The sequence below is a fragment of the Amycolatopsis sp. NPDC005961 genome, from assembly GCF_040629235.1.
Classification (GTDB): domain Bacteria; phylum Actinomycetota; class Actinomycetes; order Mycobacteriales; family Pseudonocardiaceae; genus Amycolatopsis; species Amycolatopsis camponoti.
Genome location: NZ_JBEXVF010000074.1, coordinates 1 through 43803 on the forward strand (window position 1 = coordinate 1; position 43803 = coordinate 43803).

Sequence of the window (43803 nt, forward strand, 5' to 3'; positions counted from 1 at the left end):
GCGACGGCTACGAGGTGCACACCGGCATCGCCGGCACCGGGGTGCTGGGCGTGCTGCGCAACGGCGAGGGCCCGACGGTGCTGCTGCGCGCCGACCATCCTGCTCGTCGGCAGCGCCACCGTCCTCGCCGTCATCATCGGCCTGTGGCTGGGCATCCGCGCCGCCTGGCGCCGCGACAGCCTCTTCGACCGCGCCCAGACCGGCATCGCGCTGACCCTCTGGTCGGTCCCGCAGTTCTGGCTCGGCCTGATGCTGCTCGTGGTCACCAACGGCCTGTTCCCCAGCCGCGGCATGCACTCCCCGGACGCCGCGCCCGACGTCCTCTCCCAGACCCTCGACGTCCTGCACCACCTGGTGCTGCCGTGCGTGACGCTGCTGGCGGTGTTCTACGCCCAGTACATGCTGATCATGCGGTCGTCGCTGCTGGGGGAGATGAACGCCGACTACCTCACCACCGCCCGCGCCAAGGGCCTGCGCGACGACCTCGTCCGCAAGCGCCATGCCGTCCCCAACGCGCTGCTGCCGACCACCACGCTGGTGTTCATGCAGTTCGGCGCGGTCGTCGCGGGCGCGGTCACCGTCGAGGCCGTGTTCAGCTGGCCCGGCCTCGGCCAGCTCACCTACGACGCGCTGCACGGCCCCGACCTGCCGGTGCTGCAAGGCGTGTTCACCGTGCTGGCGAGCGCGGTGGTGCTGATGAACCTGCTCGCGGAGCTGCTCTACCGCGTGCTCGACCCCAGGGTGCGTACCTCATGACCACCGCCGAGACGCCACGGCAGATCGCGTGGAGCCGCCGCCGCGCCTCGATCGCCCGGACCTGGCACGAGTTCGCCGCGCAGCGCGCCGCGCTCATCGGGCTGATCCTGCTCGGCGCCACCGTCGTCGTCGCCCTGCTGCTGCCGCTGATCAGCGACGAAAGCGGCCTCGACGTCACCAAGGCCACCGGGCAGCCGCTGTCCCCGCCGACGAGCGAGTTCTGGCTCGGCACCGACAACTTCGGCCGGTCCGTGCTGCTGATGACCGTCTGGGGCAGCCGGATCTCCCTGCTCGTCGGGTTCTCCGCCGCGCTGCTGTCAGTCATCATCGGCACGCTCATCGGCATCACGGCCGCGCACTTCGGCGGCTGGGTGTCGGCCACGCTCCTGCGGTTCACCGACTTCTTCCTGGTCCTGCCGTCGCTGATCCTCGCGATCGCGCTCTCGGCGGTGCTGCCCAAGGGCGTCGGCACGATCATCATCGCCATCGGCCTCACCGCGTGGCCCAGCACCGCACGCCTGGTCCGCGCGCAGACCCTCACCATCGAAAGCCGCCCCTACATCGAGCGGTCCCACGCCCTCGGCGGCGGCCACCTGCACGTGATCGGCAAGCACGTCCTGCCCGGCGTCATGCCGCTCGTGCTGGCCAACACCACGCTCGTGGTCGGCAACTCCGTCATCGCCGACGCGACCTTGTCGTTCCTCGGCGTCGGCGACCCCAATTCCGTCACCTGGGGCCTGGTGCTGGAGAGCGCGCTCAACAACGGCGCGATCAGCCGCGGCGCCTGGTGGAACGTGCTCCCGCCCGGCATCGCGATCGTGCTCGTCGTCCTCTTCTTCACCCTGGTCGGCCGGGGACTGGAGACCGTGCTCAACCCGAGGTTGAAGAAGTGACCACCCCGCTGCTGCAGCTCAAGGACCTCAACGTCACCTACGCGGTCGGCGAGCAGGACGTCCCCGCCGTCCGCGGCGTCAGCCTCACCCTCGACCCCGGCGGCACCCTCGGCGTCGCGGGCGAGTCCGGCTCGGGCAAGTCCACCGTCGCGATGAGCGTCCTGCGCCTGCTGCCGCGCACGGCGAAGATCACCGGCGAGATCGTCCTCGACGGCGAAGACGTCACCACCATGAAGTGGGGCCGCCTGCGCGCGGTCCGCTGGGCCGAGGCGTCGGTGGTGTTCCAGGGGGCCATGCACGCCCTCAACCCGGTCCGCAAGATCGGCGACCAGATCGCCGAGCCGCTGCGGCTGCACCCGCCGTCGGGGAAGTCCCTGACCGACGCCGAAGTCGACGCCCGCGTCGCCGAGCTGCTCACCCAGGTCGACCTGCCCCCGGGCCGCGCCGGCGCCTACCCGCACGAGCTGTCCGGCGGGCAGAAGCAGCGCGTCATGATCGCGATGGCGCTGGCCTGCTCGCCCCGGCTGATCATCGCCGACGAGCCCACCACCGCCCTCGACGTCATCGTCCAGGCCCAGGTCCTCGACCTGCTTTCCCGGCTGGTCGCCGAGCAGGACATCGGCCTCATCATGATCAGCCACGACCTGTCCGTGCTCGCCGCCACCTGCAAGCGCATCGCCGTGATGTACGACGGGCAGATCGTCGAAGAAGGCCCCAGCGCCGAGGTGATGGCCGCCCCGAAGCACGAGCACACCCGGGCGCTCGCGGCGGCGTTCCCGACCGTCGGCGACCCCGTGTCGCGCTTCGCGCCGGCCACCAGCACGCCGCTGCCACCCGAACCTCCGGAACGGGCGGTGGGAGAGCCGCTGCTGGCCGCAGAGAACTTGCGGGTGTCCTTCCGCGACCGCACCGGCAAGCGGATCGACGCCGTCGCCGGGGTCGACCTCACGGTGGCGCGGGACGAGATCGTCGCCCTGGTCGGGCAGTCCGGCTCCGGCAAGACCACGCTCGCCCGCACCCTGCTCGGCCTGCAGAAACCCGACTCCGGCGTCGTCCGGTACGCCGGGAACCCGGTGCCCTCCGGCGGTGCCGGGCTCAAGGCGTACCGCCGTCAGGTCCAGCTCGTCCTGCAGGACCCGACCAGCGCGCTCAACCCGGCCCACACCGTGTACGAGGCCGTCGCCGAAGGGCCGCGGATCCACAAGCTGGCCGACGAGCGCGCGGTCGTCCACCGCGCCCTGGAGGCCGCGGAACTGCGGCCGGCGGAGAAGTACGCCGACCGGCTGCCGCACCAGCTCTCCGGCGGCCAGCGCCAGCGCGTCGTCATCGCCGGGGCGCTCGCGCTGGAGCCGTCGGTGGTGGTGGCCGACGAGCCGGTCGCGTCACTGGACGCCTCCGTGCGCGGCGAAATCCTCGGGCTCTTGCTGCGGCTGCGCCGCGAGCTGGGCCTGGCGGCGCTGGTGATCACCCACGACCTCGGCCTGGCCTGGAACATCGCCGACCGCGTCGCGGTGATGTACCGCGGCGAGCTCGTCGAAACCGGGACGGTGGAACAGGTCCTGCTCGACCCGCAGCACGAGTACACGAAGTCCCTGCTGGCCGCGTTGCCCGGCGGGACCGCCCAGCGACGCACCGTCGCGAGCTGACCCCGCCGGGACACCGGAAAACCGACACTGCGGAAAGCCCGCCCGGGCGCAGTGTGTAACCTCCGAACGGAAATGGCGACCACCACCGACCCCGCGCAGACGCCCTCGGCCACGCTGGCCGAGCGGCTCCTCACGCCTTCGCGATTCCCGTACCGCACCATCGCGATGGGCACGGTCGGGAGCACCCTGCTCATGCTCGCCGCGTTCGGCGCCGGCGGCATCCTGATCAAGGACCCCGTGCTCGGCCACGGCCCGCTCTCGTGGATCCGCTACGGCCACGGGCGCATGCTCGCCAACGCCGTCCTCTACACCGGCTTCGGCCTCGTCGTGTGGGCCTGGGTCCGCCTCGGCCGCTACGTGCTGCTCGGCCGCGTCGGCAGCCGTCCCGTCCTGGTCGCCGCCGCGTGCTGGATGGCGCCGCTGATCGTCTCGCCGCCGCTGTTCACCCGTGACGTCTTCTCCTACCTCGGCCAGGGCGCGCAGCTGCTGTACGGGCTCGACCCGTACGCCAACGGCCCCGCCGAGCTGGACGTCCTGCCGAACGTCGTGCAGAACGTCCACCCGCTCTGGCAGACGACACCGGCGCCGTACGGCCCGCTGTTCCTGCTGATCTCGAAGGGCGTGGTCGCCACCACCGGCGACAACATGATCCTCGGCGTCATCCTCATGCGCCTGGTCCTGCTGGTCGGCCTGGCCGGCACCCTGTGGGCGCTCCCGCGGCTGGTCAAGCACCTCGGTGGCAAGCTCCCGGTCGCGCTGTGGCTCGCGGTGGCCAGCCCGATGATGGTGATCCACCTCTTCGGCGGCCCGCACAACGACCTGATGATGCTCGCGTTCCTCACCATCGGCGTCCTCGCCGCCCTGGAGAAGAAGCACGTCGTCGCGGTCGTCCTGGTCACGATCGGCATGCTGATCAAGCCGACGGCGGCGATCGCGCTGCCCTTCATCGTCTGGATGTGGGCCAACCACCTCGAAGGCGAGTCGAAGGTCCGCAACTTCCTGCGCGCCGGAGCCGCCTCGGTGGGCCTGTTCCTGCCGGTGTTCGTCGCGGGCACGTGGATCTCGCTGGGCTCGCTGAACATGGGCTGGTGGTCCGGCCTCAAGGCCCCGCAGCTCATCGCGAACTGGCTGAACATCCCCACCGGCATCGGCGAGGTGTTCTACAACCTGGTCCACATCGTGGTGGACGTCCAGGTCTCCCCGTTCGTGACGGTCGCCCGCGCGGCCGGCATGCTCGTGCTGATCGCGTTCGGCATCCGCCAGTGGTGGCTGGGACGAGGCGGCGGCACGGAGGCGGTCTACCGGGCCGGTATCTCCCTGCTCGCGGTGGCGATCCTCATGCCCCCGACCTTGCCGTGGTACCTGACCTGGGGTTTCGTGCTCCTGTCGGCGTTCAAGTGGCAGCCGCGTCACCTGGCGCTGGTGGTGGCCGTATCGGTGTTCGTGACGCTGGTGTACTACCCGACGGGCGAGCAGGCCCTGTACGACTGGTGGTTCATCGCGCTGGTGGTGGTGGCGAGCCTGTACTCGGCGGCGTCGCTGCTGCGCCCGGACCCGCTGGGCCTGATCGACGCGTGGCGCCGCCCGGAGAAGTTCCTCCGCGACTAGGGCGCGGCCTGCCTACGCAGTTCCTGCCAGGCCGAACTCACCTGGCTTGCCGGGACAACTCCTCCTAGGCGGGGCGGCTGCGCGCGATCTCCTCGGCGACCTTCGCCATGAACCACACCATGATCTCGTGCGGGACGCGGTACTCCTCCGGTGCGTGCAGGCGCACGGTCGGCTCCACTGACGGATCCTCGTCGGGCACGACTCCCGTCATGATCATGCGACCGGATGTGATGTCGGTCAGCTCGACGAACCAGGCGTCCTCCGGCAGGGCGTACGTGAACTGCACCCCGTAGAAGCGCCCGGCGTGCTCCCGCTCCTCGTAAGCCATGGCCGGACGATGCCACGCCGGCCCACTGTCGGGTAGCGAATTCAGGCCGAGCCCGACCAGCCACTCCACTTGTGGATCTCCGTCACCACCACCGCGTGCTCCGGCGGCCGCTCCGCGTACTGCGAGTACTTCGCCACCAGCCACGAAACCGGCTCGGCACCCGGCGGCAGCACCTGCGCGGTGCCGTCCGCCCGAGCCCACCACAGCTGCGACCAATCCTCGGCGTACGCGTCCGCCAGGAAGCACACCGCCGGGTTCGATGCGATGTTCGCCAGCCGCCGCAGAGACGTCGTCGACTTCGGCTTGTGGTCCACCGCGAAGACCACCTGATCACCCCGCACCGCGAACGTCACCGGCACCAGGTGCGGTACTCCCGCCAAGGAGACGGTCGCCAGGCGCGCCACCCGTGCCGCGGCGAAGCGCTCGCGGGCCTCGTCCGGCGTCATGTCAGCGCGGGGGAGTCGAACGTCAACGTCCCCAGGTCCGCGTCCAGCGACACCGGCACCCCCAGCGGCAACGTCGGTGACGACGCCACGTGCCCGAAGCCGAACTCCTCCACCATCGGCACCCCCAACGGGCCCAGCCGCTCCAGCAGCAGCGCGCGAACCTCGGCGGGATCGCCGCACGCCGCCCACGATCCCAGCACGATGCCGCGGACCCCCTCGAACCAGCCGCTGCGCAGCAACTGCGTCACCATCCGGTCCAGCCGGTACACGCTCTCCGTGACGTCCTCCAGCAGCACCACCGCGTCCCGCGCCGAACCCTGCTCCGGTGTCCCGATCCCCGCCGCCAGCAGCGACAGGTTCCCGCCGGTCGACCGGCCCGACGCCCGGCCCGGCACCAGCGCCGAACCGCCGCGCACCACCAGGTTCCGCTCCGGGTCGAACAACGTGCGCCGCAGGTGCTCCACCGCGAAGTCGTCGAACAGCACGCTCGCCGGCATCGGGGAGAACAAACTGGACAGTCCCAAGTGGACGTCCACCGCCTGGTGCAGCGCCGTGATGTCCGACGACCCGGCCAGCACCTTCGGCCCCGCCTCGCGCAACGCCGCCCAGTCCACCAAGTCCAGCATCCGCTGCACGCCGTAGCCGCCCCGCGCCGCCAGCACGCACCGCACCCCCGGGTCCAGCCACGCCTCGGTGAACTCCGCCGCCCGCGCGGCGTCCGAACCGGACAAGTACCCCGGGGATCCGGGTGAAGAGCGCACGCACGGCCCGATCCGCACCTCGACGCCCCAGCCGCGCAGCACCGGCACCGCCTTCTCCAGCAGGTCCGCCGGCACCGGCCCGGCCGGCGCCACCAGCGCCACCGTGTCACCCGCCCGCAGGCGCGGCGGCCTCACTTCGACAGCTCCAGCCGCGCGACGCCCGGCGTCTCGAACCCGAGCACCTGACCGTAGAACGACAGCTCCGCCTCCAGCGCCGCCACGATCGTCGCGGCCTGCCGGAACCCGTGCTGCTCCCCGGGGAACCGCTGGTAGGCGTACGGGATCCCGCGCCCGGCGAGCCCGGCCACGAACCGGTCCGCCTGCTCGGGCGGGCAGATCCGGTCCTCCAGCCCCTGCTGGAACAGCACCGGCCCGGCCAGCGACGCCGAGTTCGCCAGCGGCGACCGTTCGACGTACCGCTGCCGCGTCGCCGGGAGCGGCCCGACCAGCCCGTCCAGGTACCGCGACTCGAAGTCGTGCGTGTCGCCGCCCGCGCCGGTCCACCCGGCCAGGTCCAGGACCGGGTACATCACGGTGCCCGCCCGGTAGGTTTTCGTCGTGGTCAGCGACGCCGCCGCGGTGAACCCGCCCGCGCTGCCGCCGCGGATGGCCAGCCGGTCGCCGTCGGCCAGCCCGGCCGCCACCAGCGCCTCGGCCACCGCGACGCAGTCCGCGACGTCCACCACGCCCCACTGCTCCCGCAGCCGCTCCCGGTAGGCCCGCCCGAAACCGGTCGACCCGCCGTAGTTCACCGCCGCCACCGCGATGCCGCGGCTGCTGAAGTACGCCAGCTCCAGATCCAGCATCGGCAGGTACTGCCCGGTCGGGCCGCCGTGGACGTGCACCAGCAGCGGCGGCAGCTCACCCTCGGGCGCCGCGAAGTCCGGGTTCGCGGGCCGGTACAGCACCACCGGCACCGCCTCGCCGTCCGCCGTCGTGAACACCCGCTCCTCCGGCACCGGCAGGTACGCCGCCGGCAGCTCCGGTTGCGGCGTCAGATCCCGTACCGCGCCGTCGAGGGAGACCTCCACCACGGCGGCCTCGCGGACCGGGCCGCCGGCGACCCCGGCGACGCCGTCACCGAAGACCGCGAACCCCGTCGACGACCACGCGGTCAGCTCCTCGGCCACCGGCGTCACCGAGCCGTCCGCCTCGTCGAGCACGGCGAGCCGTCCCGAGGTCAGCACCGCGTGCCGCCCGCCGCCGAGCGGGACGAACCACCGCGAACCGGCCTTCCACAGAGGCCCGCCCAGCTCCCGCTCGACCGGCGCGAGGTTCGTCAGCGCCCCGTCGAGCCCGACGCGGTGCAGGTTCCACCAGCCGTCCGGGTCGAGCAGCGCCAGCAGCGTCTCCGGCGTCTCCCACTCGACCTGGCACGCCGAGACGTCCGCGCCGCCGGCCAGCACCCGGTGCGGACCGAAGGACCCGTCCTCGGCGACGGCGGCCACGCACAGCTCGGTCCCGTCCCACGGCATCGCCGGGTGGTCCCAGCCGAACCACGCCGCGTGCCGCCCGTCCGGCGACAGCTTCGCCACGGTCAGGAAGTGGTGACTGGCGGCCAGCACCCGTTCCGGGCCGCCGTCGAGGGCGATCGCCACCAGCTCCCGCTCGATGTCGGCGGGCCGCGGCCCGACCGCGCGTTCGCGGACCGCGAACACCTCCCCGGGCCGCCCGGCCCGCAGGTCGCCGTACCGGACGCCCTGAGGCTCCGCGGGCTCCGGTGTCAGCGGCACCACACCGGTTTCGCTCACCGCGTAAACCCGCTGATCGGCCCAGTGCGTGAACACCACCACACCTTCGACGACGGTCCACGGCCGCCCGCCGTACTCGTGCAGCCGGTTGCGGACGTTCCACGGCGCGGGCAGCACGTCCTCGGTACCGCCCGGCACCGCTCGCACCAGGGCGACTCGTCCCTGCTCACCGGGCCGCGCCTCGGCCCACCACACCTCGTCCCCGACGACGTCGAGCCACTGCGGGCCGCCGCCGGCGGCGGCCACCTCGGCGGCGGTGATGGGTGAGGACCAGGTTCCGTACGGGGAGATCCGAGACACCCCCAGAGGCTAGCGGCCCGCACGGCAGGGGCGGCGGATGCCGATCATGCGTCCGTGGCATAGGGTCGACAGTGCTATGTCTCGCGTAATCCACGTCTTCCGCCAGCCGGATCGTTTCGTCGCCGGCACCGTCGGCGAGCCCGGCGATCGCACGTTCTACCTCCAGGCCTCCGAGGACGTGCGCACCATCAGCGTCACCATCGAAAAGCAGCAGGTCGTCGTCCTCGCGGAACGCCTCGGCTCGCTGCTCGAAGAGGTCGCCAGCCGCTTCGGTGCCGACGTACCCGACGACGTCCCCGACGACCAGCTCGACGTCGACCCCCTCACCGTGCCGGTCGAGGAGGAGTTCCGCGTCGGCACCATGGGTCTCGGCTGGGACGCCGACAGCAGCGCCGTCGTCATCGAGCTGCTCGCCATCACCGAGGGCGAGGTCGACGAGACGGTCGTGCTGGACGACACCGAGGAGGGTCCGGACGCCGTCCGCGTCTTCCTCACCCCGGCCGCCGCCCGCGCCTTCGCCGAGCGAGCCGACCGCGTCGTCAACGCCGGCCGCAAGCCCTGCCCGCTGTGCGGGGAGCCGCTCGACCCGAACGGGCACATCTGCCCTCGGCAGAACGGCTACCGGCGCGAAACCGACGCGGACGAAGACTGACCATGGCCGACTCGCCGGCGGACCAGCCGGACCCGGCGGACCCCGCGTCCCGCGAACTCGTCACCCACGGCCGCATCGACGTCGAAGGACGCCTGGTCGACGCCTCCAACGTGACGCTCTTCTGCGCCATCGAGCTCGACGGCGTCACCGGCCGCGTCGTGTACAAGCCGGTGTCGGGGGAGCGGCCGCTGTGGGACTTCCCCGACGGCACCCTCGCCGGGCGCGAGGTCGCGACCGCGATCATCAGCGAGGCCGCCGGCGTCGGCGCGATCCCGCCGACGGTGCTGCGTGACGGGCCGTTCGGCCCCGGCATGGTCCAGCTGTGGATCGAAACCACCGAAGACGACGTCGTCGAAGTCCTCCCGCCGGACGAGGTCCCCGAAGGCTGGCGGGAGGTGCTGCACGCCCACGACCGGCTCGGCGAACCCGCGGTGCTGGCCCACGCCGACCACCCCGGGCTGCGCGACCTCGCCGTGCTCGACATCGTCGTCAACAACACCGACCGCAAGGGCGGGCACCTGCTGCCCGGCCTCGACGGCCGCGTCTACGGCGTCGACCACGGCATCTGCCTGCACACCGATCCCAAGCTGCGCACCGTGCTCTGGGGCTGGATCGGCGAGCCGGTGCCGCCGGACACCGTCGAGAAGCTGCGGAAGCTGCGCTCGGAGCTCGACGGCGGCCTCGGCAAGACGCTGGCCGAGCACATCACCAAGTTCGAGATCCGGGCGCTGGCCGAACGCACCGACCTGCTGTTGACCGAGGGCATCTTCCCCGAACCGGGCGACGACTGGCGCGCGATCCCGTGGCCGTTGTTCTGATCGACGACGCGGCCCGCGCCCGGCTGGTCGACCGCTTCGGCGCGGAGCTGGCCGAGCCGTGGTGCGACGCGCTTCCCGGCTTGGTCGCCCGGCTGACGGCGACGTGGAACCTCGAAGTGCGCGAGGCGCGGCCCGGCAACACCGGCCGCACCCTGCTGTGCACCGGTCCCGGCGGTGACCTGCGCGTTCTCAAGCTGACCCCGGATCCCGAGGTCGCCCGGCTCGAGGTCACCGGGCTGCGGGCCTGGGCGGGCTGCTCCCGCGTCGTCCAGGTGCTCGACGCCGACCTCGACGCCAACGCGATCCTGCTCGAAGGCCTGGTGCCGGGCACCCAGCTCGACAGCGACGTCCCGTGGGCCCAGATCGGCGAGATGCTCGACCAGCTGCACTCCGTCGATCCGGCCGGGGAGTTCCGGAGCCTGGCCGAAGGCATCGAGTTCATCTTCACCCTCTCCGAACGCCGCCGCCGCGAGTCCCCGGCCGCCGAGCACCTGAGCGCCGAAGTCCTGCAGAAGGGCCGCGAGCGGGCGCTCGCGCTCGCCACCAGCGGACCGGTCACGCTGATTCACGGCGACCTCCACCCCGCGAACGTCCTCGACGCCGGACCCGGTCGCGGCGCCGTCGCCATCGACCCGCGCCCCGGCCTCGGCGACCCTTCGCTCGACGCGATCGACTGGATGTTCGTCCCGATGGCGAAGGGCGGCACGATCGAGGACGGCCTCACCGCGCTCGCCCCGCACGTGACGGACTTCGACGCCGAACGGGTCCGGGCCTGGTGCGTCGCGATGGCCCCGCTCGTCGCGCTCTCGCCGTTGCGCCGCGGCGAACGGACGCCGTTCACCGACGCGGTCCTGGAGTTGGCGCGCTGACCGGCGTGGCATGACCCGTCCGGGTACCCCGGCCCACTAGGTTGCCTGGTCGTGCGCTCCCATTCCTATGACGACGTGCTCGCCGGCCGGCGCCGCAAGAAGGTGCCGGAAGTCCCCGCCGAACCCGGGCTGGTGGTCGAAGACCCGGCCAGCGGGTTCTGCGGTGCCGTGATCCGGATCGAGTACGGCAACGTCGTGCTCGAAGACGGCAAGGGACGCCACCGCGTGTTCCCGCTCGAGCCCGCCGCGTTCCTGCTGGAAGGCAAGCCGGTGACGCTGGTGCCGGTCAAGACGGTGAAGGCGCCGGTCAAGCAGGTGTCGGCGTCCGGGTCGGTGAAGGTGCAGGGCCTGCAGGCGCGCGTCGCCCGCGACTCGCGCATCTGGGTCGAGGGCAAGCACGACGCCGAGCTCGTCGAACGCGTCTGGGGCCACGACCTGCGCGTCGAAGGCGTCGTCGTCGAGCCGCTCGACGGTGTCGACGTGCTGTCCGACCGGATCGCCGAGTTCGGCACCGGCCCCGGCCGGCGGCTCGGTGTGCTGGTCGACCACCTCGTGCCGGGCAGCAAGGAGTCCCGGCTCGTCGAGGCCGTCCACGACGAGAACGTGCTGGTCACCGGGCACCCGTACATCGACGTCTGGGAGGCCGTGCGGCCCGCCGCGGTCGGGATCCGGGCGTGGCCGAAGATCCCGCGCGGCACCGAGTGGAAGCAGGGCATCTGCGACGCGCTCGGCTGGGGGCAACCTTACGAAGGCTGGCAACGTGTCCTGAGCGGGGTGAGCAGTTTCCGCGACCTCGAGACCCCGCTCATCGGGGCCGTGGAACGCCTCATCGACTTCGTCACCGAGCCGACGGAAGAGGCCTGAATGTCCGAATTGTCCAAGGTCACGCGTAGGTCACGTCGAGTCACTGTGCCGGTGCGAACCGGCGCGATCTGAGAGCATTGAGCCATGGCATGGGCAGTGGTCTGGTTGATCGTCGGCATCGCCCTGATGATCGCGGAAGTCCTCTCGGGTGACTTCGTGCTGATCATGCTGGGCGTCGGCGCGCTGTTCGGCGCCGGAGCCGACGTGCTCACCGGGAACATCTTCATCGACGTCGCCGTGTTCGCCGTCGCCTCGGTCGGGATGCTCGTGCTGGTCCGGCCCGCGCTGAAGCGGCGCTTCCTGGCCGGCACCGGCCACCGCACCGGCATCGAGGCCCTCATCGGCGCCCGCGCGGTCGTCTTGTCCACAGTGGACTTCGAGGCCGGGCAGGTGAAGCTGGCCGGTGACGTCTGGTCCGCGCGCAGCCTTTCGGAGCACCACGAACCGATCAAACCCGGCACGTCCGTCACCGTCGTCGAAATCGCCGGTGCCACCGCCGTCGTGTCGGCCGAGCCGTGAGCCTGGGGCTCGTCATCGTTCCCGAGGGCCGGGCCGCGGTGATCGAACGCGGCGGGCGCTTCCGCACCGTGCTCGGCCCCGGACGGCACTTCGTGGTGCCGTTCGCCGACACCGTCCGGGCGCGCGTGGACCTCGGGGACCAGATCCTGTCCGCGCCGCCCCGCGTCATCGAGGCCGGCGACGGGCGGGAAGTCCACATCGGATTCGAAGTCACTTTTGCCGTCACGGATCCGCGCCTGGCGACGTACGAAATCACCAACCCGGCCATCGCGATCGAACAGCTGACCACCACGGCGTTGCGGCAGGAAGCGAGCCTGACCACGGCCGAGCGCGCCGTCACCGCGCCGGGGGACCTGCACCGTACAGTGTGGACGGTCCTGCACGACACCACAGGACGCTGGGGAATCGTCACCCGGGAGCTGAAGCTCGCGGTGAGCCCGCCCGCGGCGCCCGGAACACCGTCAACCGCGCAAGAATGGTACTAGGTAAGGGGAAGATCTCTTGACCACCACAGTAGCGATCGTCGTGGTCGTCTTACTGGCTCTCTTCGTGATCATCACGGTAGCCAAGGCGATCATGGTCGTGCCGCAGGCGCAGTCGGCGGTGATCGAGCGGCTGGGCCGGTTCCGCACGGTGGCCTCGCCGGGACTGACCTTCCTGGTGCCGTTCCTGGACAAGGTGCGCGCCCGGATCGACCTGCGCGAGCAGGTCGTCTCGTTCCCGCCGCAGCCGGTCATCACCGAGGACAACCTGACGGTGTCGATCGACACCGTCGTCTACTTCCAGGTCACCGACTCGCGCGCCGCGGTCTACGAGATCTCGAACTACATCGTCGGTGTCGAGCAGCTGACCACCACCACGCTCCGCAACGTGGTCGGTGGCATGAGCCTCGAGCAGACGCTGACCTCACGCGACTCGATCAACACGCAGCTGCGTGGCGTGCTCGACGAAGCGACCGGCCGCTGGGGCATCCGCGTCGGCCGCGTCGAGCTCAAGGCGATCGACCCGCCGCCCTCCATCCAGGACTCGATGGAGAAGCAGATGCGCGCCGACCGTGAGAAGCGCGCCATGATCCTCACCGCGGAAGGCCAGCGGGAGTCGGCGATCAAGACCGCGGAAGGCCAGAAGCAGAGCCAGATCCTCTCCGCCGAGGGTGCCCGCCAGGCGACGATCCTCGCGGCCGAGGCCGAGCGGCAGTCCCGCATCCTGCGCGCGCAGGGTGAGCGCGCCGCTCGCTACCTGCAGGCGCAGGGCCAGGCGAAGGCGATCGAGAAGGTGTTCGCCGCGATCAAGGCCGGCCGCCCGACGCCGGAGGTGCTGGCCTACCAGTACCTGCAGACGCTCCCGCAGATGGCGCAGGGCGACGCGAACAAGGTCTGGATGATCCCGAGCGACTACGGCAAGGCCCTCGAAGGCTTCGCCCGCGCGCTCGGCGCCCCGGGCGACGACGGCGTCTTCCGCTACGAGCCGCCGAAGGACGACGACGTCCCGGCCAAGCCCGACCTCGAGGACGAAGAGGTCGCGAGCTGGTTCGAGACGAAGAGCGACCCGAAGGTCGCCGAGGCCGTCGCGGCCGCGGAAGCCGTGGCCCGCCAGGAGGTCCCGGCCCTCGGGGTGCCGACCGGCGCCCCGCCCGCGCGGCCGGCGATCCCGCGTCCGGTCCAGCAGCAGCCCGAGCCGGAGCCGGCCGACGAGGAACGCGGCACCGAGGTCACGCCCGCGCCGCAGCAGCCGCCGACCCCGCAGAGCGGCCAGCCGGCGTTGCCGCAGCCGCAGTCCCCGGCCGGCCCGCCCCAGGGCCAGGGCTACCAGGGCCAGCCGCAGTCCCCGCCGCCGGGCCAGTTCGGCGGCCCGCAGAACCCGGGCAGCGGGCCGTTCCCGCAGCAGCCCCCGTTCGGCGGACCCCAGGGCCCGCGCCGCTGACACGCACGTGAAGAGGGCCTCCCACCGGCTTCGGTGGGAGGCCCTCTTTCGTCGTCAGCTCCGCTGGTACACGGTCACGTCGTCGATGTCGGCCTTCGAACGGTCCTTCAGCAAGATCACGCACAGCACGGTGACCACCGCCGACAGGATGATGTAGCCCGAGATCGAGTACGGCGTCCCGGTCTGGTGCAGCAGCCACGTCGCCAGCAGCGGCGCCGGCCCGCCCGCGAACACCGACGCCAGCTGGTAGCCCAGCCCCGCGCCGCCGTAACGCAGGTGCGTCGGGAAGCTCTCGCCGATCAGCGCCGCCTGCGGCCCGTACTGCAACGCGTGCGGGATGAACGACACGACGACCGCGACGAACACCAGCGCGTGGTTGCCGTGCGCGAGGATCGTGAAGTACGGGAACGCGATCACGCCGGTGAACACCGCCCCGGCCAGGTACACCTTCTTGCGGCCGATCCGGTCCGACAGCGACGAGAAGAACGGGATCATCGCCAGCTCGCACGCGGCGCCGACGAGGACCGCGTTGAGCACGAACGTCTTGCTGAACTCGTGCCGCGACACGACGTAGACCAGCACGTAGCTGGTGAACAGGTAGAACGGCATCTGCTCGCTGAAGCGCACGCCGGCCGAGAGCAGAATCTCGCGCCAGTGGTGGCGGATCGCGTCGAGCACCGGGGTCCGCGCGGTCTGCCGGTTCTCGATCAGCTTCGCGAACATCGGCGTTTCGAGGATCTTCAGCCGGATCACCAGGCCGACCGCGACCAGGACGAGGCTCGCGAGGAATGGCAGCCGCCAGCCCCAGGAGTCGAACGCGTCGGGGGAGAGGGTCGCCGACAGCAACGTCATGCCGCCGGTGCCCAGCACCAGCCCGACCGGGACGCCGATCTGCGCGAAACTGCCCAGCAGCCCGCGTTTCTTCTGGTCGCCCCACTCCATCGCGAGCAGGACCGAGCCGCTCCACTCGCCGCCGATCGCGATGCCCTGGATCAGCCGCAGCAGCACCAGGATCAGCGGTGCGGCGAACCCGATGGACGCCGTCCCGGGCAGCATCCCGACGATGCCGGAGGAGACGCCCATCAGCAGCAGCGTGACGATCAGCGTGGCCTTGCGGCCGATCCGGTCGCCCCAGTGCCCGAAGATCGCGGCCCCGACCGGGCGGGCGGCGAACCCGACCGCGTAGGTCGCGAACGACTGCATGGCGCCCGCGTAGGCGCTCGACGCGGGGAAGAACAGGTGCGGGAAGACCAAGGCCGCCGCGGTGTTGTAGAGGAAGAAGTCGTACCACTCGATGGTCGTGCCGATCGCGCTCGCCAGCGCCGCCCGCCTGACCTGCACTTTCCCGGACTTGCTGTCCGGTTCAACCTCGTGCGTGACTCCGTTGTCGCCCAGGACCATCTCGCAACACCTCCGGGTGGCTGATGTCACACAACAGTGTGACGCCCGTCGACGGTTTAGGCGATCGATGACCGCCAACTCGTCCGGTCGGTGATGAACAACTTGCAGATCATGCAACTTTGCAGAATCTGCAAGTTCCGCTATGGTGGGCTCATGGACGCCCGAGGACTGCGTGAGCGCAAGAAGCAGGAAACGCGCATCGCGTTGAGCTGGGCGGCCATCCGGCTCACCGTCGAACGCGGCTACGCCCAGGTCCGGATCGAGGACATCGCCGCCGAGGCCGGGGTGTCCACCCGGACGTTCAGCAACTACTTCGGCACCAAGGGCGAAGCCATCGTGGCCCGCCACCACGACCGCGGCCGCGCGATCGCCTCGGCACTGCGTGAGCGTCCGGCCGGTGAGCCGATCTGGGAAGCCATCACCGCGGCCACGCTGGCCGGGTTCGCCCTCGGCGAGCCGGTCACCGAAGGCCGGGTCCCCGACCCGTCGTGGCTCGCCGGGATCCGGCTGATGGTCGCGGAACCCGCGCTGCAGGGCGAGTTCCACAAGGCCGGCGCGGCGGGTGAGGCCGAGATCGCCCGGGTCGTCGCCGAACGCACCGGCACCGACGCCGAGACGGACGTCTACCCGCAGCTCGTCGCGGGTACCGTCGCCGCCGCGCTCGCCGTCGTCACGCGGCAGTGGCTCGGGACCGAGTCGCCGCGGCCGCTGGAAGAGCTGATCCGGGAAGTGTTCGGCCGGCTCGCCGCGGGCCTGCCCGAACCGCGCTGAACCCCCTCGCTCCACGCCCGGCAGGGTCGCCGGGTTTCTTCGTCATGCCCTTTCACCGCAAGGAGTTCCATCATGGAAGACGTCGTCATCGCCGGTGCCGGGCCCAACGGCCTCATGCTCGCCTGCGAACTCGCGCTCGCCGGCATCCGCCCGCTCGTACTGGAACGGCTGCCCGAGCCCACCGAGGAGAACCGCGCCAACGGGCTGGTCGGCCAGGTCGTGCGCCTGCTCGACCGCCGCGGGCTGCACGACCGCCTCGCCGGCCCGATCGGGCCGCCCGTCCCCGCGTTCGTCTTCGGGGCGATGCGCCTGGACCTCACCCTGGCCGAGCGCAACTCGCTGCACATCCTCGGCGTGCCCCAGCGCCAGGTCGCGGCGATGCTCGCCGAACGCGCCACCGAACTCGGCGTCGAGATCCGCCGCGGCCACGAGCTCACCGGCCTGACCCAGGACGCCGGCGCCGTCACCGTCGACTTCACCGGTCCCGACGGGCTGGGCCGGCTCACCACCCGCTACCTCGTCGGCGCCGACGGCGGGCGCAGCGTCACCCGCAAGCTCGCCGGCATCGGCTTCCCCGGCGTCACCGAGGACCGCACCCTGTCCCTGACCGCGAACGCCACCGTGCCCGCGGAGTTCGTCGATGCCCCTTCGGGCGGGCTGAGCGTCCCCGGGCACGGCGTCATCCCGCCGTTCTTCCACTACCGCACCGAAAACGGCCTGTTCGTCTACGCGCCGTTCCCCGGCAGGCCGCTCGTCACCACCACGGAGTGGACCGACGCCGCGGAGGACCCGGACGAGCCACCGATGACCCTCGACGACCAGCGCGCGAGCATCGAGCGCGTGCTCGGCTTCGCCCTGCCGCTCGGGCCGCCGGAGGGCGACGGCCCGCACCTGCTGCGGCGGCTGCGCGGACGCAACACCCGGCTGGCCGACCGGTTCCGCGACGGCCGCGTACTGCTGGTCGGCGACGCGGCGCACGTCCACTCCGCGATCGGCGGGCCCGGCCTGAACCTCGGCCTGCAGGACGCGGTCGCCCTCGGCTGGAAGCTCGCCGCCGAACTGCACGGCTGGGCGCCGGCCGGGCTGCTCGACACCTACGAGAGCGAACGCCGCCCGATCGCCGAGCGCGTCGTCATGCACACCCAGGCCCAGTCCGCGCTGATCGCGCCGGGCCGCGACGTCACGGCGCTGCGGGAGCTGTTCGGCGAGCTGCTGCGGCTGCCGAGCACGGTGGAGCACATCGCCGACCTGATGTCGGGCGCGGACGTCCGGTACGAACCGGGCACCGACCACCCGCTCGACGGCCGGTGGGCGCCGGACCTGGTGCTGGCCGACGGCACCCGGCTCGCCGAGCTGACCCGGACGGCCCGGCCGCTGCTGCTGGACTTCACCGGCTCACTCGGCGACGAGCTGCGCGGCTGGACCGGCCGCGTCGACCTCGTCACCGGCCAGGCCGAGGCGGACGTGACCGCGTTGCTCATCCGCCCCGACGGGTACGTCGCCTGGGCGACCAGCTCGGCCGAGCCCGACGACACCGAGCGGAAGGCCCTGCGGGCGGCGCTCGAACGGTGGTTCGGCACCCCCGTTGACATGTAGGAGAACCCCTACGTATTGTCGCGGGCATGACGATCACCCACGTGCAGTTCCTGACCCTGCCCGTCGCCGACCACGCCCGCGCGCGGGACTTCTACGTCGGCAAGCTCGGCTTCGAAGCCGTCGTCGACCGCCGCACGCCCGAAGGCGGCCGGTTCGTCATGGTCGTCCCGAAGGGCGCGAAGACCGGCGTGGTGCTCACCGACCAGCAGGTCACCGGGGTCGAGCCGGGCCCGCGGCACTTCCAGCTGCAGACCACCGACCTCGACGCCGACGTCGCCACGTTGCGGGCGGCCGGCGTCGAGGTCGCCGACCCGGAGGAACGGCCGTGGGGGCGCGCGACGTCCTTCCGGGACCTCGACGGCCACACGCTCGGCCTGCTGCAGCCGTCGGACTTCGGCAACGTCCCGAACTGATGCCGGTCAACGACGACGTCTTCGCCGCGCTGGCCAGCCCGGCCCGGCGGCAGGTCCTGCGGCTGCTGCTGGACGGCCCGATGGCCGCCGGCGCGATCGCCGAGCGCTTCGAGATGGCCCGGCCCAGCCTGTCGGAACACCTTCGGGTGCTGCGGGAGGCGGGCCTGGTCAGCGAGCAGCGGCAGGGCCGCAACCGCGTCTACCGTCTCGACGCCGCCCCGCTCGAAGAGGTCGCCGACTGGCTCACGCCGTACGAGCGGTTCTGGCGGAGCAAGCTCGCCAACCTGCGTGACCTGCTCGACGAGGAGGACGACCGGTGACCGACGACGACCCGACCGCGATCCACGTCGACCAGTTCCTCGCCCACCCGGCCCGCAAGGTCTGGCGCGCGCTGACCGAACCGGACCTCCTGGAACGCTGGATGAACATGCCCAACGACATCAAGCCCCTGGTGGGGCACCGGTTCCAGCTGCTGGCCGAGCCGGTGCCCGCGGCCGGGTTCGCCGGCGGCCCGGTGGCGTGCGAGGTCCTCGAAGTCGAGCCCGAGCGCAAGCTCAGCATCCGCTGGGGTCCGCAGTGGACGGTCACCTGGCGGCTCGAACCGGAAGGCACCGGCACCCGGCTCTTCCTGAGCCACGAGGGGTTCGACCCGGACGACGAGTTCCAGCGGGTCTCCCGGCGCATCATGGGCGGCGGCTGGCGCTCCCACGTGCCGCGGGCACTGGCCCGGGTGCTGGACGCCCTGGACGACCCGGCCCGTCACCGAGCCGACCGGAAGTAGGCCGCCTGCCCCGAGCAGCGCGGAACCGTTGCCGCGAAAGTCATCGGCCGTGGCGGCCGGCGGATCGGTGACCCCCAGCGCAGTACCATCGGGAGGTGACCCCCGCCGCCGCTGATCCCACCGAGACGAAACCCCTGCGCGCCGACGCCCGGCGCAACCGGGCACGCGTGCTGGACGCGGCCGAGAGCGTCTTCGCCGCCAAGGGCACCGGGGCGCCCACCGAAGAGGTCGCCCGCGTCGCCGGCGTCGGCATCGGCACCGTGTTCCGGCACTTCCCGACGAAGGAAGCGCTCCTCGAGGCGGTGCTCATCGCGCGGCTGCAGCGGTTCGTCGACGAGGCCGAAGCGGTCGTCGCGGCCGACTCGGCCGATCCGGGCGACGCGTTCTTCGCCTTCCTCGCCAGCTGGATCGAGATGTCCAGCGCGAAGAACGCCTACTTCGAAGCGCTCACCGCGGCCGGGGTGAGCGTCCCGCACGCGAAGTCCGGCATCGGCGAGCGGCTGCTCGGCGCGCTCGGGGTGCTGCTGTCCCGTGCCCAGGCCGCGGGCGCGGTCCGCGCGGACCTCGTGCCGGGTGAGCTGATCACGATCATCATCGGCGTGGCGAAGGCGGCCGAATACGCCGGCCCGGACGCGCGACTGCGCGACCGGGCCGTGACGATCCTCTTCGACGGCCTCCGGCCGTCAGCGGGGGAGCGGCGCTGAGACGAGCGGCTCCAGCGTCGGGCGCTTCGCGGCCATGGTGTCGCCGGACGACTCGCCCTTCACCCGCCGCCGCACCCACGGCAGTGCGTGCTCCCGCGCCCACTGCAGGTTCTCGCTCCGGCGAGCGGCCGGGCTCAGCACCGCGCGCGGCGCCAGCTCCGGGTTGATCAGCGGGTGCTCGACGCCAAGAACCCGCAGGACCTCGATGGCGACCTCGGTGTGCCCGAGCGCGTTGAGGTGCAGGCGGTCCGGCGCCCAGAACCGGCGGTCGCACAGCTGCCGCATCGACCACAGGTCCACCAGCAGCGCGTCGTGGCGGGCGGCGATGCCGCGGACGAGCTCGTTGTAGATCGCCACCCGGCCGCGGATGGCGCGGAACAGCGGATCCTCGACGCCGTCGACCCCGGTGAAGAGGATCAGGCGGGCGCCGGTCGCGCGGACCCGGGCGACCGCGGCCTCGTAGCCGACGAGCATCGCGTCGATGTCGACCTTGGGCCGCATGAGGTCGTTGCCGCCGGCGTAGAGGGAGACGAGGTCGGGCTCCATCGCGAGCCCCGGCTCGAGCTGCTCGCCCAGCACCTGCGGCAGCAGCTTGCCGCGGATGGCGAGGTTGGCGTAGCGGAAGCCGGGCTCGCGCGCGGCGAGCTGCTCGGCGACTCGGTCGGCCCAGCCCCGCACGCCGTTCGGGGCGGCCGGGTCGTCGTCCCCGACGCCTTCGGTGAACGAGTCCCCCATGACCACTAAGCGCTTGCTCATGTCTGCAGTCTAAGCGGCCCCCCGTCGCGTGCCTTCCGCCCGGGGCGGAATCCCTGGCGCACCGCCGCCGGCTGCCGGTACACGGGAAAGATGACGTCCTACGACGCGATCGCCGACTGGTACGAGACGACGTTCCTGCCCGGTCAACGCGACGATCCCCTGGAGATCGGCCCCGTGCTGCGCGACCTCCTCGGCCCCGGCTCCGGGCCGTGCCTCGAACTGGGCTGCGGCACCGGCACCCACGCCGGCCGGATCCGGGAGCTCGGCCGGACGCCGCTCGGCGTCGACATCTCCGCCGGCATGCTGCGCCACGCGTCCGGACGGCTGCCCGTGCTGCGCGGCGACGGCGAAGCACTTCCGGTCGCCACCGGATCGCTGCCCGCGGTCGCGTCTCTCATGGTGCACACCGACATGCCCGCCTACCCGGCGGTGCTGCGCGAGGTGGCACGCGTGCTGGCCCCCGGCGGGGTGTTCGTCCACATCGGAGTGCACCCGTGCTTCTGCGGCGCGTTCGCCGACCGGTCCGACGAGCGGGCCGTCGTCCTCCGGCCCGGGTACCGGGAGCCCGGCTGGACGACGGCGTCCTGGACCGACCGCGGTGTGCGGGACAAGGTCGGTGCCACTCACCGGCCGCTGCCCGACCTGCTCCACGCCGTCCTCGGCGCGGGGCTGGTGTTCGAGCGGTTCGCCGAAGGCGGCGCACCCACGCCGACCGTCCTGGGCTGGCGGGCCGTCAAGCGGTGAGCTGCCGGGCCCGGTGATCGGCGACGTGGACGCGGGTCGCGCAGCGCGTCGAGCAGAAGCGGCGGCGGCCGTTGCGGGAGGTGTCGACGTACGCCGTTTCGCAGCCTTCGCGTCCGCAGATGCCGAGGCGGTCCGGGGCCTCGCACACGAGGTGGGCGAGGCCGCCCGCGGTGTAGGCGCGGACGCGGCCGACCGGGCCGGCGTCTTCGGCGGAGTAGTGCAGGTGGGGCGGCTTGCCGTCGTGGGTGGTGATGTACGGCCGGCACGCGGCCTCGGCCAGCAGGTCGTTGACCAGGCCCGGACGTTCCGCCGGGTCGGCGGCGAACACCGGCCGCAGGAGGTGGGCCCACGCGGCGATCCGCGCGGCTTCGTCGTCGGTCAGCCCGGCGATGGACATGCCGTTGCGGACCATCCCGCCCAGCAGCTCACTCGCGGACCCGGCGTTCACCAGGTCGGCCGCCACGAGCGCGGCCGCGCCGCCGTAAGGGTTGAAGTGCACAAAGTCATTACACCACGATCGAGGCATGGACGGAAACCGTTGCCCCCGCTGCGGCTGGCCGCTCGCCGAACTGCCGGCGACCGCGGCCCGGCCCGCCACCCACCGGCTCGACTACGTGCGCTGCGTCTGCGGCAGCTGGCTCGCCCGCCTCGACGGCGAAGTCGTCGGCGCGACCCGGGCGCCTTGACGGTCGAGACGAGCACGCCCGCCGCGTTGTCGGGGCTGGCTCGCCTCGGTGGCGACGGTCGCTGGCGCTGCCCCGGCGCCTGACTCAGAGGTCGAGCACGCCCGCCGCGTTGTCGTTCCACTGGTCGACCCGGCGGATGTACTCGTACAGCGCGCGGCTGCCGCGCACCCAGCGCCCCTGGTCGGCGATCGCGAGGTCGTCGGCGCCGGCGCGGCGGGCCTCGGTGGCGAACCCGGACCGCAGCGAATGGCCGGTCACCGGGTACGGCAGGCCCGCCCGCACGCCGGCCCGGGTAAGGATCTGGTTGACGCCGGTCGTGCTCAGCGCGGGCTCGCCGACGTTGCCGTGCCGGTCGACGCGGCGGAACGCGGGCCCCTCGGTGATCCCGGCGCCGGAGCGCCACGCGTGCCACGCCCGCACCGGGTCGGTGTCGGGGCTCTCGCGCCGCGGGACGACCATGTCGCCGGAGCTCTTGCCGTGCCGCACGGTCACCGCCAGGCCCCGGTCGTCGACCGGTTCGACGTCGGTGACCAGCAGGTTCGCCAGGTCGGAACACCGGGCGGCGATGGGAAAACCGATCAGGAGCATCGCGCGGTCGCGGGCGCCGGCGAGGGTGTCCGGGCAGGCCCGGGACATCGCCCGCAGGTCCGTGAGCGTGACCATGGTGGCCTTGCCGCGGCCGCGCTGGATCCCTTCCCGGGCCAGCCGCTGCCGATAGCCCTTCAACGCGCGCCACGCGGCGCGGCTCGCTTCGGGGTCGACGACGACCTTGTGGTGCCGCAGCCCGGCGAGCGCGCCGGTGAGCCGCCGTTCGATCGTCGACGGGGCCGCCGGCGCGGCCCGCTCCGGCACCTCCGGCACGGCGCGTTCGTCCGGACGTAGCGTGCGGCCGCGTTCGAGCCACACGACGAACCCTGTCAGCGCGCCGATCGACGCCGCCAGCGGCGGGATCCCGGCTTCGGCGGTGTAGTCCTGCCACACCTGCCAGTCCTGGGCGTAGGCCTTGAGCGTGTTGGGCGGCCGTTGCTCGTCGACGTGCCGGGCGGCGGCTTCGTCGAGCAGCGCGAGCCGGTCCTGCGGGCTCGCGGCGGCGAGGGCGGCGTCGGTCACCGGTTCGAGCTCGGGCACGCGCCGAGGTTACGGGACACCGGTACTTTCACCGGTCAGGCGTGTCGATCCGGGCGTGTGCCGTTCGTATGAGGGGCGAGACAGCGAAAGGGGCCGACGTGAAGCAGTACCTGCTCAGCATCTACCAGCCCGACGGGCCGATCCCGCCGCCGGAGGTGCTCGACGACGTGATGAAGAAGCTCGACGCCCTCAACGCCGACCTCAAGACGGCCGGGGCCTGGGTGTTCGCCGGCGGCCTGCACCCGCCGTCCACCGCCACCGTGCTGCGGGCCGCCGACGGCGACACGCTCATCACCGACGGTCCCTTCGCCGAAGGCCGGGAACACCTCGGCGGGTTCACGATCATCACCGCGCCCGACCTCGACGCCGCGCTCGCCTGGGGCAGCCGGCTCGCCGACGCCGTCGCGCCGCTGCCGGTCGAGGTGCGGCCGTTCGCCGGATGAGCGTCGAGGACGTCTTCGCCGCGGAGTACGGCCGTGCGGTCTCGGTGCTGGTGCGCGTCTTCGGCAGCATCGAGGTCGCCGAGGAAGCCGTGCAGGACGCGTTCGCCGAGGCGGTCCGGCGGTGGCCGGCCGACGGGGTGCCGCCGAGCCCGGCGGGCTGGATCATCACGACCGCCCGCAACCGCGCCATCGACCGTCTCCGCCGGGAAGCCGCCCGGCAGGACAAGCACGCCCAGGCGGCGTTGCTGCACGCCGAGGCTGAGCCTCTCGAGGAGGGCGCCGTGCCCGACGAACGGCTCCGGCTGATCTTCACCTGCTGCCACCCCGCGCTGGCCCGCCCCACGCAGGTCGCGCTGACGCTGCGGCTGCTCGGCGGCCTGACCACCGCGGAGATCGCCGGCGCGTTCCTGGTCGCCGAGCCCACGATGGCCCAGCGGATCGTCCGAGCGAAGAACAAGATCCGCGACGCGGGCATCCCGTACCGCGTCCCGCAGGACGCCGACCTCCCCGCGCGGCTGTCCGCGGTGCTGGCCGTCCTGTACCTGATCTTCAACGAGGGCTACACGGCGAGCGCGGGGGAGGACCTGGTCCGCGACGACCTGTGCCGCGAGGCGATCCGCCTCGCCCGCGTCCTGGCCGGGCTGATGCCCGACGAGCCGGAGGTCTGGGGTCTCCTGGCGCTGATGCTGCTCATCGACTCCCGCCGCGCGACCCGCACCGGCGCCGATGGCGCCGTGGTGCTGCTGACCGACCAGGACCCAGCCCGGTGGGACGCGGAGCTGGTGGCCGAGGGCCAGGAGATCGTCCGCCGCTGCCTGCGCCGCAACCAGCCGGGCCCGTACCAGATCCAGGCGGCGATCCAAGCCGTCCACAGCGACGCGCCCACGGACTGGTCCCAGGTCAAGGCGCTCTACGACCAGCTGCTGGCCCTCGCGCCGACGCCGGTGGTGGCGCTGAACCGGGCGGTGGCGGTCGCCGAGGTCGACGGTCCCGGCACGGCGCTGGCCCTCGTCGAGGAGCTGGATCTCGGGCGGTTCCCGCTGTTCCACGCGATCCGCGCGGACCTGCTGGACCGGGTCGGCCGGAGCGGCGAAGCGGTGACGGCGTACTCGGCGGCGATCGAGCTGACGCACAACGCGGCCGAAAGGGCGCTGCTGGAACGGAAACGAGCCTCAGCGGGCGCCGGGTGACAGCACGTAGGAGAACCGGCGGACCCGCGGGACCCACGTCTGGAAGACGCTGACGTCGGGCAGCGTGACGGCCGGCGCCAGCTCGGCCAGGCTGCGGTGGAGGTGTTCCCACTGCGCTGCCTCGTCGGCGGAGATCCGGCCCACCGCCTCGCTTTTCCAGTGGTCCTCCCGCTCCACCGGCCGCAGGCGCCCGACGAAGTCGCTCCACGACGTCTCGGGCGCCGTCTTCAGCAGCGCGTCGGCGAACCGGCCGAGCAGGCGACCGTGGGCGGTGCACGTCCCGAGCAGCACGACCACCGCCTCGTACTCGCCGGCGAGGAACGTCGAGGCGTCGGAGAGGTCCCGCGTGGCCCGGAGCATGCGGTAGAGGTTGATGAGGCGCTTCGCGTCCCGGGGCGTGTCGACCAGCGGATCCAAGCGGGAGAGCAGGGTGATCTCCGGATCGGTCAGCGGCCGCGGGATCTCGGGTGGCCGCCCCGGGTCCAGCTGCGCGGCCACCTGTGAGCCGGGCTCGACCGGGATGACCGGCGCCGGGCCGCCCGCCGGGGCCACGACGCCGGTCGCCTCGTCGTGCTCCGGGGCGGCCGGACGCCGCTCGCCGGTGTCGGCGGGCGGGGTGTCGATCATCGACCACAGCAGCTGCTGCAGGCTGCCCGCCGGCATCCGCGGCAGGACCAGCGGGATGTTGAGGATCTTCTCGAGGTAGTCCTCGGGGGTCACGTGCCAGCCGTCCGCCCGCACGACGGCGTCCCCTTCGATCAGCCGGTCGTAGTGGGTGCTGAGCGACCGCAGCAGCCACCGCGGGTCCACGCCGACGACCACCACGAACAGGTCGAACGCGAGCAGCAGGTGCACCGCCTGCAGCACGTCCACGACCTGCTGGGGGCTGCACCGGTCGAGGTCGTCGATGTAGAGCACGATCCGGTCCAGCGGACGGGCGCCGTCCTCGCCGTCGGTGGCCGGAGCGGTCATCAGCGCGACGAGCTTCTCGAAGTCCTTGCGGATCGTGGAGATCAGGCCGAGGTTGCCCCGGTAGTCCTCGCCGCGGGACCGCTCGGCGAGGAAGGCGTACAGCCGCCGCCCCGGGGTCAGCTCGGTGAGCTGACGGCCCAGCTCCCCGATCCGGGTGACCACCTCCGCCAGCTGCCGTTCGGCGATCTGCTGGTCGACGTCGGCCTTGCGCAACGCGAGCAGCTCCTGCTGGGCACCGGCGTCCAGGCCGTCGTGCAGGTCTTCCGCGAGCACGCGCAGCCGGCGCAGGCCCGTTCGGGCCGCGCTCACCAGCTTCAGCCCGGTGGCGGCGAGGCCGGCGAACACGACGCCGACGCCGGTCAGCCAGGCCCGCACGTCCGGGACGACGGCCGCGAGGGCCACGCCGGCCAGTAGCACGACAGCCGCGGCGATCAGCGCGGTCTTCCCGTGGCGGTAGCGCGCGATCCGGCCCAGTGCCGCGGTTTCGCCGTGCGTCCCGCGCATTTCGGCGGCCAGCAGCTTGCCCTGGTCGGCCAGGTCATCCACGCCGAGCTTGCGCCACAGCCCGTCGTACTGCTCGTGGAACGCCCGCGACTTCCGCAACGCGCGCAAGAGGTTGCCGGCTCGCACCCTGCGGTCCCGTTCGGCGTCGCCGATCCGGCGCTTGAGCGCGGCGGCCTCGGCCTGGGCGCGTTCGGTCACCGCCGTCAGCTGCTTGCGCTGCTCCAGCTCGGCCGCGAGCTGTTCGCGCAGCCGCGCGCCTTCGCGGAGCCGGGCCTGGTGCTCGGCGTCCGGCTCACCGGGGCGCCGGGCGGGTTCGGAGAGCTGGCGGAAGATCTCGTCCCCGAGGCTGGCCCAGAGGTTCGCGTCGGCGTAGTGCCAGGCGTTGAAGCCGACCTGCGCGATCTTGGCGCAGTGGCCGGGGGTGCCTTCCAGGGCCTTGACCTGGCCGCGCAGCATGCCCATGAAGAAGCTCTTGCCCGAGCCCCACTCGCCGAAGACGCCGATCGACAACGGCAGCGGCGTGTCCTTCGCGGCGATGACCGTGGCCAGCATCGAGACGTACGGTTTCACGCCCAGGTGGTCGTGGGCCAGCGGGATGCTTTCGTTCGGGTCGACCAGGTCCCGGGCGACCCCGCCGGCGAGCTGGTCGTCGGAGAACACGGGCACCCGGGGGCCGGACGGCGGGTCGGCGGTCCGCTTGGGCTCGAACGCCGCCGCGCCGGGGACGTCGGCCGCCCACTGTTCCTTGATCGCGTCGATGTTCATGCCGTAGTCGGAGAAGAAGACGACCTCGCGGACGGTCGACTTCGCGGCCAGCGCGCCGCGGATCAGCGCGCGGGCGGCGACCCGGGGCTCGAGTCCGAGGCGCCCGGTGGCGAACAGCGGCAAGGCGACGGCGGTCGCTCCGGCGCCGGCCACGGTGGTGATCACGGCGGTGGTCGCGGTCGTGATCGCGTCCGGTGTCGGCTCGCCGCGCATCCCGGCGGCGTGGGGTGTCGCCAGGACGGCCAGCCGCACCCGCACCATCCGGCCGGCGGTGTGCGCGCTCAGGTCCAGCAGCGCCGGCGACTCCGGCGTGACGGACTTGAGCGGGACCGATCCCCAGGCGACGTGGGGGAACTCCTCCTGCATCGCGTCTCCGACGCCGCCGAAGGTGGCACCGACCGAGATCGCCAGCGCGTCGACCGGCAGCTCCCACGGTTGTTGCGTCAGCGCGACGGCGTAGGAGACGCCGTCGACGGTCTGGAGCGGAACCACGTCACCGAACTCCTGAGCGCTCATCGGTTCCTGACTCGTCGGGAAGGGGGTCTCCGTTACTACCAGATCGGGCCCTGCCCAGTTTTCGCGGAGCGATTCGGATCGTCGGGCTCATCTGGGTTTGGATATGTGACCTTATCCAAACCCAGAGCACCAGATCACTATCTTTAGATTTTGAACAGTTAGTTCTAGTTCTGATCAGAAGCTTTGATAAGCTCTCGATCATGACGGAAGATGCAGGTCAGCCTCGGGTTTGCGAGTACCGGCGCTGTGGGGCGCCGCTGCCGCCGGCGGTGGGGCGGGGGAGCCGGGCTCGCTTCTGCCAGGACGGGAAGACCTGGGGGCGGCGGAACCTCACCTGCCGAGACGCCGAGGCTGTCCTGTCGGACGCCGAGTCGCTGCGGGAGAGCGACACCGAACTGGACGACACCGCCGTCACCGCCCTCGCCGGGCAGGTCGACCGGGTGCTCGAACCGGCGCGGGGGCTCGTCGAGACGCTCACGACCCTGCGCCATCAGCTGGAAGCCACCACGGCCACCGCGCTCGCCGAACGGGACGCCGCCTTGGCCGAGGCCGACGACCACCGCCGGCAGCGGGGGCTCGCCGAAGCCGAAGCCGCCCAAGCGAGGGATGTCGCCGACGCGGCCTCGAGGACCGCGGCCGACGCCGTGCAGGAGAAGGCCGCCGCCGTCCAGGAGCGGGACGAGGAACGCGTCGCCCGGCGGGCCGCGCAGCAGGAGCAGCAGCGCGTCGAAGGGCATTTGGCGGCAGTGCGGGACGAGCTCGGCCGGGTCGCCGAGCGGGCCGACGCCACCGCGACCCTGGCCGGCGAGCGCGCCGCGGTGATCGCCACCCTGACCGCCGAACTCGCCGCCACCCGGGAAACCCTCGGTGCGGAACGCGACCGCGGCCGGGACGCGGAGGCCCGGGCCGAGGCCGCGGTCCGGCGGCTCGACGCGGCCGAATCCCGGGCCGACGCCGCTGTCGCGCGGCTCGACGCCGCGCACGCGGAGCTGACCAAGGCAGCTACTGCCCACCAAGCCTCCCTGGACCAGGCCCACAAGGACGCCGAGGACCGGCGCGCGGCCTTCGACCGGCGGCTCGCCGAGGTGCAGGCGGCGCACGAGCAGACCGTCCGGTCCATGCACGAGGCCACGACGAACCTGAACGCCGAACTCCGCAGCAGCGCCGGCCGCGCCGACAACGCCGAACGTGCGCTGACCAGGGCACTCGCCGTCCTCCGGGAGATCCCGGACGCGCAACTGCCCGAAGACGTCGCGGCAATGCTCAAGTAACTACTTGACTATTGGCGTCGGCCGCGCATACTTAAGTACATGCTTGACCATGAGCTGGACCTGGTGTTCCGCGCCCTGGGCGATCGGACGCGGCGGGCGCTGGTGGAGCGGCTCGTGCGCGGGCCGGCGTCGGTCAGCGAGCTCGCCGAGCCGCTGACCATGTCGCTCGCCGCCGTCGTGCAGCACCTGCAGGTCCTCGAGGCCGCCGGGATCGTGCGGTCGGAGAAGGCCGGCCGCGTCCGCACCTGCCGGATCGAACCGGAGATGCTGCGCGCCGGCGAGCACTGGCTGGGCCGGCAGCGCACCACGTGGGAGAGCAGGCTCGACCGGCTCGGCGACTTCCTCGCCGAGCCGCCCGATCCCTCGGAAGGGAGCACGACATGACCGTCAAGCACGCCACGTTCACGCTCGAACGCACCTACCCCGTCCCGCCGGCGCGGGTGTTCGCCGCGTGGTCGGAGCCGGCCGCCAAGACCCGGTGGTTCGTCCCCAGCGGGACCCACGAACTGGACTTCCGCGTCGGCGGCCGGGAGACGGTCGAGGCCGCGGGGCCGGACGGCACGCCGTTGTCGGTGCTCTCGCGCTACCACGACATCGTGCCGGACCAGCGGATCGTCTACTCCACGACGCTGAGCGGCGGGGACTCGCTCGCCACGGTCTCGATCACGACGGTGGAGCTGATCGCCGACGGCGACGGCACCCGCCTGGTCCTGACCGAGCAGGACACCCTCCTCGACGACGCCGAGAAACCGGAGTGGCGTGAGCAGGGCACCGGCGACTGGCTGGACCGGCTCGGCGAGGAGCTGAAATGACCCCGGAGCTGCTCGTCGAATCCCGGGTCGCGGCCGTCGCGGCGAAGGACGTCGAGACGCTGGTGGCCCAGTACGCCGAGGACGTCACGCTGTTCGACGCGCTCGGGCCGTTGCGCGACACCGGCCAGGACGTCGAACGCGCCCGGCTGCGGGAGTGGTTCGGCGCTTACCGCACCACGATCGACCTGCGGATCGAGGACCTCGAGGTGGTCGCCGACGGCGACGTCGCGTTCGCGCACTACCTGTTCCAGGTCCGCGGCACGATGACCGACGACACGGTCGTGGACATGTGGGTGCGCGCCACCGTCGGGTTCCGCCGGGGCGAGGACGGCTGGAAGATCGTCCACGAGCACAGTTCCGTGCCGTTCACGCCGTCCGGTACCGCTGGGGACTGACGCCGAACTCGCGTTTGAAGGCCGCGCTGAGGGCGAACGCGCTGCCGTAGCCGACCTGGTGGGCGACCGCGCCGATGGTGGCGTCCGGTTGCTGGCGCAGCAGGTCCGCGGCGAGCGCGAGCCGCCAGCCGGCGAGGTAGGCCATCGGCGTCTCGCCGACCGTCGTGGCGAAGCGCCGGGCCAGCGCGGCCCGGGAGACGCCGGTGTTGGCGGCGAGCTTGGCGACCGTCCACGGCTCGCCCGGCTGGTGCTGCAGCAGCCGCAACGCCTGTCCGACGACCGGGTCGTCGTGGGCGCGGTACCAGGCGGGCGCGTCGGTGTCGGGCCGGTCGAACCACGCGCGCAGCGCGGCGATCAGCAGCAGGTCGAGCAGCCGGTCGAGGACGGCCTCCTGCCCGGGCACGTCCCGGCCGATCTCCCCGGCGAGCAGCCCGACCAGCGGGGTCGGCCAATCGGCCGCCCGCAGCACGATCAGCGTCGGCAGCGCGGCCAGGAGCTTCTTGCTGATCTCGCCTTCCATGCCGTAGGTGCCGGTGAGCAGCACGACCGGGCCGCCGGTGCCCCAGGTGCGGACGCCGAGGTCGGCGTACGCGGTGAGGTGCCCGCCGTCGGGGGTGCGGCACTCCTGGCCGGGCAGGATCAGCGCCTGCGGCGGCGTCGCGGGGTGGTCGGCGACCAGGTACGGGTCGGGACCGCGGGCGATCGCGACGTCGCCTTCGCCCAGCAGGACGCTCTCGCCGTCGTCCGGGACGATCCACGCTTCGCCGCGCACGACCGACACGACGGTCAACGGCGCTTCGTCCTCGATGCGCAGCGACCACGGCGGCGTCAGCACCGAGCGCAGCAGGAACGCGCCGTGGGCGCGGGGGCCGTCGAGGAGCGCGGCGAGCGGGTCCATGCCCGAAGTGTAGACGCTGGAACATGCCATCGAGGCTTTGAACTATGGAGAGTCTCACCGGCAGCCGGTTGACTCAGGGCCATGACAACGAACTTCCTGGTGGTGGGCGGCACCGGCAAGACCGGGCGCCGCGTGGCGGACCGGCTTCGGGAGCGCGGCCTGCCGGTGCGGATCACGTCGCGGCGCGGGGCGCCGCCGTTCGACTGGACCGACCGTGAGACCTGGGCACCGGCGCTGAAGGGCGTCGACGCCGTCTACCTGACCTACTACCCCGATCTGGTGGTGCCCGAGGCGGCCGCTGACATCCGCGCGTTCGCCGAACTGGCCGTGGCGCGGGGCGTCGGGCACCTGGTGCTGCTTTCCGGCCGTGGCGAGGAGGAAGCCGAGGCGTGCGAACGGATCGTCGCCGACGCCGGGACCGGCTGGACGGTCCTGCGGTGCAGCTGGTTCGCGCAGAACTTCAGCGAGCACTTCCTGCTCGACGCCGTGCGCGGCGGGGAGATCGCGCTGCCGGCGGGCACGGTCACCGAGCCGTTCGTCGACGTCCGCGACATCGCCGACGTCGCGGTGAAGGTGCTGACCGAGCCGGGCCACACGGGACGGCTGTACGAGCTGACCGGGCCGCGGCTGCTGAGCTTCGCCGACGCGGCCGCCGATATCTCGGCCGCGTCGGGGCGGGATGTCCGCTATGTTCCGGTTTCCGCGCAGGAGTACGCCGCCGCGGCCGTCGAGTACGGCGTGCCGGAAGAAGAGGCCGGGGCGCTGACCGAGCTGTTCGCGCGGGTGCTCGACGGCCGCAACGAGTCGGTGACGCACGACGTCGAACGGGTGCTGGGGCGGCCGGCGACGGATTTCCGGGACTTCGCGCGGGACGCGGCGGCGACCGGGGTCTGGGCCCGGTGAAGGGGAAGGAGAGACCGATGTCCACTGTGGTGCTGGTGGCCGCGCTCGTCGCGGCCGGATTGCTCGCCGGGTTGTTCTACGCCTACGCGTGCTCGGTGATGCCGGGTCTGGCGCGCGGCGACGACAAGACGTTCGTCGAGGCGATGCGCGGGATCAACGTCGCGATCGTCAACCCGGTCTTCATGCTGACGTTCCTGGGCGCCCCGCTCTTGGCGGGGGTGGCGATCTTCCTGAACCCCGGGCCGCGGCCGTGGGTGATCGCCGGGTTCGCGTGCCTGGTGGCGGTGCTGGTGATCACCGGGGCGCTGAACATCCCGCTCAACAACGCGCTGGAGTCCGGCGGGGACGACTTCGCGGCGGTGCGCGCGCACTTCGAGGCGGCGTGGGTGCGCTGGAACGTGCTGCGCGCGGTGGTGAGCACGGCGGGGTTCGGCTGCCTGGTGGCCGCCGTGCTCACCAGGAACTGAGTCAGTCCGCGAGGCGGAAGAGCAGGTCGGTGACCCACTGGCTCGGGTCGGGCACCTCCAGGGGGTTGGTGCGCAGGACTTCCAGGCGGCCACCCCACTCTTCGCCGTCCGCGCTCTCGGTCACGTCCCAGGTGACGCCCTCGGCGGCGCCCCAGGCCAGGACCTCCGCGGTGGCGGCGGCCAGGCCGTCGGGGGCGCCGACGTAGGTGTCGAGGACGTACTTCCCGGCCGGGACCTCGCCGAGGAAGGCCGGTGCGGCGGGGGCGAACTCGCCGTCGACCGGGACGCCGGCCTCGACGGTGAACCGCGGGCCGGGGTGCAGCACGCGGTAGCGGAAGAACGGTGCTCCGGCCGGGACGATCCCGTGGCCGGCGAGGGTGCCGATGAGCGGCGGCAGCCGGTCGGCGATGCGCGGGAACTCCTCGATCCCGAGGGTGGCGCGCTCGGCGACGTAGCGCTGGGCCGGTCGGTCCACTATGGACGGCATCAGGGTTCCTCCGGGACGAAGATCGGGCGGACCTCGATACTGCCGTAGGTCGCGGCGGGGTGCTTGGCCGCGATCTCGAGGGCTTCGTCGAGGTCGTCGGCTTCGAGGACGACGTAGCCGCCGATCTGTTCCTTGGCCTCGGTGAACGGGCCGTCGGTGAGCAGCACTTCCCCGTCGCGGACGCGGATGGTCGTGGCTTCCGACGGCGGGCGCAGGCCGCCTCCGCCGTGGATCTTGCCGCGGCGGGCCAGGTCCTCGCCCCAGCCGTCGCACCCGTCGTACTGGTGGGACTCGGCGGTTTCGTCGCCGGCGATCATCAGCAGGTACCGCATTCAGCGTCCTTCCAGTACTTCGCGCAGGCGCGCGGCGAAAGCTTCCGGCTCGGTGGCGAACCCGCCGTGGTCACCGGGGAACTCCGCGGCCGTGAGGCCGAGGTCGGCGGCGAGCCCGAGGCCGGTTTCGTGGGCCGTCGTCCCGCCGGACTTCTCACCGACGGCGACGACCAGTCGCACGGACGTCGCCCGGAGGGCGCCGAGATCGGGTTCGTAGGCGCCGGTGGCGGCCATCAGGTGCCGGAAGAAGTAGGTGAAGTTGCCTTCGCCGCGCGGGTCGAGTGGTGGCGCGGGGTCGACGCCCACGAGGGCCATGAACGCGGGGAAGGCGGCGTCGAGGCCGTTCTCGCGGAACAGCGCCGGGATGTCGGGGCCGTCGAGGGCCGCGGCGGGCAGGTAACGGCTGACCGGCGGTTCGTGCAGCACGACCGTGCGGACTTCACCGGGGTGGCGCACGACGTGGTCGAGCATGGTGACGGCGCCACCGCTGCTGGCGAACACGTCCGCGGGGCCGACTTCGGCGAGCAGGCGGTGCACGTCGTCGGCGTGCTCGCGGATGATGTCGTCCCCCGGCTCCCCGTCGAGGGGGCTGCGCCCGAGGCCGCGCGGGTCGAACGTGACGACGGTGTGGTCCTCGGCCAGCACCGGCCGGATGTGGGTGAACACGGCGGCGTCGGCGGGGCCGCCGGGGACCAGCAGCAGCACCGGGCCGCGGCCGGTGACGTCGTAGGTGAGGGTGGCGCCGGGGACGGCGAGGGTGGTCATGGGCTTTCCTCCGGTGGTCGGGGTTCGCCCGACCGACGAACGGGATCGGCCGGGACCGACACCGCTTCGGAGATTCTTCGCGTGAGGTAGGCGCGTTCGGCGTCGGTGGGCGCGAGATCGCGGGCGGTCGCATACCACTCGGCGGCTTCGGCGTGGCGGCCGAGGCGGCGGAGGAAGTCGGCGCGGGTGGCGGGCAGCAGGTGGTAGCCGTCCATGGTCAGGTCGTCGAGCAGCGCGAGCCCGGCGAGGGGGCCGTCGGCCATGCCCACGGCGACGGCCCGGTTGAGCTCGACGACGGCGCTGGGGACGTGCTTGCGCAGTTCGCCGTAGAGGCCGGCGATCTGCGCCCAGTCGGTGTCGGCGGGCCGGGCGGCCGTGGCGTGGCAGGCGGCGATGGCGGCCTGGATCTGGTACGGCCCCGGTCGTCGCCGGCGCAGCGCGGTCTCCAGGATCCGGGTGCCTTCGGCGATTTCGCCCGCGTCCCACCGGGTGCGGTCCTGTTCCTCGAGCGGGACGAGCTCGCCGTCGGCACCGGCCCGGGTGGCGCGGCGGGCGTGCTGCAGGAGCAGCAACGCGAGCAGGCCGAGGACCTCGGGCTCGTCGGGCATGAGCTGCGCCAGGACGCGGGCGAGCCGGACGGCTTCGGCGGCGAGGTCGGGGCGCAGCAGGTCGGGCCCGGCGCTGGCGGAGTAGCCCTCGTTGAACGTCAGGTACAGCACGCCGAGGACGGCGGCGGTGCGTTCGGGCAGCAGGTGCGCGGGCGGGACGCGGTACGGGATGCCGGCGTGGCGGATCTTGCGCTTCACCCGCACCAGCCGCTGGGACATCGTCGCTTCCGGGACGAGGAAGGCGCGGGCGATCTCGGCGGTGGACAGCCCCGCCAGGGTGCGCAGCGCGAGCGCGACCTGGGCTTCGGTGGCCAGTGCCGGGTGGCAGCAGGTGAAGATGAGCCGCAGCCGGTCGTCGGTGACGCCGCTGTCGTCGCTGTCGGGTTCTTCGCGGACGTGCATCTGGGCGGCCTCCCGGAGCTTGGCGGCGCCGGCGGTCTCGCGGCGGAGCCGGTCGGTGGCGCGGTTGCGGGCGGCGGTGGTCAGCCAGGCGCCGGGCCGCTTCGGGACACCGTCGCGGGGCCAGGTGCGCAGGGCGAGGGCGAACGCTTCCTGGGCGCACTCCTCGGCGAGGTCCCAGTCGCCGGTGATCCGGATGAGGGTGGCGACGACCTGGCCCCACTCCTCGCGGAACGCCTCCGCGACCGCGCTCTCGACGTCCACCGCTGCTCCTTCCGCCGGGTCACCCACCCGACGAACGGCCGGGTCCGGGACCGACAGCCGCCGCGTGACAGGCGCCGAATCCCTCGGCGCGGGCGACGATCCGGCCGCCTTCGACGCGGACGGCCGTCTCGGTGGCATCGCTGACCGCGGTGACGCCGGCGGCCGCGGCGAGCTCGCCGGTGGTGTCGCAGACCAGCCGCAGCAGGGGCCGGGCCGGCGGGGCGATCGCCTGGTCGAGGCAGCCGCGCAGGTCGGCGACGGCGAGCCGGGCCAGCGGGGCGAGTTCGCCGGGGTCGCTGGTGACGAGCACGGCGGTGACATCGGCGCCGGTGCGGACGGCTTCTTCGAAGGCGGCGGCGCGGTGCAGGCCGAGGATGGTGACGACGCCGTCGCCGGGCCGGAACGGTTCGCCGGTGAGCAGGTCGGTGACCGTCGGCGGGGTCCACGGCTCGTCGGCGGGCCGGGGCTGGCTCGTGATCGGCGGGACCGCCGGCCAGTCGTCGTCGAGGTCCAGGTCGAGCAGGGCGGTGCAGGCGGCGACGATGTGGAAGGGCTCGCCGAAGCCGGGCGCGGCGGCGGCGAGCTGGCTCGCGCCGTGCAGCGTCGTGAGGGCGGCTTCGGCGACGCGGACCAGGCGCTTTCCCGGGCGCGTCCGTTCCAGGGCGAGCCCGAGCAGGATGGCGTCGACGCGCATGAGCTGTGCGAACGGCCGGCGCGTGTGCTCGTCGGCGAGGATCTCGGGTAGCAGGTCGCGGCCGAGGCGGGCGTCGCCGCTGTCGGCGTCGGTGGCCAGGGGGAGGTGGGCGACCCAGGCGCGGGCGAACGCGGCCAGGACGTCGGCCGCACTCGGATCCGGCGGCGGGGTGGCGTAGCGGGGCGCGCGTTCGGCGAGGTCGGCCAGTACCGCGAAGTACAGGGCCCGTTTGCCGGGGAAGTTGGAGTAGACCGCGCCGCGGGTGAGCTCGGCGCGTTCGGCGATGACGTCGATCTTCGCCTCGCGGAAGCCGCGTCCGGCGAACTCGTCGCGGGCGGCGGAGAGGACCTTCGCGCGGTTGCGTTCCTGGGTCTCGGTCCTGCTGAGCCTGACCATCGTCCTCCTTACCGCGGCGTCGGGAGTCAAGATACCGTGACCACTGAGATGATTATAACATCTGATCTGAACATGTGGAGTGGCGGATGACCCCCGAGATCGACCTGACCGACTTCAAGGTCCTGACTGACCCGTTCACCGCCTACGACCAGGCGCGGGAGACGAGTGCGCTGGCCAAGCTCGTCATCCCCGGCTTCGGCCCGTTCTGGGCGCTGACCCGCTACACCCAGGCGCGCGCGATGCTGGCCGACCCGCGCTTCGAGGTCCGGGCGGAGAGCTTCATGCGCCCGCCCGGCATCCCCGAGCACTGCCTGGAGTACATGCGGACGATGGCCGAGCAGGACGGGCCCGAGCACCTGCGGCTGCGCCGGCTCGTCGCGCCGGCGTTCACCCCGAAGCGCGCCGCCCAGCTGCGCCCGCGGCTGACGGTCCTCACCGAACGGCTGCTCGACGAGCTGCCCGCCCGCGCCGAAGACGGCGTCGTCGACCTGATCCCGCACTTCGCGCGGCCGCTGCCGATGGACGTCATCTGCGAGCTGGCCGGCATCCCGGACGCCGACCGGCCGCGCTGGCGGGGGTACGGCGCCGCGGTCGCCAGTGGCATGGGCGCGGACTTCGCCGCCGCGATCCCGGAGATCATCGCGGGCGCGCGGGACGCGGTCGCGCGCAGCCGGGCCGAACCGGGCGACGACCTCATCGGCGACCTCGTGCGCGCCGAGGACGACGACCGGCTCACCGACACCGAGCTGGTGACGCTGGTCTGGCACCTCGTGCTGGCCGGTCAGACGCCGGTGAACCTGGTCGCGAACGCCGTCGAAGCCCTGCTGCGGCACCCGGACCAGCTCGCGGCCTTGCGCGCGGACCCGGCGTTGTGGCCGGGCGCGGTCGAGGAGCTGATGCGCTTCTGCAGCCCGCAGCTGCTGACCACGCCGCGGTTCGCGCGGGAAGACGTCGAGATCGACGGGCAGCTGATCCGTGCGGGCGAGCGCGTGACGGCCGCGATGGTGGCCGCCGACCGCGACCCGCGCGCGTTCGCCGATCCGGACCGGCTCGACGTCACCCGCGATGGGCCGGCGCAGCTGGGGTTCTCCCACGGCCCGCACTTCTGCCTGGGCGCGTCGATCGCCCGGGTGGAGACGGAGGTGGCGCTTTCGGCGCTGTTTTCCCGCTTCCCGGATCTCGCGCTGGTCGTCGACGACGTGCCGCGAGCGCCCGACGGCGGGACCTGGCGCCCCGCGAAGCTACCGCTGACGCTCTGACACCAGCGCCTCGATGCCGTCCAGGATGCGGGCGAGGCCGAAGCGGAAGGTGTAGGCCGGGTCTTCGGCGGCGTTGTGGGCTTCGCCCGCGGCCTGGCCGACGCGGGAGGCCAGAGGGTAGTGCGCCGCGTCGGCGGCCGGGATGCCGGCCAGCACCGGCGCGGCGCGCTCCCACCACTGGGCGTCGGTCAGGCCGCTGGTGCGGACCAGCCGGGCGGCGTCGAGGGAGCTGCGCGCGGTGGTGCGGACCAGGCCGGTGACCAGGCTGACGGCGGCGTCCATCTCGACGTCGTCGAGCCCGATGCCGTCGACCGCGCGCAGCTCGTGTTCGTACTTGGCGAAGCTGTGCGGGCCCAGCGTCGACCGGCTGGTGGTGACCTGCAGCAGCCAGGGGTGGCGGTGGAAGAGCGCCCACAGGTCGTCGGCGATCGCCGTCAGCGCCGCGCGCCAGCCGAGGTCCGGGTCGGGGACCGGCAGCTCGCCGTGGACGTGGTCGATCATCAGGTCCAGCAGCTCGGCCCGGCCCGGCACGTAGGTGTAGAGCGACATGGGGGAGACGCCGAGCTGCTCGGCGACGCGGCGGATGGTGACGGCGTCGATGGTGTCGGCGTCGGCCAGCGCGACCGCCGAGCGGACGACGTCGGCCGTGGTCAGCTTCGGTTTCGGGCCGCGCCGCGGGGTCCCCGGGACGCCCCAGAGCAGCTCGATCGCCCGTCGTGGGTCGCCGCCGTTCTCCTCTGTGCTCACGCCGGTCATTCTGCCCACCTGATTTTCGTACGCCGTACAGAGTTGTGCTACGCTCTACTTCGTACACTGTACAGAGTAAAGGGGGAGGATGACTCCGCAGATCCACGCCGAGGGACTTCGCAAGCGCTACGGCGACGCGTACGCCCTCGACGACTTCGCTCTCTCGGTCCCGGCCGGCTCGCTGCACGGCCTGCTCGGACCCAATGGCGCGGGCAAGACCACGGCCGTCCGCGTGCTGTCCACGCTCCTGCGTCACGACGGCGGCACCGCGAGGGTCGCCGGCTTCGACGTCGCCACCGAATCAGCGAAAGTGCGGTCCTCGATCGGGGTGGTCGGGCAGCAGGCCGCCGTCGACGAGCTGCTGTCCGGACGCCAGAACCTGGTGCTGTTCGGCCGGTTGCACCACCTGGGCCGGCGCGAGGCCACCCGCCGCGCCGACGACCTCCTGGAGCGGTTCGGCCTCGCCGGCACCGGGGCGAAGCCGGTCTCGGCCTACTCCGGCGGCATGCGGCGGCGGCTGGACCTGGCCGCGTCACTGCTGGCCGCCCCGCGGGTGCTGTTCCTCGACGAGCCGACGACCGGGCTGGACCCGCGCAGCCGCGTCGAGGTCTGGCGGGCGGTGCGGTCCCTGGTCGCCGACGGCACGACCGTGCTGCTCACGACGCAGTACCTGGAGGAGGCCGACCGGCTGGCCGACCGCATCTCGCTGGTGGAACACGGGCGCGTGATCGCCGAGGGCACGCCGGCCGAGCTGAAGGGCTCGCTCGGGGCGACCCGGATCGAGCTGGTGCTGACCGACCCGGACGCCGCCGGCGCGGCGGCGGCGCTGCTGGCCCGGGTCACCGGCGCCGAGCCGGTCACCGAGGAGCTGCGGGTGAGCGCACCGGCCGAGCCGTCGATGCTGACCGACGTCGTCCGCGAGCTGGCCGCGACCGAGCTGGCGTTCGCCGACGTCGCGCTGCGGCATCCGACGCTCGACGAGGTGTTCCTGGAGCTGACGGGGAAGGTGTCGCGATGAGGTGGGCGGTCGAAGACGGGTGGACGCTCACGCAGCGGTACCTCGCCCACCTGGCGCGGCGGCCGGCCCGGCTGGCCACCGTGGTGGCGTTCCCGATCCTGATGGTGCTGATCTTCGCCTACCTGCTCGGCGGCGGGATGACCGTGCCCGGCGGCGGGTCCTACCGCGAGTTCCTGATGCCGGGGATGTTCGCGATGACGATGGCGTTCGGGCTGTCGGGGACGATGATCGCGGTGCTGGACGACGCCGCGAAGGGCGTCACCGACCGGTTCCGGTCGCTGCCGATGGCGCCGTCGGCGGTGCTGACCGGCCGGGTGGTGGCGGACCTGGTGAACGCGGTCCTGGCCCTGGCGGTGCTGATCGGCTGCGGGTTCGCCGTCGGCTGGCGGCCCCACGGCAGCCTGGCCGAGACCGTGGTGGCGTTCGCGTTGCTGCTCCTGCTGCGCACGGCGCTGGTGTGGGCCGGGATCTACCTGGGCCTGCTGACGACCGACCCGGCGATGGTGACGCTCGCGCAGACCCTCGAATTCCCGTTCGGGTTCCTCTCCAGCGCGTTCGTGGCGACCACGACGATGCCGGCGTGGCTGGGAACCGTGGCGGAGTGGAACCCGTTGTCCTCCACGGTGACGGCGACGCGGGTGCTGTTCGGCAACCCGGGCGCGGCCGGGACGTCCTGGGTGAGCACGCACTCCGTGCTGATGGCGGTGGGGTGGCCGCTGGTGCTGCTCGCGGTGTTCGTGCCGCTGTCCGTGCGCCGATACGGGAGGCTGGGGAACTGAAGATCGACTTTCGGCCGGGCGAACCGCCACGAGCGGGACGCCTGGTCATTGACGGCCGGGCGCTGTCCATTGTGGATGGATTGCCGGAGCTGCTGGGCGGCACCGACGGGTTCTGGGCGACCGCGGCGCAGGCCGCGCTGCGCCTGGTCGCGGCGGGACGGCTGCTGCCAGGCGTCACCGAGGCCGGCCACGACGCCTGGCGCGTCGGACCCCTCGAGCCGGCGGAAGCCGCGTGGCTGCGGGATCTCGCGGCCGCGATGCCGGTCGACGAGCGGGCGCCGGGCCCGCTGCTGCGGGCGTTCCTCGACGCCGTCGCCGACACACTGCCCCGCACGCCCGCCGCGGCGAAGGCAACCGGGACGCGGTTGTTCGCCGCCGTCGCGCCGCAGCGCGCGGAGTCCGTGCGGGACTGGGCCGGCGAACTGGCCGCCGGCCTCGACTCGGGCATCCGGGTGTCCCTGCGGATCGAAGCGCCCGGCGGCTTCGACACCGGCCGTTTCCACGCCGTCGTCCAGGTGCACAGCCTCGCCGACCCGGGTCAGGTCGCCGACGCGACGCAGCTGTGGGAGACCGGGCGGTTCGGGCCGCGGGCGCGCATCGACGTCGTGCTGGCGCTGCGGCGCGGCGCGCAGGTGTGGCCGGCGCTGAGCCCGTTGCTCACCTCGGCCGTGCCGGACGACCTGGTCCTGGGCGAAGACGACGTGACCGAGCTGGTCGCGTCCGCGGCCCCGCGGCTGGCGGCGGTGGGCATCGACGTGCACTGGCCGGCGGAGCTGGCGGGGTCGCTGACCGCGCGGGCCGTGGTGACCGCCGGGGACGCGCCGGGTGACCTGCCGTCGTTCTTCGGCGGCGGCCGGGCGCTGGAGTTCGACTGGCAGCTCGCCCTGGGCGGCGAGGTGCTGACCGAGGCGGAGCTGGACGCGCTCGCCGAGGCCCGCCGCCCGGTGGTGCGGCTGCGCGACCGCTGGGTGCTGGTCGACCCGGCACTGGCGGCGAAGGCACGCGAGCGGACACTCAAGCCGCTGACCCCGGTCGACGCGCTGGGCGCGGTGCTGACCGGGACCACCGAGGTCGACGGCGAGCCGGTCGAGGTCGTCACCGAGGGCTGGCTCGCACAGCTGAAGGAACGGCTGTCCGCGCCGCCGGAACCGCAGGCGCCGCCGGCCGGGCTGGCCGCGACGCTGCGGGACTACCAGCTGCGCGGCCTGCAGTGGCTGGCCACGGTGACCGGCCTGGGCCTCGGCGGCTGTCTCGCCGACGACATGGGCCTCGGCAAGACGGTCACGCTGATCGCGCTGCACCTGCACCGCGCTTCGGGGGCGACTCTCGTCGTCTGCCCGGCGTCGCTGCTGGGCAACTGGGAACGCGAGATCCGCCGGTTCGCCCCGGGCGTGCCGGTGCGGCGTTTCCACGGTGGCGCACGCTCGCTCGAGGACCTCGACGGATTCGTGCTCACCACCTACGGCACGCTGCGCACCGATCCCGCGCCCCTGGCCGGGATCCGGTGGGGTCTGCTGGTCGCCGACGAGGCCCAGCACGTCAAGAACCACCGGTCGGGCACGGCGAAGGCGCTGCGGCTGGTGCCCGCGGCCGCGCGGGTCGCGCTGACCGGCACGCCGGTGGAGAACACGCTCTCGGAGCTGTGGGCGATCCTCGACTGGTCGGCGCCGGGCCTGCTGGGTTCGCTCGGCGAGTTCCGGACGCGCTGGGCGAAGCCGATCGAGGCCGGGGACGCCGCCGCGGCCGAACGGCTTTCGCGGTTGCTGCGGCCGTTCCTGTTGCGGCGCCGCAAGTCCGACCCGGGGATCGCGCCGGAGCTGCCGGCCAAGACCGAGACCGACCAGCCGGTGGCGCTGAGCCCGGAACAGGCGGCGCTGTACGAGGCGGTCGTGCGGGAGATGATGGCCGGCATCGCCGCGAGCGACGGGATGGCGCGGCGCGGGCGGATCGTCAAGCTGCTGACCGCGCTCAAGCAGATCTGCAACCATCCGGCGCAGTACCTCAAGGCACCCGGCGGCCGCTCCGGCAAGCTGGAACTGCTCGACGAACTGCTCGACACCATCCTCGCCGAAGACGGCGCGGTGCTGGTGTTCACCCAGTACGTCGCCATGGCCCGGCTGCTGGAGCAGCACCTGGCCGCCCGCGGGATCGGCACGCTGCTGCTGCACGGCGGCACCCCGGTCGCGCGGCGCGAAGAGCTCGTCGAGCGGTTCCAGGCCGGCGAGGTGCCGGTGTTCCTGCTGTCGCTCAAGGCGGCGGGCACCGGGCTGAACCTCACGCGCGCCGACCACGTCGTGCACTTCGACCGCTGGTGGAACCCGGCGGTGGAGGACCAGGCGACCGACCGGGCGTACCGGATCGGGCAGACCCGGCCGGTGCAGGTGCACCGGCTCGTCGCCGAGGGCACGGTCGAGGACCGGATCGCGGCGATGCTGCGGGAGAAGCGGGCGCTGGCCGACGCGGTGCTGGCCGGCGGCGAGGCGGCGTTGACGGAACTGACCGACACCGAGCTCGCGGAGCTCGTCGAGCTGAGGAGCCGCGGATGAGCGAGGACCTGGTGCGCGGTTTCCCCGCGTTCGGAGCCGCCGGGGCGCGGGGACGCTTCGCGAAGTCGTGGTGGGGCCGGGCGTGGCTGAGCGCGATGGAGGACACCGCGCTGGACCTGCGTCAGCTCAAGGCCGGCCGCCGGTACGCCGCGGCCGGGCTGGTCGGGCCGATCACGGTGAGCCCGGGCCGGATCGCGGCGACGGTGGACGACGTAGATGGCGGCCCGTTCCGCACCGAGCTGCGACTGGCCGAACTGTCCGAAGTGGACTGGACGCGGTTCCTCGACCGGGTCGCGTCACGCGCGGGACACCTGGCGGCCCTGCTGGACCGGGACATGCCGCCCGACCTGGTGGCCGCGGCCGACGACGCCGGCGTCCACCTGCTGCCGGGGATCGGCGACCTGGACCCGGAGTGCGACTGCGCGGGCTGGGAGCTGCCGTGCCGACACGCGGCGGCGTTGTCGTTCCAGGCGTCGTGGCTGCTGGACGCCGACCCGTTCGTGCTGCTGCTGATGCGTGGCAAGGGCGAACGGGAGATCCGCGACGAGCTGGAGAGCCGCACGGCGCCGCGCGAGGACCTGGTCGTCGAGGACCGGACGCCCGGCGAGCTGCCGGACCTGGCCGGGTTCCGGCCGTCGGGCGCACCGTCGATCCCGTCCGCGCCCGGCATGCCCGCGGAGACGTTCGCGCTGCTGGCCGCGAACGCGTCGGCTCAGGCCCGGGCGCTGCTGGCGGGCGAGCCGTGGCCGGGACGGCGGCAGGACACGATCCGGCTGGCTTCCGCGTTTCCCGCGGTGGCTTCGCGGCTGGGCGAGGGACCCGAGTTCGAACGGGCCGTCGCGGCGTGGACGCACGGCGGGCACGCGGGCCTCGAGGTGCTGGACGCGCCGTGGACACCGCCGAAGGCGGCACTGGCCGCCGCGCGGACCGCGCTCGCCGACGTCACCGACGACGAGCCGGTGTTCGACCGCAACCGGTGCACGGCCGGGGAGGTGCAGGTGCGGCTGGACCGCCGGGGCCGGTGGCACCCGTACCGGCGCGAAGGCGGCGAGTGGTGGCCCGCGGGCCCGCCCGAACTCGATCCGGGACTGCTGCTCGGCTGAGACCTCCGCTCGGGGGCTTCTTCACGCGGTGACCCCGCATCCGGCCAGGGATTTTCGTGGGATCACGCCGTATCCAGGGTGATCCTCCTTGTCTCCTGTCCGCGACGGCGGGGTGACCGCCGGGCCACTGGGGGTGCGGGCGCGCGAGGCTGCCTC

General features: G+C 72.9%; 48 protein-coding genes. 32 read left to right on the forward strand and 16 right to left on the reverse strand.

Translation table 11 applies throughout. The annotated features are described in order from the left end of the window. The 4 genes from ABZ342_RS40660 to mptB all read left to right on the forward strand — a co-directional run. On the forward strand, positions 1-756 hold a 756-nt coding region (locus tag ABZ342_RS40660; RefSeq protein WP_360485020.1), incomplete at its 5' end, for an ABC transporter permease. Further along, positions 753-1649, forward strand: a complete 897-nt coding sequence (locus tag ABZ342_RS40665; protein WP_360485023.1) for an ABC transporter permease — start codon at positions 753-755, stop codon at positions 1647-1649. The genes ABZ342_RS40660 and ABZ342_RS40665, both read left to right, overlap by 4 nt. Continuing rightward, positions 1646-3295, forward strand: a complete 1650-nt coding sequence (locus ABZ342_RS40670; protein ID WP_360485026.1) for an ABC transporter ATP-binding protein — start codon at positions 1646-1648, stop codon at positions 3293-3295. Before ABZ342_RS40665 ends, ABZ342_RS40670 begins: the two co-directional genes overlap by 4 nt. Positions 3296-3367: 72 nt before the next feature. After that, the gene (gene mptB / locus ABZ342_RS40675; RefSeq protein WP_360485029.1) at positions 3368-4903 is read left to right on the forward strand and encodes a polyprenol phosphomannose-dependent alpha 1,6 mannosyltransferase MptB; all 1536 of its coding nucleotides are present in this window, start codon (positions 3368-3370) and stop codon (positions 4901-4903) included. Positions 4904-4967: 64 nt separating this feature from the next. Here mptB and ABZ342_RS40680 read toward each other — a convergent pair whose 3' ends face one another. From ABZ342_RS40680 to ABZ342_RS40695, 4 genes are read right to left on the reverse strand one after another with little or no spacing between them, the layout of a single operon-like run. Then, the gene (locus ABZ342_RS40680; RefSeq protein ID WP_360485032.1) at positions 4968-5231 is read right to left on the reverse strand and encodes a hypothetical protein; all 264 of its coding nucleotides are present in this window, start codon (positions 5229-5231) and stop codon (positions 4968-4970) included. Positions 5232-5272: 41 nt separating this feature from the next. Continuing rightward, a complete protein-coding gene (locus tag ABZ342_RS40685; RefSeq protein ID WP_360485035.1) occupies positions 5273-5677 on the reverse strand; it encodes a TIGR03668 family PPOX class F420-dependent oxidoreductase in 405 nt (134 codons plus the stop codon). Beyond that, complete coding sequence (locus ABZ342_RS40690) at positions 5674-6573, reverse strand: LD-carboxypeptidase (RefSeq protein WP_360485038.1); 900 nt, start codon at positions 6571-6573, stop codon at positions 5674-5676. Before ABZ342_RS40690 ends, ABZ342_RS40685 begins: the two co-directional genes overlap by 4 nt. Next, a complete protein-coding gene (locus ABZ342_RS40695) occupies positions 6570-8489 on the reverse strand; it encodes a prolyl oligopeptidase family serine peptidase (protein ID WP_360485041.1) in 1920 nt (639 codons plus the stop codon). The genes ABZ342_RS40690 and ABZ342_RS40695 overlap by 4 nt, the downstream gene beginning before the upstream one ends. Positions 8490-8565: 76 nt before the next feature. Between ABZ342_RS40695 and ABZ342_RS40700 the strand changes: the two genes are divergently transcribed. From ABZ342_RS40700 to ABZ342_RS40730, 7 genes are all read left to right on the forward strand, one after another. Beyond that, complete coding sequence (locus ABZ342_RS40700; protein ID WP_360485044.1) at positions 8566-9141, forward strand: DUF3090 domain-containing protein; 576 nt, start codon at positions 8566-8568, stop codon at positions 9139-9141. Positions 9142-9143: 2 nt separating this feature from the next. Further along, entirely contained in the window at positions 9144-9959 is an 816-nt protein-coding gene (locus ABZ342_RS40705) for an SCO1664 family protein (RefSeq protein ID WP_155544003.1), read from the forward strand. Beyond that, positions 9944-10828, forward strand: coding sequence for an aminoglycoside phosphotransferase family protein (locus ABZ342_RS40710; protein WP_360485047.1), 885 nt, complete (start codon positions 9944-9946; stop codon positions 10826-10828). Before ABZ342_RS40705 ends, ABZ342_RS40710 begins: the two co-directional genes overlap by 16 nt. 51 nt (positions 10829-10879) lie before the next feature. Continuing rightward, the gene (locus tag ABZ342_RS40715) at positions 10880-11692 is read left to right on the forward strand and encodes a DUF3097 domain-containing protein (RefSeq protein WP_360485050.1); all 813 of its coding nucleotides are present in this window, start codon (positions 10880-10882) and stop codon (positions 11690-11692) included. An 84-nt stretch (positions 11693-11776) separates the two neighbouring features. Further along, positions 11777-12211, forward strand: coding sequence for an NfeD family protein (locus ABZ342_RS40720; protein WP_155544006.1), 435 nt, complete (start codon positions 11777-11779; stop codon positions 12209-12211). Further along, positions 12208-12696, forward strand: a complete 489-nt coding sequence (locus ABZ342_RS40725) for an SPFH domain-containing protein (protein WP_155544007.1) — start codon at positions 12208-12210, stop codon at positions 12694-12696. The genes ABZ342_RS40720 and ABZ342_RS40725 overlap by 4 nt, the downstream gene beginning before the upstream one ends. A 91-nt stretch (positions 12697-12787) precedes the next feature. Continuing rightward, positions 12788-14134, forward strand: coding sequence for an SPFH domain-containing protein (locus tag ABZ342_RS40730; RefSeq protein ID WP_360485142.1), 1347 nt, complete (start codon positions 12788-12790; stop codon positions 14132-14134). Between the two features lie 54 nt (positions 14135-14188). Here ABZ342_RS40730 and ABZ342_RS40735 read toward each other — a convergent pair whose 3' ends face one another. After that, complete coding sequence (locus ABZ342_RS40735) at positions 14189-15535, reverse strand: MFS transporter (protein WP_360485055.1); 1347 nt, start codon at positions 15533-15535, stop codon at positions 14189-14191. Between the two features lie 153 nt (positions 15536-15688). Here ABZ342_RS40735 and ABZ342_RS40740 point away from each other — a divergent pair, with 153 nt between their 5' ends. From ABZ342_RS40740 to ABZ342_RS40765, 6 genes are all read left to right on the forward strand, one after another. Beyond that, entirely contained in the window at positions 15689-16306 is a 618-nt protein-coding gene (locus ABZ342_RS40740) for a TetR family transcriptional regulator (protein ID WP_155544010.1), read from the forward strand. A gap of 72 nt (positions 16307-16378) precedes the next feature. After that, positions 16379-17902, forward strand: a complete 1524-nt coding sequence (locus ABZ342_RS40745; protein WP_360485059.1) for an FAD-dependent monooxygenase — start codon at positions 16379-16381, stop codon at positions 17900-17902. A 26-nt stretch (positions 17903-17928) separates the two neighbouring features. Beyond that, positions 17929-18315, forward strand: coding sequence for a VOC family protein (locus tag ABZ342_RS40750; protein ID WP_360485062.1), 387 nt, complete (start codon positions 17929-17931; stop codon positions 18313-18315). Then, positions 18315-18635 carry a metalloregulator ArsR/SmtB family transcription factor gene (locus ABZ342_RS40755; RefSeq protein ID WP_155544013.1) on the forward strand — a complete coding sequence of 107 codons (321 nt, stop codon included), beginning with the start codon at positions 18315-18317 and terminating at the stop codon, positions 18633-18635. The genes ABZ342_RS40750 and ABZ342_RS40755 overlap by 1 nt, the downstream gene beginning before the upstream one ends. Beyond that, positions 18632-19096: an SRPBCC domain-containing protein gene (locus ABZ342_RS40760; protein ID WP_360485066.1), complete on the forward strand. Its 465-nt coding sequence runs from the start codon at positions 18632-18634 to the stop codon at positions 19094-19096. Before ABZ342_RS40755 ends, ABZ342_RS40760 begins: the two co-directional genes overlap by 4 nt. Before the next feature lie 95 nt (positions 19097-19191). Then, positions 19192-19800 carry a TetR/AcrR family transcriptional regulator gene (locus ABZ342_RS40765; protein WP_360485069.1) on the forward strand — a complete coding sequence of 203 codons (609 nt, stop codon included), beginning with the start codon at positions 19192-19194 and terminating at the stop codon, positions 19798-19800. Here ABZ342_RS40765 and ABZ342_RS40770 read toward each other — a convergent pair. Then, positions 19780-20556 carry an SGNH/GDSL hydrolase family protein gene (locus ABZ342_RS40770; RefSeq protein WP_360485072.1) on the reverse strand — a complete coding sequence of 259 codons (777 nt, stop codon included), beginning with the start codon at positions 20554-20556 and terminating at the stop codon, positions 19780-19782. The genes ABZ342_RS40765 and ABZ342_RS40770 overlap by 21 nt on opposite strands. A 90-nt stretch (positions 20557-20646) precedes the next feature. Here ABZ342_RS40770 and ABZ342_RS40775 point away from each other — a divergent pair, with 90 nt between their 5' ends. Beyond that, positions 20647-21300 (forward strand): class I SAM-dependent methyltransferase, encoded by a 654-nt coding sequence (locus tag ABZ342_RS40775; RefSeq protein ID WP_360485075.1) that lies wholly within the window; start codon positions 20647-20649, stop codon positions 21298-21300. On the opposite strand, the gene ABZ342_RS40780 is transcribed toward ABZ342_RS40775, so the two are convergent. Then, positions 21290-21799 (reverse strand): CGNR zinc finger domain-containing protein, encoded by a 510-nt coding sequence (locus ABZ342_RS40780; RefSeq protein ID WP_360485078.1) that lies wholly within the window; start codon positions 21797-21799, stop codon positions 21290-21292. The genes ABZ342_RS40775 and ABZ342_RS40780 overlap by 11 nt on opposite strands. Before the next feature lie 25 nt (positions 21800-21824). Between ABZ342_RS40780 and ABZ342_RS40785 the strand changes: the two genes are divergently transcribed. Then, positions 21825-21986: a hypothetical protein gene (locus tag ABZ342_RS40785; protein WP_196425386.1), complete on the forward strand. Its 162-nt coding sequence runs from the start codon at positions 21825-21827 to the stop codon at positions 21984-21986. 84 nt (positions 21987-22070) lie between these two features. On the opposite strand, the gene ABZ342_RS40790 is transcribed toward ABZ342_RS40785, so the two are convergent. Then, on the reverse strand, positions 22071-23114 hold the full coding sequence (locus ABZ342_RS40790; RefSeq protein WP_360485081.1) for a site-specific integrase: 1044 nt from the start codon (positions 23112-23114) through the stop codon (positions 22071-22073). A gap of 98 nt (positions 23115-23212) precedes the next feature. On the opposite strand from ABZ342_RS40790, the gene ABZ342_RS40795 reads away from it, so the two are divergent. Together ABZ342_RS40795 and ABZ342_RS40800 are read left to right on the forward strand one after the other, a co-directional pair. Then, the gene (locus ABZ342_RS40795) at positions 23213-23557 is read left to right on the forward strand and encodes a YciI family protein (RefSeq protein ID WP_360485084.1); all 345 of its coding nucleotides are present in this window, start codon (positions 23213-23215) and stop codon (positions 23555-23557) included. Next, positions 23554-24747 (forward strand): RNA polymerase sigma factor, encoded by a 1194-nt coding sequence (locus ABZ342_RS40800; protein WP_360485087.1) that lies wholly within the window; start codon positions 23554-23556, stop codon positions 24745-24747. Before ABZ342_RS40795 ends, ABZ342_RS40800 begins: the two co-directional genes overlap by 4 nt. Here ABZ342_RS40800 and ABZ342_RS40805 read toward each other — a convergent pair. Continuing rightward, positions 24730-27504, reverse strand: coding sequence for a P-loop NTPase fold protein (locus ABZ342_RS40805; protein ID WP_360485090.1), 2775 nt, complete (start codon positions 27502-27504; stop codon positions 24730-24732). The genes ABZ342_RS40800 and ABZ342_RS40805 overlap by 18 nt on opposite strands. A 200-nt stretch (positions 27505-27704) precedes the next feature. Between ABZ342_RS40805 and ABZ342_RS40810 the strand changes: the two genes are divergently transcribed. Genes ABZ342_RS40810 through ABZ342_RS40825 form a run of 4 tightly spaced genes read left to right on the forward strand, consistent with a single transcriptional unit; the run spans position 27705 to position 29982 of the window. After that, positions 27705-28775: a hypothetical protein gene (locus ABZ342_RS40810; protein ID WP_360485093.1), complete on the forward strand. Its 1071-nt coding sequence runs from the start codon at positions 27705-27707 to the stop codon at positions 28773-28775. Positions 28776-28814: 39 nt separating this feature from the next. After that, positions 28815-29159 carry a metalloregulator ArsR/SmtB family transcription factor gene (locus ABZ342_RS40815; RefSeq protein WP_155544021.1) on the forward strand — a complete coding sequence of 115 codons (345 nt, stop codon included), beginning with the start codon at positions 28815-28817 and terminating at the stop codon, positions 29157-29159. Then, positions 29156-29587, forward strand: coding sequence for an SRPBCC family protein (locus ABZ342_RS40820; RefSeq protein WP_360485095.1), 432 nt, complete (start codon positions 29156-29158; stop codon positions 29585-29587). Before ABZ342_RS40815 ends, ABZ342_RS40820 begins: the two co-directional genes overlap by 4 nt. Continuing rightward, complete coding sequence (locus ABZ342_RS40825; RefSeq protein ID WP_360485098.1) at positions 29584-29982, forward strand: nuclear transport factor 2 family protein; 399 nt, start codon at positions 29584-29586, stop codon at positions 29980-29982. The genes ABZ342_RS40820 and ABZ342_RS40825 overlap by 4 nt, the downstream gene beginning before the upstream one ends. On the opposite strand, the gene ABZ342_RS40830 is transcribed toward ABZ342_RS40825, so the two are convergent. Further along, positions 29954-30880 (reverse strand): AraC family transcriptional regulator, encoded by a 927-nt coding sequence (locus ABZ342_RS40830; RefSeq protein WP_360485101.1) that lies wholly within the window; start codon positions 30878-30880, stop codon positions 29954-29956. The genes ABZ342_RS40825 and ABZ342_RS40830 overlap by 29 nt on opposite strands. Positions 30881-30961: 81 nt before the next feature. Between ABZ342_RS40830 and ABZ342_RS40835 the strand changes: the two genes are divergently transcribed. Both ABZ342_RS40835 and ABZ342_RS40840 read left to right on the forward strand, forming a co-directional pair. After that, positions 30962-31783 carry an NAD(P)H-binding protein gene (locus ABZ342_RS40835; protein WP_360485104.1) on the forward strand — a complete coding sequence of 274 codons (822 nt, stop codon included), beginning with the start codon at positions 30962-30964 and terminating at the stop codon, positions 31781-31783. Between the two features lie 17 nt (positions 31784-31800). Beyond that, the gene (locus ABZ342_RS40840; protein ID WP_360485107.1) at positions 31801-32250 is read left to right on the forward strand and encodes an anthrone oxygenase family protein; all 450 of its coding nucleotides are present in this window, start codon (positions 31801-31803) and stop codon (positions 32248-32250) included. Position 32251: 1 nt separating this feature from the next. Here the strand turns inward: ABZ342_RS40840 and ABZ342_RS40845 are convergent, their stop codons facing one another. The 5 genes from ABZ342_RS40845 to ABZ342_RS40865 are packed head-to-tail and all read right to left on the reverse strand — an operon-like array spanning position 32252 to position 36195. Then, a complete protein-coding gene (locus tag ABZ342_RS40845; RefSeq protein WP_360485110.1) occupies positions 32252-32737 on the reverse strand; it encodes a GyrI-like domain-containing protein in 486 nt (161 codons plus the stop codon). Beyond that, positions 32737-33069, reverse strand: a complete 333-nt coding sequence (locus ABZ342_RS40850; protein ID WP_155544028.1) for a YciI family protein — start codon at positions 33067-33069, stop codon at positions 32737-32739. Before ABZ342_RS40850 ends, ABZ342_RS40845 begins: the two co-directional genes overlap by 1 nt. Next, a complete protein-coding gene (locus ABZ342_RS40855) occupies positions 33070-33834 on the reverse strand; it encodes an alpha/beta hydrolase (RefSeq protein WP_360485114.1) in 765 nt (254 codons plus the stop codon). It lies immediately after the preceding gene. After that, complete coding sequence (locus tag ABZ342_RS40860; protein ID WP_360485117.1) at positions 33831-35105, reverse strand: sigma-70 family RNA polymerase sigma factor; 1275 nt, start codon at positions 35103-35105, stop codon at positions 33831-33833. The genes ABZ342_RS40855 and ABZ342_RS40860 overlap by 4 nt, the downstream gene beginning before the upstream one ends. Before the next feature lie 19 nt (positions 35106-35124). Further along, a complete protein-coding gene (locus tag ABZ342_RS40865) occupies positions 35125-36195 on the reverse strand; it encodes a TetR/AcrR family transcriptional regulator (protein WP_360485120.1) in 1071 nt (356 codons plus the stop codon). A gap of 86 nt (positions 36196-36281) precedes the next feature. Here ABZ342_RS40865 and ABZ342_RS40870 point away from each other — a divergent pair, with 86 nt between their 5' ends. Continuing rightward, complete coding sequence (locus ABZ342_RS40870; RefSeq protein ID WP_360485123.1) at positions 36282-37454, forward strand: cytochrome P450; 1173 nt, start codon at positions 36282-36284, stop codon at positions 37452-37454. Here ABZ342_RS40870 and ABZ342_RS40875 read toward each other — a convergent pair. Then, on the reverse strand, positions 37437-38210 hold the full coding sequence (locus ABZ342_RS40875) for a TetR/AcrR family transcriptional regulator (protein ID WP_360485126.1): 774 nt from the start codon (positions 38208-38210) through the stop codon (positions 37437-37439). The two genes, ABZ342_RS40870 and ABZ342_RS40875, sit on opposite strands and share 18 nt — an antisense overlap. Positions 38211-38289: 79 nt before the next feature. Here ABZ342_RS40875 and ABZ342_RS40880 point away from each other — a divergent pair, with 79 nt between their 5' ends. From ABZ342_RS40880 to ABZ342_RS40895, 4 genes are all read left to right on the forward strand, one after another. Continuing rightward, complete coding sequence (locus ABZ342_RS40880) at positions 38290-39219, forward strand: ATP-binding cassette domain-containing protein (RefSeq protein ID WP_360485129.1); 930 nt, start codon at positions 38290-38292, stop codon at positions 39217-39219. Beyond that, positions 39216-39998, forward strand: a complete 783-nt coding sequence (locus ABZ342_RS40885) for an ABC transporter permease (RefSeq protein WP_360485132.1) — start codon at positions 39216-39218, stop codon at positions 39996-39998. The genes ABZ342_RS40880 and ABZ342_RS40885 overlap by 4 nt, the downstream gene beginning before the upstream one ends. A 71-nt stretch (positions 39999-40069) precedes the next feature. Continuing rightward, the gene (locus ABZ342_RS40890) at positions 40070-42544 is read left to right on the forward strand and encodes a DEAD/DEAH box helicase (RefSeq protein ID WP_360485135.1); all 2475 of its coding nucleotides are present in this window, start codon (positions 40070-40072) and stop codon (positions 42542-42544) included. Further along, positions 42541-43647 carry an SWF/SNF family helicase gene (locus ABZ342_RS40895; RefSeq protein WP_360485139.1) on the forward strand — a complete coding sequence of 369 codons (1107 nt, stop codon included), beginning with the start codon at positions 42541-42543 and terminating at the stop codon, positions 43645-43647. Before ABZ342_RS40890 ends, ABZ342_RS40895 begins: the two co-directional genes overlap by 4 nt. Positions 43648-43803 lie beyond the last annotated feature (156 nt).

Bases quoted from the DNA above. Each gene is read 5' to 3' on its own strand.
- ABZ342_RS40665 (WP_360485023.1), top strand. From the start codon at position 753: ATGACCACCGCCGAGACGCCACGGCAGATCGCGTGGAGCCGCCGCCGC.
- mptB (WP_360485029.1), top strand. From the start codon at position 3,368: ATGGCGACCACCACCGACCCCGCGCAGACGCCCTCGGCCACGCTGGCC.
- ABZ342_RS40680 (WP_360485032.1), bottom strand. From the start codon at position 5,231: ATGGCTTACGAGGAGCGGGAGCACGCCGGGCGCTTCTACGGGGTGCAG.
- ABZ342_RS40685 (WP_360485035.1), bottom strand. From the start codon at position 5,677: ATGACGCCGGACGAGGCCCGCGAGCGCTTCGCCGCGGCACGGGTGGCG.
- ABZ342_RS40700 (WP_360485044.1), top strand. From the start codon at position 8,566: ATGTCTCGCGTAATCCACGTCTTCCGCCAGCCGGATCGTTTCGTCGCC.
- ABZ342_RS40705 (WP_155544003.1), top strand. From the start codon at position 9,144: ATGGCCGACTCGCCGGCGGACCAGCCGGACCCGGCGGACCCCGCGTCC.
- ABZ342_RS40720 (WP_155544006.1), top strand. From the start codon at position 11,777: ATGGCATGGGCAGTGGTCTGGTTGATCGTCGGCATCGCCCTGATGATC.
- ABZ342_RS40730 (WP_360485142.1), top strand. From the start codon at position 12,788: ATGGTCGTGCCGCAGGCGCAGTCGGCGGTGATCGAGCGGCTGGGCCGG.
- ABZ342_RS40735 (WP_360485055.1), bottom strand. From the start codon at position 15,535: ATGGTCCTGGGCGACAACGGAGTCACGCACGAGGTTGAACCGGACAGC.
- ABZ342_RS40740 (WP_155544010.1), top strand. From the start codon at position 15,689: ATGGACGCCCGAGGACTGCGTGAGCGCAAGAAGCAGGAAACGCGCATC.
- ABZ342_RS40745 (WP_360485059.1), top strand. From the start codon at position 16,379: ATGGAAGACGTCGTCATCGCCGGTGCCGGGCCCAACGGCCTCATGCTC.
- ABZ342_RS40750 (WP_360485062.1), top strand. From the start codon at position 17,929: ATGACGATCACCCACGTGCAGTTCCTGACCCTGCCCGTCGCCGACCAC.
- ABZ342_RS40755 (WP_155544013.1), top strand. From the start codon at position 18,315: ATGCCGGTCAACGACGACGTCTTCGCCGCGCTGGCCAGCCCGGCCCGG.
- ABZ342_RS40770 (WP_360485072.1), bottom strand. From the start codon at position 20,556: ATGAGCAAGCGCTTAGTGGTCATGGGGGACTCGTTCACCGAAGGCGTC.
- ABZ342_RS40775 (WP_360485075.1), top strand. From the start codon at position 20,647: ATGACGTCCTACGACGCGATCGCCGACTGGTACGAGACGACGTTCCTG.
- ABZ342_RS40785 (WP_196425386.1), top strand. From the start codon at position 21,825: ATGGACGGAAACCGTTGCCCCCGCTGCGGCTGGCCGCTCGCCGAACTG.
- ABZ342_RS40800 (WP_360485087.1), top strand. From the start codon at position 23,554: ATGAGCGTCGAGGACGTCTTCGCCGCGGAGTACGGCCGTGCGGTCTCG.
- ABZ342_RS40805 (WP_360485090.1), bottom strand. From the start codon at position 27,504: ATGAGCGCTCAGGAGTTCGGTGACGTGGTTCCGCTCCAGACCGTCGAC.
- ABZ342_RS40810 (WP_360485093.1), top strand. From the start codon at position 27,705: ATGACGGAAGATGCAGGTCAGCCTCGGGTTTGCGAGTACCGGCGCTGT.
- ABZ342_RS40815 (WP_155544021.1), top strand. From the start codon at position 28,815: ATGCTTGACCATGAGCTGGACCTGGTGTTCCGCGCCCTGGGCGATCGG.
- ABZ342_RS40820 (WP_360485095.1), top strand. From the start codon at position 29,156: ATGACCGTCAAGCACGCCACGTTCACGCTCGAACGCACCTACCCCGTC.
- ABZ342_RS40825 (WP_360485098.1), top strand. From the start codon at position 29,584: ATGACCCCGGAGCTGCTCGTCGAATCCCGGGTCGCGGCCGTCGCGGCG.
- ABZ342_RS40830 (WP_360485101.1), bottom strand. From the start codon at position 30,880: ATGGACCCGCTCGCCGCGCTCCTCGACGGCCCCCGCGCCCACGGCGCG.
- ABZ342_RS40835 (WP_360485104.1), top strand. From the start codon at position 30,962: ATGACAACGAACTTCCTGGTGGTGGGCGGCACCGGCAAGACCGGGCGC.
- ABZ342_RS40840 (WP_360485107.1), top strand. From the start codon at position 31,801: ATGTCCACTGTGGTGCTGGTGGCCGCGCTCGTCGCGGCCGGATTGCTC.
- ABZ342_RS40845 (WP_360485110.1), bottom strand. From the start codon at position 32,737: ATGCCGTCCATAGTGGACCGACCGGCCCAGCGCTACGTCGCCGAGCGC.
- ABZ342_RS40850 (WP_155544028.1), bottom strand. From the start codon at position 33,069: ATGCGGTACCTGCTGATGATCGCCGGCGACGAAACCGCCGAGTCCCAC.
- ABZ342_RS40855 (WP_360485114.1), bottom strand. From the start codon at position 33,834: ATGACCACCCTCGCCGTCCCCGGCGCCACCCTCACCTACGACGTCACC.
- ABZ342_RS40865 (WP_360485120.1), bottom strand. From the start codon at position 36,195: ATGGTCAGGCTCAGCAGGACCGAGACCCAGGAACGCAACCGCGCGAAG.
- ABZ342_RS40870 (WP_360485123.1), top strand. From the start codon at position 36,282: ATGACCCCCGAGATCGACCTGACCGACTTCAAGGTCCTGACTGACCCG.
- ABZ342_RS40875 (WP_360485126.1), bottom strand. From the start codon at position 38,210: ATGACCGGCGTGAGCACAGAGGAGAACGGCGGCGACCCACGACGGGCG.
- ABZ342_RS40880 (WP_360485129.1), top strand. From the start codon at position 38,290: ATGACTCCGCAGATCCACGCCGAGGGACTTCGCAAGCGCTACGGCGAC.
- ABZ342_RS40885 (WP_360485132.1), top strand. From the start codon at position 39,216: ATGAGGTGGGCGGTCGAAGACGGGTGGACGCTCACGCAGCGGTACCTC.
- ABZ342_RS40895 (WP_360485139.1), top strand. From the start codon at position 42,541: ATGAGCGAGGACCTGGTGCGCGGTTTCCCCGCGTTCGGAGCCGCCGGG.